Here is a 57,671-nt window from a genome sequence, read left to right on the forward strand (position 1 = left end):
AAATGCATTAATTCGTTCTGTTTGTGTCACGTTTTTACTACTCTCAACTGAGACAAACCACGCTGGAATGTACACATTTTTTCCTCTAACGGTAAAAATACGTGTGTAACCTAGATGTAGCCACTTCACTTTATCACCTGACTGAATACGGTTATTTGTATACAAACTAATAATCGCATCTCTTTCAGAAATCACACTCTGTACTTCTCGTAATGGTTCAATTCGGCTGATATGAGTTTGTTTATAGCTTGTTATTTGATTACTATCTGACTTTTCTTGTGATATAACCACAGATAACTGGGAAGTTTCATCATAAAATGGAATTCCCTCATATGTTTGATTATAGATATAATTTTTAAAAGGAATGGTTTCTTCTTTATTTAATACATAATCTTTTCCATATAATACATTAGATGACCCTCTAATAAATTGATTAACAGACTCCATATCTTTTGATTTTTTCACAATCGTATCAGGTTGCACTAAGACCTGACTCGTTAATTGATGATTATTGACTTGCCAAGATTGGTCTTTTAATTGTTCACGTGCATCATCAACTAACTCATCTTCTTCAGCTGATAAATAGTACCCCTCTTTCTTTACTTTTGACAAATTGTCAGGAACTTCTATGTGATCAGCTTTTAAACGTTCTTCTAAATTTTCGGAAATACTTCCTGTTGAAATATAGTCTTGTGTGTCTCTACCTTCTTGGTAAATATAATATAAAAACATATTTAAAAATAAAAATACAATGAAAAAGATGCCTTCAACTCGTCTAAAATCCATTAAGAATGGCCTCCTTTAACCAATATGCTCTCCAACTTTTCTTGTGTCATCCACATATTGTCATAATTCACATACCAAGAAGGAACCAAATCAATGGCTTGCTGCGTTTCCTTATTTTGTTCCCATTTATATCCAATCTGAATATCGGACACTTTTGACATATCCACACCCTTACTAATTAAGCTATCTACCACTTCTTGTGTCGGTACAAGTGTCACAGAATCATCTGAAGGTAACGGTATCTGTAAAGTATCTTGATTTGCTTTAATAAACACGTTTTTGTTTTGTACCGTCGCAGCCATGCTACCTTTCATATTATCACCAAATACTGGAAATCCCTCAACATAATTTCGATAGATTACTTCATTCCCTGTATCAGAAAAATAGCGCAAATTCCCTAAAGAGGAACCCATATCTTCTACATATTGAAAAGTTTCATAATACAATTCGTTAATACTTTCTGAATGATCTTGTTTTAGTTTACCGAAATAATTCACCTCACCAGTCTTACTATCAATCGTCAAAGACTCGCCCTCACTATTGGATAAACTTAAATTTTCTCCTTCGTTTGAAAATAGATCATTAGGTTGATTAAAGAATCCACGGGAAAACGTTGTAAATGACTGAGTTGCGATAATATAACTATACGTTTTAAGCTTCGCGCTATCTGCTAAATAATAAATACCAGCATAATTTAGTTCATCTGTTGGTAAAATAGCATTAACATAATTATTATTCTCCGCATCTAGTATAGAGGCTATACTTGCTATATTCCCTTTAATATCAAATTCAATACCCGTTTTATTTTTATAATCAACAAAGTACAATTTGTTATCATCTAACGACATCACCAACCAATTAAACAGAAAACTCTTACTATCATGTGGTAAAGTTGCTGAAACGTTATTCATATTAATAAACAACGATATTGGTATTGGACTAGGATATACCAAATTAAATAAATCGCGTTTTGTTGTCAAACTAGTTACCTCTGCTGTTGACAACACTTTTGATGAGCCAAATCCTAATGAGACAATTTTCTCATGTAAACTCTTCATAGTTGATTCTTTATTAGTATATAGAAAGTGATCACCACTTCCATGATGATAGAATAACTTAGTTGGCATATAGACTTCTGTCATCTCTTTTTTCTGAATAACGGCTTTTACTTTATCTGTTCTATCTTGAAACTGACGATTAGCAGGTTTAGTCCATATCTTCCAAGACAAAAACAAACTGAGTAGCACCATTAAAATGACACCACTTTTTAACAGATTCTCTCCTAATTTACTCATTCCCATAGATCCTCCTCGTAAGGTTCATAAGGTAGTGAAATAAAGAATGTCGAACCTTTATTCTCTTCGCTTTCTGCCCAAATATTTCCACCATGTGCTAGTATTGATTCTTTTGATATAGCCAGTCCTAAACCAGAACCACCCATTGCACGGGAGCGTGCTTTATCAACACGGAAAAAGCGGTCAAACACTCTACCAAGATTTTGCTTTGGAATACCTAACCCTTCATCAGAAATGCTTAATACGACATTTTTGTGTGTTTCAAGTAAACGACACGTAATCGTTCCCCCATCTGGCGAATATTTCATGGCATTATTTAAAATATTATCTAGTACTTGAATCATTCTATCTGTGTCAATATCTACCCAAATGGCACGCTGAGTAAATTCTCGTTTAATCACATAATTCTTTTCACTATCTTTAATAACCATATCAAAACGATCCAACACGTAATTAAACATTTCATTTAAGTTAACTAATTCTTTTTGCAACTCCACTTTATTAGCGTCCATTCTGGATAATTGAAGTAAGTCATTAATCATGCGAATCATACGGTTTGTCTCTTCTTGTGTGACTTTTAAAAATTGTGGAGCAACTTCTGGCTCTTGCCACGCACCATCTAATAACGCTTCAATGTAACTCTTCATACTTGTCAATGGTGTTCTTAATTCGTGTGATACATTTGATACAAATTGACGGCGTTCTTCTTCATCTTTTTCTTTTTTAGTTACGTCATGTAGTACGCACACCAACCCACTAATGAAACCAGACTCTCGACGAATCATCGAAAATTCAGCACGTATCAAGGTTGTTTCTTGAAAATCTTCACTAAAGTCTAGTAATACATCTTCTTGGACTTCTAGTAAATCTCTAAAACTATAATCATCACCTAATTTTAAAAGGTCTAAAATGGATTGGTTAATCACATCTTCCGTCCCAATTCGAAGTAAGTTCAGTGCGGTATCATTGATCAAAATGATATTCCCTCGTCTATCAGTTCCAATAACACCATCTGACATATGAGTCAGTACGCTATCCAACCTTCGACGTTCCGCATCCATCGTTTCTTGCGTTTCTTTAACACGATAAGACAATTCATTAAAAGTTTCACCTAATTGTCCTAACTCATCTTTCCCATAGACTTCTACCTGACCGGAATAGTCACCATTAGCAATGCGATCTGCTTGCTGTTTCATCTCACCAATTGGCTTTGTAATAGTTCGGGACACAAGTAGTGCAATAATCAAAGTAAAAACTAATGCAATCATGGAAGCATAGAAGAAAATCATCGTGATGTCACTGACTTGTTGATACTTACTTTCAATGTTACTTTTGACATAAAGCGAACCAATAACAGTATCTCCAGTCGGCGAGTAAATTTGTTCAATATTAATAAACACTCGTTGCCCTGTTTGAGGATCTGTCCGCTCTTCTTTTTTCTGATTAAATGAATTAAACAATTCGTAATCATTTTTCTTTCCGACATCTCCCTGAAGATTCGGGTCACTTGTTGCAATTACAATCCCTTTGTCATCTACTAAACGAACTTCCAAGATATCATTTTTGGAAAACTCATCCAATATTCTCTTTAAATTTGATTCTTGTTGTGAATCATCTTTTTTGCTGATTTCAGAACTTAGATTCGTCGCTAGAGTCTCCACTTGATTGGTGACATTTTCTTCAAATGTTTGAATAGTTGATGTTTCTAGCACACGAATAAAAATTGCTCCGATAATCTCAATTGAAATCATCAACAAAAGCACAAAAACTAAAGCAATTTTAAAGTGAACAGATGAAAAAAAGGGCGTTCTCTTTTTTTTCATTATACGATTCACCTAATCTTGTTCTGGATTTCTAAGATAGTAACCAACACCACGACGTGTAATCAACCAATTTGGGTGACTTGCGTTGTCTTCGATTTTTTCTCTTAAACGTCTCACTGTCACGTCTACTGTACGCACATCACCAAAATAATCATAACCCCAAACGGTTTGAAGTAAATGTTCACGCGTCATAACTTGGCCAATGTGTTTAGCTAAGTAATGTAATAATTCAAATTCACGATGAGTCAACTCAATTGTTTCGCCACGTTTTGAAACAACATACGCATCTGGATGAATGGTTAACGCACCAATCGTCAACTCATTATTTGGCGTATCTTCTAATTTAGCTGTCGTATTGTCATGACGACGTAAATTTGCTTTTACACGTGCCACTAGTTCACGATTAGAAAATGGTTTGGTTACATAATCGTCAGCTCCAAGCTCTAAGCCTAACACTTTATCAATTTCAGAGTCCTTGGCTGTTACCATAATTATCGGCGTATCATATTTTTTACGGACATCACGACATACCTCTAGACCATCTTTTTTAGGTAACATCAAATCTAAAATAATTAAATCAGGTGTCACTTCATCCACCATCTCTACGGCTTCTTCACCATCAAATGCGGTAAATACTTCATATCCTTCTTTTGTTAAATTAAATTTTACTATATCTGAAATCGGCTTTTCATCATCTACAACTAATATTTTTTTCACTATCCGTCACCATCCTTTATTTTTCTTCATTTCTATAAAGTCGTCTTTTCTATTATACAACATTTTGAATACTTAAAAAACATTTGAGGTTTTCTGAATTATTTCATAATTTTACGTTTGTTTTCAGTAAATATTACTTATTTTATTTTTGGATTTTGCGTATGTATAAGAAAAAAATGATAAGTCTAAATTGATTGATTTATCAATGTTTATAAACATTATAATCTGTGTTATTTAGCTATCTTCTCCTTTTTCATTGTTACTTTCCTACATATGACTTAAAATTAATATATAAATTAATTCATTTAATTTATTCGGCTAATAATTGATGTAAGACTAGGTTTCCCCTTCCCTTACAAAGTCTAGTCTTACAGAAGCAAAAAAAGTTGAGAGTATTCTCAACTTTTTTTGTGTTCTCTGTTATTTTAATTGTCTTATTATTATTTATTGTGAGATTTTATTGCGTCTATTTTTGATTTTAAGTAAGACTCAATATGACGATCTGTTGGTTCTACTTCTAAACGTTCAAAGACGTTTACCATCGTTTTTAACTCATCATCATCTAAATCATCTACAATAGCTAAAAGATTTTGATTATCCTGTAATTTATCTTTTACTAGCAATCTATACTTCAAACGATTCACAGACTCTGATGTTTTTTCAATTCCTTTTTTTGTTAATTTAGTTATCACGATAATACTAGCAACACCAGTTGCTGCCATGACACATTTTGTTGATTTCTTCATACTCATCATCCTCCATCTCTTTACAACCTATTATACCATTAAAGACTTTTTTCACGTACTAAAAGCCTTTTTCTATTATTTATATCACATTTTCTTACTTTTGTATAAAATAAAAAACGCTGATATACAAGCACCTTATCAAATGCTTACATATCAACGTTCTTCTTCTCATAAATGGGCTGTAGGGGGTTCGAACCCATGACCCACGGATTAAGAGTCCGTTGCTCTACCAACTGAGCTAACAGCCCTAAGAAATGAACAAATTTATTATATCACTAGTTATTTTTTCTCGCAAGAATTTATACTATATTTTACGTGTCTTTATAGGCACAATACGTTGAGAACGAGCATCTTTTTCTTGAATAGCCTCAGCTAATTTATATAAGCAATCAATATCATCTAAGCTACTTGTATCAAGTCCTAACTCTTCACCTAGTGATAATAAATTTTCTTCTGGTGAATGACGCAATAATGAATCTACTTCTACTAATAACATATCGGATAACCCTTTTGTTTTTTCAGCAAGAGCCAATCCTTGAGGGTATTGTTCGTGATAGTATAAAAATTCAAAAAACTTGACCAATACAATGACAGCTTTCTCAAAAAATTTTGGCCCAGCCACAATTTCATGAGGAAAAATATCTAGTAAAATATCTTGTAAAGCTACTTCATCCCACTCACTAAGTGTCTGAAAATGGTAATCAAACATGTATTCACTAACATACAGTATCGTTTGTCGTGATATCATTTGTTCAGAATAGCTTAATTGTCTATACCAAAACGTCTTTTCAAATGTATTTATTTTATTAGTTGATTCCTTCATCGCTTCTTCAAATAAACGATTTGCTTCTTCTAAATGTTCATTTATCATTGCCCCACCATCTCTTCTCATTTCATTCACTCCTCTTTATAAAAAATGAGGGATAAACATCTTGTTCATTAAATATAACGCATGTATTTTAAAATGTCCACTATTTATAGAAAGCGTTTATCCTATCTAATATTATATAGATAACCTAATGTGCCCTGATTATGAGTTTCGTCCGACCACACGACAAAATTGTCATTTTTTCGACATTTTTCCTATTTACTTTTGTTATGTCTATGTCTATACTAGAGACTGTTGTCGTAGATAGATTGTAGATGAATGAAAAAATATATTCGTCCTAAAACACAATAGCTAGTAGCTTTCAATAATTCGAACACAATATCTAGTGTTTAATTATTGACTTTTTTTTATTTCAAGCTATACTTGTATTTATATTACCGGAACAATTTAGGAGGAAATACTCATGGATACAATCACACTGTACACAAAAAATAACTGCCCTCAATGTTTAATGACTAAAAAATTCTTAGCACAAAAAAATGTAGAATTTAACGAAATCAACATTGACAATGAACCTCAATATATTGATTCACTAAAAAAACAAGGCTTCCAAAGCGTGCCTGTTTTAAAAACAATGGATGACAACGTGACAATCGTTGGGTTTAGACCTGACCAACTTAGAACGTTGGCGGTTTAATCATGAATCTAGTCTTTTTTTCTTTAACCGGACAGACAAGACGTTTTATTAATAAACTAGATTTTCCATTTTATGAAATAGATACAACAAATCCTTTTCATGAGATGAATGAAGATTACCTATTGATCGTTCCTACTTATGACAAAGAAGTCACAGAAGTAGTGAACGATTTTATTGAGTATAAAACTAACCAAGAGCACTTACTAGGTGTCGCTGGTGGTGGCAATCTAAACTTTGGAGACTTATTTGTGTTTACTGCAAAAGACATCGCCAAAGATTACAACATCCCTCTCGTCTTTTCTTTTGAATTTAGTGGAACTGATGAAGATGTAAAAAATTTTAAGAAAGTAGTGAATGAATTTGAGTCTAAAAGACCTGACTGATGTAACGTATTTCGAACTTAACAACGAAATCAACCGCCCTGTAAATGATCAAATTCCCTTATATAAAGATAAAGAAGCCTTAGATGCATTCTTTAAAGAAAATGTGGAACCAAATACCAAGCAGTTTTCTTCTATAGAAGATAAGTTATCTTTTTTAACTGAACACGATTATTTAGAAGAAGACTTTTTAAGCAATTATTCGATTGAATTTATTGAGTCTTTATACACTTACTTAGAATCACAACACTTTACATTTAAGTCATTTATGGCTGCCTATAAATTTTATTCTCAATATGCCTTAAAAACAAATGACGGCACACAATATTTAGAGCGTTATGAAGATCGTGTCGCATTTAACGCATTATACTTTGCTGATGGCAATGAAGAATTAGCCTTAAGCTTAGCAGATGAGATGATTCATCAACGTTACCAACCAGCAACCCCATCCTTTTTAAATGCTGGACGTAAGCGTCGTGGTGAGTTAGTTTCTTGTTTCTTAGTCCAAGTGACTGACGATATGAACAGTATCGGTCGCTCAATCAATAGTGCGTTACAACTATCACGTATTGGTGGTGGTGTTGGTATCACACTATCAAACTTACGTGAAGCAGGAGCTCCAATCAAAGGATTTGAAGGTGCTGCAAGTGGTGTCGTTCCTGTTATGAAATTATTCGAAGATAGCTTTAGTTATAGTAACCAACTTGGCCAACGTCAAGGAGCTGGTGTGGTTTATTTAAACGTTTTCCATCCAGACATTGAAATGTTTTTATCAACCAAAAAAGAAAATGCTGATGAAAAAATCCGTGTTAAAACATTATCACTTGGTTTGTTAGTACCAGATAAATTTTACGAATTAGCTCGTAACAATGAAGACATGTACTTATTCAGTCCATATAGTGTAGAAAAAGAATATGGCATACCGTTTTCTTACATCGATATAACTGAAGAATACGATAACTTAGTAGCGAATCCACGTATTAGAAAACAAAAAATTGATGCGCGTTACTTAGAAAATGAAATTAGTAAATTACAACAAGAATCTGGTTATCCTTATATCATCAACATTGACACTGCCAACCGTGCAAATCCTATTGATGGTAAAATCATTATGAGTAACTTATGTTCTGAAATCTTACAAGTCCAAAAACCATCTGTCATTAACGATCGCCAAGAATATGACGTCCTTGGAACAGATATTTCTTGTAACTTAGGCTCAACTAATATTGTTAACTTAATGGATAGCCCTGACTTTGGAAAATCTGTTAAAACAATGACACGAGCTTTAACTTATATCACAGATGCTTCTGATATCGAAGTGGTTCCATCAATCCAAAACGGTAACCGACTAAATCATACAATTGGTTTAGGGGCCATGGGATTACATACTTACTTTGCTAAAAATCAAATGGAGTATGGTTCAGAAGAATCATTAGAATTTACAGATGTGTATTTCATGTTATTAAACTATTGGACTTTAGTTGAAAGTAACAATATTGCAAAAGAACGCAATGAATCATTCGATAACTTTGAAAACTCAACATACGCAACTGGCGAGTACTTTGACATGTATATTAATGAAGAAATTAAACCATCTTCTGATAAAGTCAAAGAATTGTTCGATGGTATTTTTATTCCAACAGCAAAAGACTGGGAAGAATTAGAACAATCGATTAAAGAATTTGGTTTATACCATCAAAACCGTTTAGCTGTAGCACCAAATGGCTCAATTTCTTATATTAATGATACAAGTGCCAGCATCCACCCAATCACTCGCTTGATTGAAGAACGTCAAGAAAAGAAAATTGGGAAAATCTATTACCCAGCACCTTTCTTATCAAATGACACCATGCCTTATTACACGTCTGCTTATGATATGGACATGCGTAAAGTCATTGACGTTTATGCGACAGCTCAAAAACATATCGACCAAGGAATGAGCTTGACTCTATTTATGCGCTCAGATATACCTGAAGGCTTGTATGAATGGAAAACTAATACAACAAAACAAACAACGCGTGACTTAAACATTTTACGTCACTATGCTTTCCATAAAGGTGTTAAATCAATTTACTACGTTCGTACGTATACTGATGACGAGGAAGAAATTGGAAGTAATCAATGTGAAAGCTGTGTTATTTAAGGAGGAGCAATAAATGACTGCGTTAGACAATAGTTATTACCAAGCAATTAACTGGAACGCTGTTGAAGACATTATTGATAAGTCAACTTGGGAAAAATTGACTGAACAATTTTGGTTAGATACACGTATTCCATTATCAAATGATTTAGATGATTGGCGTAATTTTAATGACGCTCAAAAAGAAAATATTGGCTTAGTTTTCGGTGGTTTAACACTACTTGATACGATTCAGTCAGAAAGTGCCATTGAAGCCTTAAGACAAGATATCAGTACGCCTCATGAGGAAGCAGTCTTGAATAACATTCAGTTCATGGAATCGGTTCACGCAAAAAGCTACTCATCCATCTTCAGTACACTAAATACTAAAGCTGAGATTGAAGAAATTTTTGAGTGGACAAATACCAATGCTCAACTACAAAAAAAGGCTGAGATTATTAATGAAATTTATTTAAATGGCTCTCCTTTACAAAAAAAAGTAGCAAACGTTTATGCTGAAACATTCCTATTCTACTCTGGTTTTTATGCACCTTTGTATTATCTAGGAAACAACAAATTAGCAAACGTCGCTGAAATCATTAAATTGATCATCCGTGACGAGTCAGTTCATGGGACTTACATTGGGTATAAATTCCAATTAGGTTTTAATGAACTAAGTCAAGAGGAACAAGAAAAAATGAAAGAATGGATGTATGACCTACTCTTCACTCTTTATGAAAATGAAGAAGTGTACACTGAATTGTTGTATGACAAATTAGGTTGGACAGAAGAAGTAAAAACATTCTTGCGTTACAACGCAAACAAAGCGTTGATGAATTTAGGTATGGACCCACTATTCCCAGATACAGCAAGTGACGTGAATCCAATCGTCATGAATGGTCTATCAACTGGAACAAGCAACCATGACTTCTTCTCACAAGTTGGTAATGGTTACTTACTTGGTACCGTTGAAGCAATGGATGACAATGATTATTTAATTGGTATGTAAAAACAAAAAACTCCCTAACAGGTGATTAGCCTGTTGGGGAGTTTTATTAATTTAAACATACGACAAATCTAAAAATTTGTGACAAAACGCTGACGCAAATTTTTAGATTTGTCGTATATTAATTAAGATAAAAAAGAAATGATTCATACTTATATCTGAACCACTTCTTTATTTAGATTATTGTACTAATTCTTGCGCTTTTCTTTCATTGTCGTAGTCAGCTGAAGTTGCTTTAGTGTATCCTTCGTGACTATAAATCGCAATCACTTCTTTACCTTTGTCAGTATCTGCGATGTTGATAAATGCTTCTTGTAATGCTTCTTTCAAGTCGTCTGTCATATTTTTAGAGTTTGTACTCACAGAGATAGTATCATTATAAATCGCTGGGGTCACACCAATCACATTTGTTTCTTTCCAAATATCATCCTTACGACCATACTCTGCTGTCCAGTTTTCTGCAAAATCTCGACGAGCATCAGCATAAGTTAACACAACGTCTACTTGACCAGCTGCTAACCGAGCAAAAGCACTACCATATGAATCAGATTGAACAATATTTTTTAGATCAGATAATTTTTTATCATAATTTTCAGATAACCATAAACTTGGGTAAATATATCCTGCTGGAGAAGATGAACTCATTACACTCCAAGATAACTCATTTAATTCATCCCAACTAACCTCTTCTCCTTTGTTTACCTTATCTGCTACCGCTTTTCCTTTAGAAGAAGGTCCAGCAATCATCAAGGCACGGTAAGAGTTAGCTTGTTTATCTGTTGGTTCTGTTGGTTTTTCATCATTCCAAGTTTTTGCATCATCTGCATCTATTGACAATCCTGCACGTGTCGCAGTCAAAATTGGTTCTGCTCCTTCATCATATAGCACGTACGTTCCACCTGGGATAAAGCCAATATCTAATGTACCAGAGTCAAGAGATTCCCCCACTGCTTCAAAACTTGTCCCAACAGTGATATCAACATCTCCCACTTCATATCCTTGATTTTTTAATTCTTCTTTTAATAAATTTTTTAATGGTTCTGTCGCTGTAACAATTTCTTCTGGTTCTTTTGAAGGTACAAAGCCTATCGATAATTTATCAATTTTTTTAGTAGATTCTTCTCCACTTGATTTTGATGTATCACTTGATGTATCTCCATTATTTGAACATCCAGCCAACCCCACTGTTAAAGCAACTACACTGAAAAACTTAATCGTTTTCTTCATCAAAATAAACTTCCTCCTAAAAATTTTATATTATTAAATATGTAACTAAATTGTAACATTAATTCAATCGAAAACAAGAACACATATAGATAATATGTCGTATAAATCGCTTTTTACTTACTTTTTACATTCATTTTACTTTATTTTTATTATTTTCTTTTTTGTTTTTGACAAATCGATAAATAATATAAAAAATTATAATTAATAACAGAAGAATGGTTAATGCAATAAATAGATAAAGTAATTGTGTAGGTTGATCATTGTTTGAGTCATTTGTTGACAATTTACTTAGTTTTTTAGCTTCTTCTTTATTAATTTCAAATTCTTCAGTGAATGTCCATTCTAATGTTTGATTTTTTTCAGCATTTAGATGGTTCGTTTCTCCTTTTATATTGGCTGTATAGCGATACTTTCCAGGTTCTATTTGTTGATTCTCGATAAACGTTGGATATTCTAGTACAGAATTAGGGGCAAATTGCATTCGCTCCTTTTTCTTTTTATAAATTTCTTTTCCATCGCTTTGACGTTTAATTGATACAGCTATTTGCATTTTATTGAGATATGCAGGCTCAACGTTTCTAATCACAGCTGTTACACTTGCTTTTTGATTAATTACTTTTGTTTCTATTTTTTCAAGAGATAACTCTGGTAACACATGAATGTTATCTTCTTGTTGCATCATTAATGCAATAACATAAGAAAATTTTGTTTTTACTTTTGTGTGTGAATCAACTGACTCTTCTCCTACTTCATTAACTTGCTCAAATGTTATCCCACCTGCAACTATCCCATCAACAGCTTCATTAGGCATGCTAACCTCTATAGGTATTCGCTTGGTGCTTTTAGGCTCCATCTCAATATCAGAATCGACTTTGACTTGTTTGGCCAAATCAACTGCTAAAGAACTATCTTTTCGATTATTAGCTTTACTATAATCCACCACACCATTAATATTAGTGGTAGCACTCTCTACTGACGTCCTGAGTGTCTTTTTTTCATCAGTATTGTTTTTTATATCGACATAGATTACTTGTGTATCACCTTGGCCGAGTTTTAAATGAAAATAACCATTTCCTTTGTCTATTTGGTTTTGAGGTAGTATTGGTTGAATAGAAAATGTATTATCATTCGCATAAACATTTACTCCTACCATAAAAAAATTACCTATTAATACTATCAATCCTATCATTCGTTTAAAATTCATTCCTACCTCCATAATAACCAATACACCCGTACTCGATTGACAAAAACTCAACCCAATACGGATGTTTGTATTATTTTTAAATATTATTTTTATGGTGCTGGCACCATTGATAGCTTATAAGTCAATACTGTATCATAAGTTGTCTCTTTAGGATTAGCAGAACTTGGTACTGATAGAATCACGGATGATTTTTCTGGGTCATTACTAGTTAATTGACCAATATTACTATCCTTACTATGTCCATATGCTAAAGTCCATGTTCCTGTTCCTTGGTTTTTATCAGCACTCATTAATACTGAGCTGTATCCAGGAATAAGTTCCAATCCTCCAACAACTTGACTATTATCTGCTACTAAGTCTGAGACAAAATGTGTCGGTTTTAATGATTCATCAAACCCTGCTTGTAGCATATTTGGTGAATTTAATTGGCCATTACCTAAAAATAATTTTGCGCCTGTTAATTCTCCTGCTGTGGATGAACTAAATTGTTTATTTTGTAAAACACTTAATACCCAACCAGCGCCACTTCCTCGTTTGTCAGTTACTTGAACGTAGTTGCTACCAAATTTGTCTGAATTATTATACTTTTGAGCAAAAGCACCATAATTTTTTAATTGATTTTCCACTACTTGCTTACCAAAAGACAAACTTGATGCATAATCAATAGATAGTAAGCCACCTGTTCCTGAACCAGGTTTTGATCCATCAGGATTAACCGGATCTAACTCATTGCCAGGATTTTCCGGGTCAAGAGGATTCACTGGTTTATCTGATGTAATAAATGAAATTTGGCCTGTCACATCATATGTAGCATCTTCTTCATTTGGTGCCGGAGTCACAACATCTGCCTCTTCTTTTACAGTAATGGATTGCGTTAACATGTTGGTTTTATTTTGTCTAATCCTAAAGTTGTAATCACCACTATATTGAACTTTAAATCTTACATCCATTTTGGCTTTTCCAGAGCTATCTGCTGTCACGGAAAATGTGTTAGAATAACCTAGCGTTTCTTGCCAAGCATCATCACCCACTTTAGTTGCCGCTACCTGATTCCCTTGAGCAAAACCATTTTGTGCCACTGGAGTATATACTCCAAATTGGTATCCTTCTGATACAGCATTTGGTTTTAACCCAGAAAATTCTATTGTCACTTTGTTTTCTTCTTTAATATTTGGTGTATTTTGATGTACAACAGAAATACTAGGTTGTTCTACAGGATCTTCAGATGAACCAAAACTTCCTGCAACAAATGTTGAGGGGGCATACCATTTATAACCCGCTTGAGGCATTGCCCAAGGTTCAGCTTGCGGTTCTGTTGTGTTTTCTGGTACTTCAAAATCTAAAACAGGTGTTTTAGTTGATAAAGCCACACTTGTTTGAGAAAAATCAGTGTAATTTTCTGTATCATCTAACCAGTCTACTAATTGTAGTAACAACTGAGCATCATCACCTTCTTTAAAGCCGTCATATGTACGCTTCGTTGCACCATTCTCTTCTCGTGTATATTTTGGAGTAATATCCTCTACCAGTGATGAGTCACCAACGAATGCCGCTTTTCCTTGATCTTTTTTACTAATAGCGACATATGGTCCTTCCTCTATTCCTCCACCATTGTATACACCTTCATCTACTGCGTTTCGCCATTTATTTTTTTCTTTTGTTAAGCCATTTGGTGTATAAACAATTCCTTTTGCTTTTGTTGGATCTGTAATAGCTAAAGTCGCTCCGGCGTGCAAACCAACTTTAGAAACACCTTCAGTAATGCCAAATGCATCCTCTACAATCCATTCTTGGCTATCTTCAATATTATCAATAGAATTAAATCTGAATCTAATTCCGAAGGTTTCACTTAACCAATCACTACTTGTTACACCTTGCATCGCGTCAGAATTTTTTTCTTCAGTCGACATATCTTTTGTGATGTCTTCATAAGCACCGCGTCTATAGCCATTAAAAGCTTCTACTGAATCGATTCGATTTTTGTTTCTATCAGCATTATAATGATCTCCTATATAAAATACTGCCCCACCTTGAGAAACATAATCTTCGATAGCTTGCTGTTCACTTGCTTTATAAGGTATATTTGCTTCTGGAATGATAAATACATCATAATCCTTTAAATCTGCTAAAGTAATTGGCGTCAATTGACGTAACTCTTTAACATAATATCCTTTTTCTCCCAAAGCATCGGCAAAATCAGAAAATGCGCCATCAATTACCCAGTCTGCTGCTCCTGCTGTCTGTCCATGGGTATTATCAAATAATACTTTTTTCCCATTATTAACGGTTTGTGACGGTTGAACTTCCGGTGCAGGATCTAATGCTGTTTCTGCTAGTATAGTTGGTGACACTAACAACATACCCGTAATTGTCCCTAAAATACCTAGTGATGAAATAAACTTTTTCATTTTCATGTATAATCTCCTTTTTATTTGATACTTTTATTATAAACATTGACCATTTAGTTAATGTAAAAGAGCAGTAAATAGTAAGTTGTTTTTTATTTTATTAGTTTGATTCTGTAAAAAGTTAGTAAACAAAAATGGAACTAACCCCAAAAGATGAGACAAATATAAAAACACCCCTGTTGAATTCATGTAAAATGAATTTAACGGAGGTGTATTTTTTATGGTTAAAAGGATTGCTTATCCAGTAGAAGTAAAAGAAGAAGCTATAAAAATGAAACTTAAAGGTAAAACAACATCAGAAATTATGAATAAACTCAATATTCGGAATAAAACTCAGGTGAAAATAAAGAAAGAAAAACGTCCTGGTTCTATTTATTTTAAAACTACTAATGTAATTGATAGAGACTTTAGTTCAAGTAAGCCACTAGAAAAAGTAACAACAGACATCACTTATCTTGATTATGTTCCTAAAAGACTCTATCTTTCTAGCATTATGGATTTGTTTAATGGAGAAATACTTTCTTATACAATAAGTGAAAAATAGGATATATCTTGTGTTTTAGACACACTAAATAAATTACCTAAACTTCCAGATAAATGTTTCGGATCAAGGTTCTGTATATACTTCATATGCTTATGATCACGCAACAAAAGAAAAGAGCATTACCAGAAGTATGTCCCGAAAAGGGACTCCTGCAGATAATGCTCCAATAGAATCGGTTTATTCCATCCTAAAGTCTGAAACGTTCTCATTACACCCAGAGCTTGGAAGATCTACAATTAGTGTCATTGAAACTGTACAAAATTTCATCAACTATTATAATAAAGAAAGAATTCAACAAAAATACGACTACTTATCTCCAGTTGACTATCGGAAAAAAGTAATCCCATAGGTGTTTTTATTACTGTCTCATTTTAGGGGTTCAATCCCTTATCTAAAATAATGCGCATATTTTTTAGTGATAGCTGTTACTATAAATAGACAGAAACTCGACACAATAAACACACTGTTTACACCAACTTTGTCAGCCAGCATACTTAATATAGTGAGACTCAAAGAAAACACACCTGAACAAATCACATTACTCGCCGAGTAAACAGAGGCAATTTTTTCCGGAGTGATACTTTGTTGTATAACAGTCACTTGTGGAATATTTTTCATTTGAGAAAAAAGACCAACACTTATTGATAATAATAACGACATAGCAGGTAAAGATACTACTGAAAATAAAAATGTCACAATCGCACCAAATAAAGAACCATAAAAAATTACGACTGATTTGTCTTTATTAATTCTTGTCTCATATGCCATAACGAGTAAACTACCAACCATACACCCTAAGAAAAATGTCGCATTGATATATCCCCACCACTGATCACCTTTATGTAAGAATGTGTTGACGTAGACTAAAATAATCGAGGACACCCACGCTGTATTAGCAATAGATTCCAAGACATCCATCACTAAAACAAGCTTTACAACAGGCTCCTCTCTAATAACGTCCCATCCTTTTTTAAATTCAGTCCACGACCCCTCTGATATATTATTGAGAGGACGTTTAGAGTGTAATCCAACTAAACATACAAAAGAAAGAAAAAATAAAGCCGTATCCATCAATAATAAGGTGCGTTGACTAAATAAAACGACTAAAGATGCACCAATTAGCCAACTGACAATATTAACTACTTGAGCTACTGTTTGAAATAAACTATTTGCTTTTACTAAATCTAACGTCGATACAAATTCTGGGATAAGTGCTAGAATAAGTGGATACATAAAACTTGTTAAAAGCGAAAATAAGCACACTAACCCACTCAATCCCAAAATAGAAAATGTATCTAGTTGAATCGCTAAACCTAAACATATGAATACTAGGACAGCTAAAAACTGAGATTGTTTTAAAACGCGAATCATTTGATATTTTGCTACTAGCATTGGGGTGATTAAGCCACATAAAACAGTCCCACATGTCATGGCTATTGGAATAATTGACGTAGATAAAATAGAGTTCGTCCCCGTTAATACGGTGCTAATAATCGATACAGTATAAATCGTACTTCCAAAACTTGAGAATAGTTGACTCGCTAAAAGTTTATTAAATTGTTTTGTCATTATATTTCCTACCTTCACTTAGGTGAATAATTTTCATCACCTGTTTTAAATTATTGACACTAAGTGAAGTGGTCTAAATTCGTCTCATAAGATGCTCCTTCTTTAATATATTTCGTTTAAGTATACTACTTTTCAAAATAAAAAAAAACATCCTTTAAAAAGAATGTTTTTATCATAGTTAGTTATCTTTTGGTATAAATAATCCTTTATTTTTGTTTAAAATAAGTAACAACACAATAACGGTTGCCAGACCAGTTAAAAAGCCACTAATTCCGTTTGCTACTAATGAATAAGTCACTGGCGATAATCCCCAAATGGCATATTTACCCCAGAAAATAAATCCGGCAATAAAGTGGAAAATATAGCGTATCAAGGTACCAAAAAATGCACCTGAAACAACGTACTTCCATGCACTTGATGGATTAGTTTTTAAAGCTGTTTGTAGCTTTTTACTAAACACACCTGAAAAACCTGCTGCGGCAAAAGCGAATATGTATTCAATAATAACTTGTGATACCGTCAAGAAGTACACTTGACCCATTAAAAAGTGCAATAATCCCCAAATAAGACCAGCGTAAACTCCTGGTAAAGTTCCACGGCGTAATGCATACAATGTTAAGGGAATCATACCTAAAGAAACGGAAAATCCTGTTCCTATATTTAACGGGATAAACGATAATGCCATAGATAGCGCAGCTACAATCGTCCCCTCTAAAATAATTCGTGACCTTTTTGACATAAAAAAACTCCTCCTATTATTGATTAATACGTGACCAATCAACAAAAGAGCAGTGCTTACTTGCTACCACTTTACACAATTCCTACGCTTGAATTAACAATATCAGGTTCGAGGGTTTAGAGTTTTCACTCATTCTCAGCCTAGAAGCTCCCCTTTGTGACGGTTATGTATTTAATTTATTTCATCTATAAGTATGGCATGTATCCGCTTAAGAGTCAATGTTGTTAATTTATTTAATTGAATAAGCAAGATATTCATAAAAAAATAACACATACCTGTTTGTCTTCCTATATATTTTAATCTTTATTCTATCTCTCTCATTATACTAAGTGTTATTAAAAAAGAATAATATATAAATGAAGATATCCCTAATATCAAGTGCTATACTTTATAATAGATTACATACTAAGTAGGAGGAATCAAGATGCAACTCTTTATTAATATACTAGGAATTTTAGGAGTATGGGGATTATTTTCTTTTCCCTTGTATCAAGCATTTTTAGAACTTTCTGAACAAGCCATTACGTTTACACAACATATTAATATAGAAAAAAACTTCAAAAAAATATCTCCTTGGCTATGGTTATTTCCACCGCTTAAAATATCCAGAGAAAAGAAACGTGCTTTATCTATTATCCATGAAATAACACTATCAGACGATGAAGCCAAAAATATGATGACTTACTTTGATAAAGCAACGGCATGGTTCTATGTCGCAACAGCTGGTTTATTTAATGCTATTTATTTTAGTTATGATCTTTATAAAGAGAGCTCATTTAATCAATCTCCTATTCTATTTATTTTGTTTCTTATCTTTATGACTATTTTTAGTATTTTAAATGTCGTATACCGTATGAATCCTAAAAGACTGGATAAGAAGAGCCAAAAATTAAGAAAATAACTTTATGTTATGACTTAAAATATATTGCTAATTAAAATATTCCTCACAAAATTCAATGGTATCACTCATCGCTTGTGCTAAACGATGATAGTCACTGCCGAGTAAGTAACACATCTCTTCTATCTTTTTAGCATTTGTTAAAAATGTCTGATCCTTTGTCATAACATAATCATATAGATTAAAGTCAAATACGCATAATATGCGTTGAAATCCCTCTTCAGTGTTTTTGGTCACCTCATAAAAATCTTGTCTATAATTATTGATACTATCCCAATCTTTATTTTCTAAAGCTGTGCTTACAAAATTAACAAATAGGTAGCTTTTTATCTTAACAACATCTGGATAACTGTTATACTGTCTTAATTGTTTTAATGCAAACTCGGTCAAAATCTGATAAGTCTCATAATCAAAGTGATACCCATTATTTAGAAAAAAAGCGAATTCCTTTAATGTCCATGATTCGACAGACATCAGATGATTTTTTAGAATCTCAACATCTTCTTTTTTATAAACAGCTGGTTCAATATGTTTTTTACCTGACTCCTCATAAGCATAAATTAACAGATTTAATCTCGCCTTTAGTACCTCATCCTCTTTAGTTTTCGGTGTATCATAATAAACTCGTAATTTTCTTAGTGTCTCAATGTCCCCTCTATTGGTTGCGACTGCTACTAACACGTTGCTAGTTATTTCTTCTGATGATTGATAACCATTGGCAATAAATTCAAATTCCTCAAATTTCATCTCTAACCTAGCTAAGACATCCATGAATTTTGTCACGGACATATCATGTAGTCCTTTTTCAAAATCTATGGCATAAGTTTTAGAAACAATTCCAGAATATAAGTATTTTTGTGAGTATCCTTTGTTTAGTCGTATGTTGCGAACTACTTTTCCATAATCTGACTCCATCAAACTCCTCCTTTTTGGTCAACTATACTTTACCATTTATTCGTTCATAAAACGAATCATTCTATACTATAAAAAAAGGAGGAATCACTTATGTCTATTATCAAAAAATACCCACTCTATCAAAAGATTATTTTGAACAACTTTATATCAACTCTTGGAGATTCAATGTACTATATTGCTCTTATGACATACGCAGCACAATTTACCAATTCATCTCTTGCCATAACCATTGTGTCATTATCTGAAAGCATTCCCTTTATTTTTGCTTCCCCGTTAGGTAGTGTGGCTGATATGAGCGAAAACAAAGCCACAAAAATATTTTATTCTGGATTAATACGTGGTGTGCTGTACCTATCAGTTGGAGTTTTAATCGGTTTTCAACAAAGTATGATGTTATTAGTTGGCATTAGTTTGATTAATTTTATCTCTGACAATGTTGGAAAATTTTCAAACAGTTTGTTTTATCCCTTTGTCCCATTAATTGTGGAACAAGATGATTTAGAAGAAGCTCAAGGTTTAAATGGAGCAATTAGTAACATTGTGGCGATTATTGCCCAATTTGTTGGCGCCTATTTATTAGGACTGTTTTCTTATCAATTGCTAGCTGTCATTAATAGTATGACCTTTTTTGCGACAGCTTTGATTGTTTTATCAATGAAAAAAAGCCTAGATACCTTAGAAAAAGAACATCTAGACAAACGTGAGTCGATCTCACTATCTGCTATTTGGAAACAGATGGTATTCGCTATTAAAGAAACAACAAAGAATAAACAATTTTTTAAATTAATTTTAGTTTTTGCTGGATTAAATGGCTTATCTTCTGCTATTTCACCTCTTTTATCAATTATTTTAGCAAAAGATTCAGCTCTCATTGTTGATAGTTTTTCATTTACCTTTGCTCTTATTCAAGGTTTAACATCTATTGGGGTGATACTTGGTAGTTTATTTGGAACAAAATTATTTAAAAAATTAGAGCTAGAACAATTCACTCAACTTATTTTATTTTTCATGGCCTTACTTGTCTGTAGTATTTTACTTAAAACTATCTATTTATTATTAGGTTTTCAATTTATTTTGGGACTACTTATTGGTATTTTAAATCCGAAATTTAATGCTAAATTGATGAAAGAAATTCCTCTTGATAAGTTAGCAACCATTGCTGGAGGAGTCAGCACACTGCTCATGTTTTTCCCTCCAATCACTATTTTTATCTTTACTACCGTGGCCACAGTTTTTAGTAGTAATATCTCATTGATAGCACTAAGTATAAGTTGTCTACTATTGTGTTTCTATTCCTTTATAAGTGGACCAAATACTAAAAAAATCTAACTTAGACTCACAGCTATGTATTGCCCCCAAAACGCTAAACTAAAAAATCTAGCTTTTGGGGTGCACTATATTACACTAGGCTAGCTTTTTTATTTTAATTTTCCAATACGTCTAAACAAAACTTTCCTACTCTATCGCTCACTAATTTTTCGTAATTATCATAACTTTCTGTTGCTTCATCATTCGCTAAATCAGATATACCTCTAATAGATAAAAATGGTATCTCATTTATAAAACAAACATGAGCAATAGCACTTGTTTCCATATCTACCGCAACAGCATCAAAAGTTTCAATAATACGTGCCTTTTCATTATCATCTGCAATAAATGATTCTCCAGACACTATACACCCTATCATGCCCTCTTGGTGATGTGCTTTAAATCTAGCTAGCAACTGTGTGTCTGCTTGAAAATTTGACGTATATGGAAATAATCGTTCCATTTGATTTTTATCCACATCATGATGACTATATCGATCTCCTAAAACAATATCTAATGGTTTTAAACAAGGATGCAACCCTCCTGCTATTCCAATATTTAATATAACATTGGTCTCGAAATAATCAATCAATAATTGCGTATAAACGGTGGCATTTACTTTACCTACGCCACTTGCAACTAGCACCAAGTCATTTTCCCCATAATCAGCTAAGTAAAACGTCTGTTTTTTAATACAACAGGTGTACAATTCAAATGATGACGTAAATAATCTAATTCTATTGGCATAGCACAAATAATTCCTATTTTCATAAAAGTACCTCATCCACCTTTGTTTTAGTTATTATCCTCTTATATCTCCCCACCATTTTGGTAATAATTCTTCTAACATGACAATCTCTCTTGTTTCATAATCAACCATAATTTGAGTCTCTTTGTTTTTAGGAGAAAACTGCATCAAGGCTTCACGGCAAATACCACAAGGCATACCTCCATGATTCGTTGGAGGGGTGTCTCTAAAAGCAATGATTCTTTTCACGTGTGTTTCTCCACTTGCTTGATACATATTAATTAAAGCCATTCTTTCAGCGCATAAGTTTATCGTACCACCTGTCCCCTCGATACAGTACCCAGTAAAAATCTGTCCACTATTACTTTCTAACGCACAGACCACATGATTCGTATAGATAAAACTATTTACTTCTGTAGGGTGATAATACTCTTTCGCTCGTAAATACAATTCTTCCCAAATATCTGTCATATTATCTTCCTCTTTCTACCCATAAAACAAAATATTAATAAGATTCCATGTCATATGTAATAACATTGGCACAAAAATATTTTTACTTTTCATAAACGACCAACTAAATAAAATGCCAAGAATAAACACCTGAATAAATCCACCAGACGAGATGATACCACTAAACATTCCTGTATATATCCATGTTGGAAAATGAATAAAAACAAACAAAATAGATGACAGGATCACCGCATTCCACTTTGAAATTTTTGTCAGTAACGAATTGAGTATCCAACCTCTAAAAACCAACTCTTCGGTTATACCGACAAATAAAACGGTATTGATTAAAGAAATAGGTCGGAAACTCGCTCTTATGGCTGTATTGCCATATTGTATATAAGAAATAATGAGTAGGTAGACAACTATTGCTAAAGCAACAAGGAACCATCTACTCCATTTAGTTTTTTGCTGAAATAAAGTAGGGTAGTGTATTGCAATCCCTTCGTTCTTTTTAATTAATAGGAAACTTGGAACCGTCCATACTCCTATTTTAATAACTGATTGAATCAATGTACCTATAATTGATGAAAAATTCATCATAATTGTTGGTTTTACCACAAACTCATACACATTCCATACGAAAAAGAAAATAATAATATAAATGATTAATTGATTAAATGATTTTTTCTGTGACATCGTCGTATCCTTTCATTTATAGACCTTTATTTAGCTAAATTAATCTATTATGTAGTATAATAACAGAAAACGATAAGGAGTGATACATTATGGAATGGATAACTGTCATCACAGATTTTATAGCCGATGTATTCGCTGGTACTAGTTTTAAACATATGAGAAAAAAAGATTAACTGTCATTTTGATAAATATGAAAAAGAAAGCACTGTTTTTAGGTGCTTTCTTTTTATTTTGTAGATTTTTAGTTGAAGTCCATATATAATAAAGCAGGGTTGAATTGTTCATGTTAACAACATTAATAAACACGAAAGATTATACGATTATGACAAGAAGAAAACATTCAAAAAAAAAGCACAGCCGTTTAAACAGCAAAAAGGAAAACACATACATAAAATGGCTCGTTTTAATCATCACTTTTATCACAATTTTTACATTAAATCAATTAACATACTATACATCTGATGATTATACTTACCATTATGTCTATAAAGGACATATGCCAACAACTGATATTGAGAAAATAGATGGGATAGGCTCCATCGTTACTTCACAAATCAATCATTACCAATTGTGGAATGGACGATATTTAGCTCATAGTATCGTTCAATTTTTTCTTCAATATGACAAAATTATTTTTAATATATTTAACACATTCGCATTTATCCTGTTGATGTATTTAATCTATGCCATTATAGAAACTAGCTCAAGTATTAAGAAACCAGGTATGCTTTTAGCCCAAATAGCGATGTTACTTTGGTTAATGATTCCAAGCTTTGGCCAAACGGTGCTGTGGGTATCTGGGGCAGGAAACTACCTTTGGACCGCACTCTTTTACACTGGTTTTTTATTGCTATGTTTAAAAAATCTAGACGATCATCTTTTTGTGATTTTGGGGTCTATCTTCTTAGGATTTTTGACAGGTGTAACAAATGAAAATTCTGGTCCAGCTACGATATTGGTAGCCGTATGCATCTTTTTATTAAATATTATCATCAATAAAAAAATAAAAATTTATCAGATTACAGGTATTTTATTCTCCGTTTTAGGCTTTATCTCCATGATGTCCTCAGCTGGATCACAAAAACGTGGCCATATTGATTTATCAATAGAAGTCTTATCACGAAATCTAACTAACATTTTCACCAATAGCATGATTCATTTTTATTTTTTTTATCTATTAATTCTTGTTCTGATACTTATTTTATCATTACAGAAAGCTATAAAAGCAAAAGATATCTACTTCATCATTCTTTTACTTATAGGGCATTTTGCTTGTATTTATAGTCTGATTCTTGTTTCTGAACAACCCTTACGTGTATTATTTGGGGCATCTGTTTATCTCGTAATAGTTACCACATATTTACTCAATCGCTTGCGTAAATTAAAAAAATCCCAATTTATTTTAACTGTTGGGCTGTTACTTTTGTCAGCCTATCATTACTATTATGCCATACAAGACAATCGTACAACATATTCTCAAGTAATGGAACAAGTGGCTTTGTTAAAAAATTCAAGTCCAGATGAGGATGTCACTTTGCCTATGATTACTTATCCTAAAACTAATTATAATGCCTATAAAGGGACTGCCAATGTGACACAGGATAGGGAAGCTTGGTTCAATAAATGGATGGCTCAGTACTATAATGTGAAATCAATTACCGGCATACCACAACCAAATAAGTAAGCAACGAATAAATCGTTAAAAATTAAAAAACTAGTTACGCCAAATCTTTCTATGATTTGACATAACTAGTTTTTATTTCGTGTATAAGTTTCTATCTAATTCGCTCTAATATCCGCTCAATATTCATCGTCACAAACTCATCATCTTGAATGCCACTCACATACGACTCATGTGATTTTTCTTCAAGTAAACTTCTTAATTCTTTTTCATAACGTTTAATTTGTGGTGCTAGTAAAATCACATCATAATGTTGTTGTGACAATTTTGTTTCCACACGTTGAACTGGTGCATAATCAACATCATAGTTTAAATCATGCTCTCTTAAACTTTCTAACATTTTTGAAACAAATAATGAGGCACTAATACCTGACTCACAGATAAATAAAATACTTTTTTCCATGTCATTCACCTTTTATATTTTTTTAACTTTAACAGGCTGACCAGTTTTCAATGATTCATTTGCAGCAAATGCTAAACGTTGTGCCATAATACCATCTTCATATGTCACAACAGTGTCTGTATCATCTTTAATAGCTGTTAAGAATTCTTCCACTTCTTTAATGTATGCATCATTATAACGCTCCAAGAAGAAGTGAAGTGGTTTTTGACTATGTACTCCAGCTTCATCTGATAATACAACATTATTAACTAGCTCATTTTCTGCTTGAGATGCACCTTTAGATCCAAATGCTTCTAAGCGTTGATCATAGCCATATACTGCTTGACGACTGTTACTAATCACACCTAAACAACCGTTCTCAAATGTCAACGTCACAATCGCTGTATCAACATCCACACCATCTAATTCCGGATTAACCAACGCATCTCCCACTGCATAAACTTCCTTCACTTCACTACCAGTAATAAAACGAGCCATATCAAAGTCATGTATCATCATATCAAAAAATAGACCGCCTGACGACTCAACATATGATAAAGGTGGCGCTTCTGGATCACGTGAGTCAATACGTAATAACTGAATATCTCCAATAGATCCATCTTGAACGTGTTTTTTCACTTGTGCAAAATTACGATCAAAACGACGGTTAACACCAAGTTGGAATTTTACACCTGCTTCTTTCACAATATGATAGGTTTCAACTGTTTCTTCATCAGAAAAACTAATTGGTTTTTCACAGAAGATATGTTTTTTCGCTGCCGCAGCTTTTTTAATCAGTTCAACGTGTGTGTCAGTTGGTGTACAAATAAATACCACGTCAATCTCTTCATCATTAAAGATGACATCAAAATCTGATACTAATGGTACACCATATTCTGCTTCAAATGTTGGCATTTTATCTGCAAAAATATCTGCGACCGCTTTTACTGTCACACCTTTCATTTGTACCAAGTTTTTCGTATGAAGTTTTCCAATACGTCCGCCACCAATTACTCCCACAACTAATTCTTTTGTCATATTATTCATCCCCTAATTTTTTATTTATCTAGCAATCCCCAGTGGAGAAAACATTAAATATGTTAAAACAACTACTAAAATGGTAATCACACTCACTAATTTTGTATGCTTCCAAGGTGTGATATCTACTTTTGTATTAAAGACTTTCAATTCAAAATCACCATCTGGTTTCAGTTTTGAAACCACAAACATAACAAGCATGTCTAAGAAAAATAGTACACTTAACACATATAGAAAATGCACATCTTTTAACACAACTTTTGATAACGCATACAAGATAATATGTAAGTAAATCGTTACTTTTGCTGCAAAGGCTGTTGCTTTTTTAGAGTAAAATGCTAATAAAATAATTACCAATAATGGCATATTATACAATCCATTGAATTCTTGCACGAATTGATACAACCCTGCTGGTGCAAATGAAATCAACGGTGAGATAAAGATAGATAATAACCCAATCGCAATGGTAATCCGTTTACCAAAACGCGTGATATCATGATCTGTCGCTTGTTTATTGAAAACAGGCTTATAAAAATCAAGCGATAATAATGTTGATGTCGCGTTTAACGCTCCTGAGAATGAAGATAAAATCGCTCCAAAAATAACCGCTGCAAACACGCCATAAATCATCTCTGGTAAAACATGTGTCACAAGTGTTGGATACGCATCATCAGGCATCCCCATTAATGCATCACCAAAAATATTTCTCGCTACAATTCCTGGAAATACTAAGAATAATGCACCAAATACTTTAAAGAACCCAACAATGAATACGCCTTTTTGTGCTTCAGCTAAGTTTTTTCCAGCTAACGCTTTTTGGACAATCATCTGATTGGTACACCAGAAATATAAATTATTAAACATCATACCTGTTAATAGCGTTGGCCAAGGAACAATAGCTGAATCAATTGAACCAACAGAATTTAGTAACCAAGGTGTGTTATCTATAATGTGGTCAATTCCTGCGATAAAACTACCCTCACCAAGCATTGTAACGCCAATTGCTGGGATAAGAAGTCCACAAGCCAGTAAACCAAATCCATAAACAGTATCACTATAAGCACTTAATCGTAACCCACCAATTAATAAATATAAAATGCCAATAACACCAATCGCAAGTGAGACAATAATGATTGACGTAATAGGTCGAATACCCAACAGTTCATCAATCCGAAAAATTTTATTAAATACTAATGATCCCGAATACAACACTACTGGTAAAAACGATGTGATATAAGTAATAATAAATAATGCCGAAATAATTCGCTTAATTTGTGTATCATAACGTATTTCAATAAAATCAGATACGGTGTTAATACCATATTTCAAATACTTTGGTAGAAAAACGGATGCTAACATAACAATCGCAATGGCTGATGTGACTTCCCACGCCATAACTTCCATACCAGCGACATAACTTTGTCCATTTTGACCGACAATTTGCTCTGTTGATAAATTCGTCATAATAATCGAACCTGCAATAGGTAGGGCAGTCAAACTTCGACCACCCATAAAGAATCCTTCTGCTCCATCAACATTGACACCACGTGATCGCTTAAACGCAAACAACCACACACAACTAATAATAACAACAAAACTTAAAATAGAAAATAGATTCATGACCGTCTCCCTTTATTACAGTTTCGTAACTGAATTGATGTATTCACGAGCATTTTTTGCATAAATAAATGGATTAGCTTTTGCTGGATCTTGTTCTGCTTCAACAACTATCCAACCTTCGTATCCATCTTTTTCAATTTCTTGCCAAATTGGTGTAAAATCAATCATGCCATCTCCTGGTACAGTGAATACGCCTTCTTTAACACCTTTTAAGAAACTAAATGAGTTTGTTTTGACTTCTTCCATTTTTTCTTTACGGATATCTTTAAAGTGAATATGTTTAATACGGTCTTTGTGTGTTTGATACACTTCAATTGGATCTTCGCCTGAGAAAACTAAGTGACCCGTATCATATAATAGTGATACTTTTTTAGGATCTGTTTCAGCCATCAAACGATTAATTTCATCAGTTGTTTGAACACCTGTCCCCATATGGTGGTGGTAAACAATAGACATGTCTCTTTCATTTGCCAACTCACCTAATTTTTCTAATCCATCTGTTAATTTTTTCCACTCTTCTTCACTGAATTTAGGTTTTTTATCAAAAACAGGTGTCTCCATTTGACCTTGTACACTATGTCCTTGTTCTGATACAACGATGACTTTTGCTCCCATTGCATGTAAAAAGTCACGATGTAATATAAAGTCTTCTTTTGTCTCTTCAAATGGTTTCGTTGTTAAAAAGGCACTAAACCATGCACTAGCTACTGATAATCCACGTGGTTCTAAGTAGCTTTTTAATTCTTCTGGATTTTTCGGATATCTGTTTCCAATTTCTGTTCCTGTGTACCCTGCTAATGCCATTTCACTGACACATTGTTCAAACGTATTTTCTTTACCTAATTCTGGCATATCATCATTTGTCCAAGCTATTGGTGCAATCCCTAACTTAATTGTCATAGTATCCTCCTGGCTCAAAAAGAGCGCTTTCTTTATTTTTAAAAGAAATATAGCTAACACCTTTTTTAGCTAGCTATATTCCCCAACCTTAATACTTCCACGCTTTTTCTAACTTTTGTTCTCGTTGTTTCCATGCTTGTGTCACATTAGGATTATCTGATACTTCTGATACCCCAACATTCCACCAACCACCATATCCATCAGTCATTGTTTTTGGTAATACTTTAATGTCAATCAATGTTGATACTGTTTGTTTTTTCGCATCTTCTAGTGCGGCAACAAGTTCTTCACGTGTGGCAACACGATACACTTTTGCCCCGTATCCTTTTGCAACCATCGCATAATCAATTGCCATAATCTGATTATCAACATCACGTAATTCACAGTTGAAACTTCCACCGCCATTAGACATTTGCAAATTATTGATACAGCCATATCCAGCGTTATCAAACAAACACACATTAATTTTTTGTTTGTACTGAAGTGCTGTCACAAGTTCTGTATGTAACATCAAGAAACTACCATCACCTAATACGGCATAGACTTCTTGATTTGGGTTAGCTAATTTTGCTCCTAACGCTCCTGCTACTTCATACCCCATACATGAATACCCATACTCTAAATGATATGTATTGACTGTGTCCGTTTCCCATAAACGTTGGACATCACCTGGTAAAGATCCTGCTGAAGCAACGACAATACTGTCATCTGATACTGTATCATTTAACGTGATGAGTGCATTAGTTTGAGTAAATTCAGTTTGCAGCACATCAGCATAGTCATTCATGATTTCTTGTGAAAAATGATCGGCAATTTCTGCTTTAAATGTTTCTCTATTAAAGACAATATTATGTAAACGTTGGCGTTCTTCTTGCCATTCTTTTTGCCATTCTTCTAACTCATGACCATAACTGGCTTTATAATTACCAAGATGTTGACTAAACCATTCTAAACTAGCCTTCGCATCACCCACTACTTGTAAGGCATCAAATTTATAAGCTTGTACTCTGCTCACATTGATATTAATAAATCGTGTTTTATCATAATCAAATGCTGTCTTTGATGACGTGGTAAAATCGGTATAACGAGTGCCAATTCCTATCACTAAATCAGCAGACTCAATCGCTTTATTAGCAGCTGATGTCCCTAAGATACCTGTACCACCTAAGTTATAAGCAAAACTATTTGGAATAGTTGACTTACCTGCATGTGTTTCAACTAATGGGATATTATGTTGCGTTGCAATCTGTTGGATTACCTCGCCAGCACCAGAATATCTCGCACCACCACCCACAATCATCACTGGACGTTTGCTTTCTTTGATTCTATCTAGTGCGTCATTCAAGGCTCTTTCAACAGGACTTGTACGATCTAAATAGTGAACACGTTTTTTAAAGAATGATGTATCAAAATCAAATGCTTCCCCTTCAGTATCTTGCGGTAAACAAATCGTTGCTGGTCCAGCTGTTGCCGGATTTGTCATCACTTCAAATGCTCGAATTAACGCTGACATCAACTGTTCAGGACGCGTCACACGATCCCAATATCGTGATACCGCTTTAAACGCATCATTTGTTGTTAGTGAAATACTTGATTCATGCTCTAGTTGTTGCAACACAGGATCTGGTTGACGTGTCGCAAAGGTATCTGCTGGTAAAAATAAAACAGGAATATTATTTGCATGTGCTGTCGCTGCTGCTGTAATCATGTTTGCTGACCCGGGCCCAGCTGAGGCTGTTACAGCATAAATTTTTTGTCGTTTCATTTGTTTGGCATAGGCAATCGCAGCATGCGCCATTCCTTGTTCATTTTTACCTTGCATTACGTTTAAATGCCCTGGATTTTCCTCTAAAGCATGACCTAGACCTAAGACATTCCCGTGACCAAAAATATTAAATACTCCCTCAACAAAAGGTGTTTCTACACCATCAACATAGATATATTGTTGATTTAAAAACTTAACTAATGCTTGTGCTGTTGTTAATCGAATTGTTTCTCTCATTAGCTTACTTCCTTTTAGTTTGATTGTTCTTCCATTAACGCTTCAATTTGTTCCACTGTTGGCATGGCTTCAGATGAGCTATGCTTGCTAACTACAATCGCTGCTGAGGCACTGCCATATTGCAATGCTTCTTGAATTGTTTTTCCTTTAGTTAAAGCATATAAAAAGGCTGCGGCATAAGAGTCCCCTGCGCCAAATGTTTTTAATACATTTGATTTATACGCTTTACCACGGAATGTTTCGCCCTCTTTTGTATAAGCATATGACCCTTCCACACCATGTTTAATCACAATTAATTCAGGTGCATGTTGGAATAAATACGCTACAGTGTTGTCGTTATTTCCTTCTGTTACGTTTTCCAACATATTAAATTCATCACGTGTTCCGATCACCACATCAGATTGCTCTGCAACGACTGAGTAGTAAACAGATACTTCTTCCGCGTTTTTCCATGTGTAAGGACGATAGTCTAATTCAAACACCACTTGAACATTATTTTTTCTCGCTAACGCAACCGACTTCAACACGGCTTCACGGCTAGGACTTTGTGCCAAGCCTGTTCCCGATACAACCAACATTTTAGCTTGTTTAATATACTCTTCATTGACTTCACTTGGCTCTAAATATAAGTCAGCCACATCATCCCGATACATTAAAATACTGCATTCTGATGGACTTAGAATTTCGGTAAACGCTAACCCTGCTTTGTGTCCATCTTTATCGATTGCCATTTGACTTGTATCAATTCCAACTTCTGACATGTAATTTGAGATAAATCGACCATGTTGATCATCAGGAATTTTCCCAATAAATCCACAAGATAATCCTAATTTTGAAGCACCAATTGCAATATTCGCTGGAGACCCTCCAACATATTTACTAAATGTTTCTGTCTCTTCCATTGGACGATTATACTCGACTGCATTTAAATCAATACACGCACGACCAACGGCAATTAAATCATAAGTTGTCATAGTTAAACTCCTTTTTATTAATCTCTACTTAAAATCCATTCATGATCTTTGTCATTATGAAATTGCCATTTTTTGATTGGCCCTGCCATAATATTTAAATAATAACCATCGTATCCATCAGGGACTGATACTGGATGATAACCTTTTGGTACTAACACCACATTTTCATGTTCTACAGTCATTGTTTCATCTAACGAACGATCATCGGTATACACTCGTTGGAACACAAATCCATGTTTAGGGTTCATTTCATGATAATAGGTTTCTTCCAAGAATGATTCATGTGGTAAATTATTTTGATCGTGTTTATGAGGGGGATAGCTAGACCAGTTACCACTATCTGTATACACTTCCACCACAATCAATTTATCTGAAATGGGACTTTGATCGTCCATAATATTGTGAACAGTACGTTTATTTTGATATTTACCACGATGTTCTACTGTATTATCTGAAGCTTTAATTAAAGTCGTTGGTAACTCTTTTTTACTTGGGGCATAAGCTATCAACACTCTCGCATTACTAGTTGTCGTAATGTTGAATACTTTCCCACTTGAGACATAGACACTATCCGTTGGTACTCGGTCAAACACGTCCTGACGGTTTCCAATTTGTTTAAATGACTCATCGCCAACTGTTACATCAATTTTCCCAGTCATCACGACAATACACGCTTCTAAATCCGTTAATTTTTCTGTATAAATGCCTCCATCAGATAAATTTAGGACACGCATTTCAATATAGCGTAATCCGTCCGCTTCACGCGTCACGTGATGGCATTCCACCACGTGTTCAGATAATTCTTTTTTATAGGGACGTCGCTTTAAATCAACCATGTTATTTCCTCCTTTTACACATCACTACGTGCGTAACGAGCAGTTACCACCTTGTTACGTGTGTAGAAATCAACTCCGGCTTTTCCATTGGCTGGTAACGTTCCGTAGAATGAAGACTTCCAACCTGAGAATGGGAACATCGCCATTGGAGCAGGAACCCCTAAGTTAATTCCTAACATACCAGCGTCAATGTTTTCTCTAAAGTAGCGAATCGCTGAAGCATTATTTGTAAAGAGGCAAGCACCGTTAGCAAACTCTGAGGCATTAGCGATGTTAATCCCTTCTTGTAAATCTTTAATTTTCATAATAGATAATACTGGAGCAAATAATTCGTCTTTCCAGATAGTCATGTCTGTTGTCACACCTTCAAAAATAGTTGGTCCAACAAAGAATCCCGCCTCATCTAGTTGCTCACGACCATCACAGATTAAATTAGCACCTGCTTCAACGCCTTGCTCGATATAGTTTAGTGTACGATCTAAGTTTTCTTGACGAATAACTGGGCCCAAGAACACGCCATCATCTAATCCATTACCCATCTTGATATCTTTTGTGGCTTTTGTTAACTCAACCATGAATTCATCATAAATACCCTCTTCTACAGTTACCACTGCAGCAGCCATACAACGCTCACCCGCTGAACCAAACGCGGCACTTACAATAGCAGGAATACTGTCTTTAAGATTGGCATCATTTAACACAATCGTGTGATTTTTAGCTCCTGTTAGAGATTGAACACGTTTTAAGTTTTTAGATCCTTCAGTATAAACATATTGTCCAACTGGTTGTGACCCAACAAAAGAAATCGCTTTAATATCTGGGTGTTGTAGTAAACCGTTTACAACATCATGTGCACCAAAAACAACATTGAATACTCCTTTAGGTAGACCAGCTTCTTCTAATAAGCTCACCACTTTTTCCATTAACATAGGTGCTTTTTCAGAAGGTTTCAATACTACTGTATTTCCTGTAGCAATCGCCATAGGGAACATCCAAAATGGAACCATCATCGGAAAGTTAAATGGCGTTATTCCACCAACCACTCCGATTGGGTATTTATAAACACTTGCTTCAACATCTGTTGCGATAGAAGATAAATTATCCCCCATCATTAAAGTTGGTGCTCCAGCAGCAAATTCTACGTTTTCAATACCACGTTGAACTTCACCATATGCTTCAGATAAAGCCTTTCCATTTTCTAACGTAACTAATTTTGCTAACTCATCTTTATTTTCAATTAATAATTGATGAAATTTATATAAAATTCTTGCTCGTCTTGGTACAGCGACTTCTTTCCATGTTTGAAATGCTTCATGTGCTACTGTTGCTGCATGGTCTAAATCCTCACGAGTTGATAACGGAACGTCACACATTGCTTCTTTTGTTGCAGGGTTAACTACTGTTTCGTATGTGGTTGTTTGACTATCTACCCACTCACCGTTTATATAATTTTTTAATTTTCTAATTGACATTAATACCCCTCCATAGATTTACTTAAAACATACCATTTAAACTGTCACATCTTGGTTGTTTTGGTTAACTTCGATTTAATATTACCTTTAATCTAATCAACAGTCAATGTTTTTTGATATTTTTTTCAAAAAAATTGTTAACTTATATAAAAAATGATTAAGTCTTGATTAAGTTAGATATAAATGCTATCATGAAATAAAAGATAGTGAACGGAGAAAAGATTATGAAAGAAAAACGTTTTGAATCGATTAAACAGTATATTTTAGACCATCATCACGTTAGCCTAAAAGAACTGGAAGAAGAATTCAATGTCTCGATGAATACCATTAGACGAGATGTAAACAAAATTTTAACTGACTCACGTTTTGAAAAAGTTTATGGTGGCGTCAGCGTTAAAGAAGGAACACTCGTTGATTTTGAATATCGAAACATTGAAAATAAGGAAGAAAAAAAAGCCATTGCAAAAAGGGCAGCTTCTTTTATTGAGCCTGATGATTTAATTTATATAGACTCTGGAACAACAACAAAATATATTTTGGACTATATAGATGAAGATATGCCTCTTATTATCATCACAAATAGCTTAGACGTAGTACTAAAAGCAGAAAAACTCAGAAAGGTCACTATATTTCTAATTGGACATATCTTTAAAAAACCCACTCGTTCATTTGTTGGAGTAGAAAACGATGAGTTATCAGTGAAGTACAATATTACCAAAGCATTTATGGCAGCTACTGCAGTGTCCATTGGGAGCGGGTTAATGAACTCTGATATTATGGAATATGAGATAAAACGACAAGTGATGGACAAAGCTAATATGAAATTTTTATTAGCTGATAAAACAAAATTTGATCACTCCACTCTTTTAACTTATGCCAATTTAAGTGATGTTGATACATTAATCTCAAACAAATCCTTTTCAGATCCTTATACGTCATATTTTTCGGATCATAATATTAACTTTATCGAGATATAAAAAAGTGATAGGAAACCATTAATGGTCCTATCACTTTTTCATTTACCCATCATAATCTTCCATTAAATCCTTAAATAACCCATAAACAAATTGATTTGGATTAAACTCTTCTAAATCAGTGATTTTTTCACCTAAACCAACTAGTTTCACTGGTAAATGTAACTCATTTCTAATAGCTAATACAATCCCACCTTTAGCAGTTCCATCTAGCTTAGTTAAAACTATCCCTGTAACATCTGTGGTATTTTTAAATTCTTTTGCTTGAATCAAAGCGTTTTGACCAGTTGTTGCGTCTACTACTAACAAGACTTCATGAGGAGCAGAAGGATATTCTCGTTCAATAATACGCTTCATTTTTTCTAATTCTTTCATTAAATTGACTTTATTTTGCAAACGTCCTGCTGTATCAACTAATAGAATATCATAATGCTCGTTTTTCATTTTTTCTACTGCATCAAATACAACAGCAGCAGGATCTCCACCAGCATTATGTCTAACCACATCAACACCAGCACGTTCTCCCCAAACAACCAATTGATCAATAGCACCTGCTCTAAAGGTATCAGCAGCAGCTAACAAGACTTTCTTACCCTCATCCTTGTAACGTTTGGCTAATTTACCAATACTTGTTGTTTTACCAACACCATTCACACCAACAAATAGCATAATAGTCGGACTATCAGTTTGGATGTTTAACTCATTATTTTCTTCAATGCCTTCTGCTTCATAAATCTCAACTAATTTTTCGATAATCGTTGCTTGAACATCTTTTTTCTTCTTCACATTTTTTAGTTTGACTTCTTCTTGTAACTCATCAGAGATTCTCATTGCCGTTTCAAATCCAACATCGGCAGAAATCAACGCTTCTTCTAAGTCTTCAAAGAACTCATCATCAACCATTCTGAAATTAGCAAATAGTTCATTCATATACTGACCAAATGAACGTCTTGATTTCTCTAATCCTTTATCATATTTTTTAATGGTTTCTTCTTTTTTCTCTTCGACTACCGGTGGTTCTGGTACCTTAACTGGCTTTTTAACCTCTGACACTTCTTCAACGATTGTTTCTTTTGTTTCCTCTTTAGGTTGTTCTGGCTCACTCACTTCAACTAATTCTTCAACAATCGTTTCTTCTTTTTCTTCTGGTTCTTCCGTTACGACAACGGTGTCATGATTTTCTTCTTGAGAGAGTTCTTCGACCGTTTCCTCTAATTCTTCAACTAGTTCTTCTTTTGGTGCTTCTTCAACTTTTTTCTCACCTAAAACGGCTTTTTTTATCTTATCAAAAAATCCCATTTAACTTCCTCCTACTATTTTGTCAGCACAAATGTTTCAACCGCATGTGCGACGCCATCTTCTTCATTACTTTTCGTGATGAATTGGGCGATGTCTTTTACTCCTTGACTTCCATTATCCATCACGACTCCCATTCCTGCATACTCAATCATCGAAAAATCGTTGGCTTCATCACCAATTGCCATCACTTCAGATTGTTTAATGCCTAAATAGTTAGCTAATTCGTCAATTCCAGCTGCTTTACTTGCTTCTTTGTGGATGATTTCTAATAGATTCACACGAGACTTCATGATATTAAATTCTTCCAATAACTCTTTTGGTAATTGTGCCATTTTTTCATCAAGATAGCTTGTTTCAACTGCTACTACCATTTTATTAAATAAACGATCCTTGCCTAATGTTTCGAGTGTGGCATGTTCTACCTTAAGCAATGGATTCATTGATTCATAGATTGATGTATGAGGTTCTTTGGCCGTATCTAGATGAATGACTGTATCCACCGAAATAATATCTAGTGGTAAATTTAATTTTCTCATCTCTTTTGCGACACGACTCACTTCATCAAACGATAATGAATGAGCCAATAATGTCTCTCCTGTATCGTTTTTTTGCACGGAGCTACCATTAAACGTGATGCTATAATCTCCCTCATCTCTTAACTCTAATCTATCTAGATAAGGCTCAATCGCAAATAAAGGTCTTCCTGTGCAAAGAACGACTTTGACACCTTGTTCTTTAGCTTTAGTTAATACTTCTTTGTTTCTATCTGAAATCTGTTTATCATCTGTTAACAATGTACCATCTAAATCAATTGCGATTAATTTAATCATACCATTCTCTCCTGTCTATTTGAGTGTCTCTTCTAGTTTTTCCATCTCTTCTAAGTGAACTGACACGATTTTTGAGATACCTGACTCTTGCATCGTCACACCATACAACACTTTAGCTGACTCCATTGTTCCTTTACGGTGAGTGATCACTATAAATTGCGTGGCATCTCCAAAGTGACGCAAGTAATTTCCAAATCGGGCAACGTTCGCTTCATCTAATGCCGCTTCAACCTCATCTAAAATACAAAACGGAATTGGGCGTGCTTGAATGATAGAAAATAACAAAGCAATCGCAGTTAACGCCCTTTCTCCACCAGACAATAAACTTAATTGTTGTAATTTTTTACCAGGTGGTTGTGCGACAATATCAATTCCTGTATGAAGTAAGTCTGTTTCATCACTTAATATCAAATCAGCATGTCCCCCACCAAACATTTTAGGGAACACTTCACGAAACTCTTCGCGAATATCACAAAAGACTTCATGGAACTGTTTCATCACCAACATGTCCATCTCATCCATGGTCTCTTGCAACTCATCTTTCGCTTGATTCAAATCATCTCGTTGACTCGTTAAAAAGTCATATCGTTCTAATATTTCATCGTGTTGTGCGATGGCTGATATATTGACTGGCCCTAGCTCTGAAATTTTAACTTTCAAATCGCGAATGACTTCGCTTACTTGTGATGCATCATGAATATCAAATGATTTTTCTTTTGCCGCTTCAAAGGTTAAACTATATTCTTCTTGTAAATAAGTCAATAAGCTATCTAATTGATTATCACAAGTTCCTTGCATAATTTCAATCTCGGTCTTTTGATTCATAAGCTCACGAATGACTGCATAACTTTTATCGACTATTATGTCATGTTCTTTGATTGTCTTAGCATAGTGCTCTCTTTGCGTCTTCGCTTTACTAATCTGAGTCAAGACTTCTTCTCTTTTACGAGATGCTTCGCTCATTTGTTTTGTAATGTTTTCTTCATCTTCTTTATAATGAGAACTGTCTTCCTCATGGGATTGACTTTCCTGTAACAGTTCACTCATTTTTTGATCTGCTTCTTGTAACCGAGTATTTCGTTCTAATTGTTTTTCAGCTAACTGATTTAGTTTTTCTTTTATAACAGCCAAATCGGCCTCTTTTTGAGCGAGTTCTTTTGTTAAAGTTTCTTTTTTCTCAGAATTCGTCGCCTCTAACTGATCCACATCAGCCATTCTTTTATCTAACTCTGCAATCTTTTGAGCAAGTTCTTTTTGTTGTGCTTCATAGTTTTCTTTTTCTTGTTGATACTCTGTAAGAAATTGATTTAATTCACTTTGCTCATATTCTAGTATTTTCTTTTCTTTTTCTAACTGCGTCACATCTTGTGTTAAAAGAGACACTTGTGATTGTAGTTTTTGCTCTGTTAGTCTGGCTTCTTCACCTAATTTACGTAGATTTTCAAGTGACTCATCTATTAAAGAAACTTCTTTTTGCAATTCAGTCACTTCGATTTCTTTTTGTTTATACAGAGTGGTCATTTGAGATAATTGTTTTTCAATATCTTGTAACTCTTTTGATTGAGAAAACCAGTGCATCGACTGACCTTTTTTACTCATCCCACCAGTCATAGAACCACCAGGATTCATCACGTCTCCATCCAATGATACCACACGATACTGAAAGTTAATTTGTTTTGCGATATGAGTGGCTGCATCTAATGAATCCGCGACGATAGTTAAGCCTAATAAGTTCCTAACAATGGCCGAAACCTCTTCATCATAACGAACTAACTCACTAGCTACTCCCACAAACCCTGACATATTTTGTACTTTATCTAAAACGTCTTGCCTAATATATCGTGCTTTAACAGTAGTCAATGGCAGAAACGTCGCACGGCCTAGTCTTTGTTTCTTCAAATAAGAAATAGCGTCTCTAGCACTTTGGTCGTCCTTCGTTACAACATGCTGGACACTTGCTCCAAGCGCTGTTTCAAGGGCTTGTTGATACGATGATGGAATATCAATTAATTCCGCCACAGCACCGACTATACCTGGAAACTGTTGTTTTTCTTTTAGCACTGCTCGCACACCTTGATAGAAACCTGAATAATTATCTTGCAATTCTTTCAAGCTTTTTTGCTTAGCTTGGGCTTGTTGTAAGATTCTTAAGGCATCCATTAACTGCGTGTTTAACTTTTGTAGTTGCTGACTAAGTTGCTCTTTAAGTTGTCTTTTTTGCTGATAGTCTTCTAAATAGGTGACAACATTTTCTTTTTTAACGTCATACTCTTTTGTTAATTCAACTAGTTCTTTTTGTTTTTCAGTTATCATTGCAACAAGCTCTTCATACTGATTCATTTCACGCGAGTTTTTATTTGTTTCTTGACTATATTGTTTTTCTAAATGCTTCAACTCGTTGTTCACGTGACTTTGTTGTTGCATGTATTCTAGATAATCACTACGCATATCATCTAATTGCTCTTTAGCTGATTTGCTATATTGAACTAGTTCTTCTCGAATACGTGAAATCAATTTCGTAAGAGATTTCTTTTCTTCAATTAAACTATTTTCTTCCTCTTCTAAAAAATGAATTTCTTTTTTAAGTGCTTCTTTTTCCGTATCTAAGTTACGTAATGTCTTTTGTTGCACCTCTTTTGTTTGAACAGAAAACTTTTGTTTTTCCTCTAACACTCGTTTTTGTGTTTCAAGTTGTTCATATTGTGTGCTACAGTCAAGCAATCGTTGCTGATGGCTATCTAGCATTTGCTCAAGTGTCGCTTGCTCAGATTTTAATTGTTCAAGCTTTTCTTCTAATTCATTTTTTTCAGTTTCTTTCTGATTTATCAATTGATTTTTTTCTTCAAGTTGTTTTTTATTATCATTCCATTTGTTTTTTGTTTCTTCAATCAAATGAGTTGTCATACTCACATCTTGCTCAGATAATTGCTCTTTTAATGTTAAATAAGTCTTCGCATTATCACTTTGTTGTTTCAATGGTGCTAGTTGAATTTCCAACTCATAAATAATATCTTGCACACGGCTGAGGTTATCGTCTGTCTCTCCTAGATGTTTTTCTGCCTGTTTCTTGCGATTTTTATATTTCAATACTCCAGCAGCTTCTTCAAAAATCGCACGACGTTCTTCAGGTTTACTATTAAAAATTTCTTCTACTTTCCCTTGAGAAATAATCGAAAAAGAATCTCTACCTAAACCTGAATCCATGAATAAACTAATCACGTCTTTTAGGCGACAACGTTGTTTATTGATGAAAAAATCACTCTCGCCATCACGTGTTAATCGTCTTGTGACACTGACTTCAGTGTACTCAATCGGTAAAAAATGGTCCTCATTATCTAGTACTAACGTCACTTCTGCTATATTTAACGGTGAACGTGAAGAAGAGCCAGCAAAAATAACGTCTGGCATTTTCCCCCCACGTAAACTTTTTGCTGACTGCTCCCCTAAAACCCATCGAATGGCTTCTGTAATATTACTTTTTCCACTTCCATTAGGACCAACTATTGCCGTCAAGCCTTCATTAAATTCAATTACTGTTCGATCTGCAAAGGATTTAAATCCTGCAATTTCAATTCGTTTCAAATACACAAACAATAAGTCCCCTTCCTAGGATTCTTCTGCTAAAATGTTGGCTAATGCTGCTTCTGCCGCTTTTTGTTCTGCCACTTTTTTAGACTTTCCAGACCCCTTACCTAGAGGCGTTCCTCCACCACATACTTCAACATGGAAGATTCTTGCATGGGCAGGTCCTTCTTCTGCTATTAAATGATACTCAATCAAGATATCACCATTTTTTTGTAATACTTCTTGTAGAGCAGTTTTATGATCCATCTCATGTGAAAAAGCACCAGTTTCTATTTTTGCTACGACTACTTGGTAGATAAATTCTTTCGCTTTTTTAGCTCCTTGATCTAAATATAGAGCTCCTAAAAAAGCTTCGAATAAATCACACAACAATGATGAACGACTTCTACCATTTGAATTTTCCTCACCCTTACCAAGTTTAACAAATTGATCAAAACCACATTCTTTTGCAAACATTGCTAAACTATCTTCTCTAACAATTGTCGAACGTAGTTTTGTTAATTTCCCTTCTGGTAAATCTTGAAAATGACGGTATAAATAATCAGATACTTCTAATTCTAAGACAGCATCTCCTAGAAATTCTAATCGTTCATTATCTTGTAGTTCAAAATGTCGATGCTCATTCACATAGGATGAATGGGTAAACGCTTGTTCCAATAACGAGATGTCTTTAAAAATGATGTTATAGTCTGTCTTTAATAACTGTGTTAACGTTTGTTCCATTGAATGTGCCTCTCCCTTTTAACGATAGATACTCTTATTATACGTTTTTTTTGTTTGAAAGAAAACAAAAACTATCAATTTGACCAAATAGCCAAATTGATAGTCATTAAACTTTATTTTTTATCCGTTACACCAACGTGAGACCATGGGTTACTTGTTACATCATAAGCCCAGTCAAAGTTAGTTACTTTATCACTTACTGGTAATACAGCATCTCTGAATAATGTTGGGATAACAAATGCTTCATCTGCAACATATTCTTGCCATTCTTTAAATTTCTCAGTACGGTATTTACCGTCAAATGATTTCTCAGAATCAATTTCATTCAATAGTTTAGTATTTTCATCACTGACAAAACGAGTGTAGTTAAACGCCGCTTTAGGTCCGTATAATCCTGATTGAGATGGATCTGAACTTAATCCCCATGCTGCTTGGTACACATCAACGTCTGGTGAATCGTTTTTCAATTTATCGTAGAATGATTGGAATTCAATTAAACGACCTGTTGATAATTTAACATCTAAACCAATTTCTTTCCAGCAGTCCATGTAGTATTCAGCTAATGGTTGGGCAGTTTCGCCACCTGACATAGAAGCAAAGTTAATTTCTAGTTTTTCACCATTTGGATCGCGACGGAATTCTTCGCCATCTTTTTTCTTGTATCCAGCTTCATCTAATAATTTGTTTGCTTTATCAATATCTTGTTTAGAATATCCTACTAAGCTCTTGTCACTAAATTCATCAAAGATTGGTGGAATAATCGCATTAGCTGATTGACGTAATCCGTTGTAGAATTTGTTTGCTACAGCGTCGTTATCAATGGCATAGCCCATTGCTTGACGTAATGATTTGTTTGCCATTTTTGAATCTGGATTGTAAACAGCTTCACCTTTAGCATCATCCCATTTACCTAATTTGAATCCAATATAAGTATAAGCTAAATCTTGACGACCTAAGATTTCATATCCTTCTACATCTTTGTAGTTTGGATAGTTATCAGTTGGCATACTGAATACCATGTCATATTTTTTAGCTTTTAAAGACTCAACGATTGAGCTAGATGGTGCAACGCGCATTGTTATTTTGCTTAATTTTGGTTTTTCGCCGTAGTAGTACTCGTTTGGTGTATACTCTACAGATTCACCTGTATTAATTTTTTCCATTTTGTATGGTCCAAAAGTAACGATGTTTTTACGTACCGCATCACTAGATTCCATACCTTTTACTGGAATATCTTTAAAGATATGAGAAGGCATTGCTGAAGTCCAAACAGTTTCACTTGTTTGTTTCATACCTGGGTTCATTTCTTTGTAAGAAATTTCTACCGTTTTGTCATCTACTTTTTTGATTCCTGAGATAGAATCAGCTTTTCCTTCATGGTATTCATCCATACCTACGATATTTTGGAAATCTTCACCATAACGGATACCTGAATAATCTTTGTTACCAATGATTAAGTATGGTTGGATAATATCATCTGCTACTAATGGTTTACCATCTGACCATTTGGCATCTTTAATAATTGTGATTGTAATTTTCTTACCATCAACATCGATATCTTTTTTCGCTACCCCATCCTCTGTTGTCTCAAAGTTACCATTACTTGTAAATAATGATTCATGAGATGGTTGCATAAATTGGTTGTCATAAGCATCCTCATAGAATGTTTCAGAGAACATTCCTTTAAATTGAGTATCCATAACAACGGCTGCTTCTAACGTTCCGCCTTCTTTGGCTTTTTCTTGATTAGAAGTTTTTACTGGGAATTTTGATACATCTTCTGTTTTATCGGCTTTCCCACTAGATTTTTTGTCAGATTTTCCTCCACCACAAGCTGATAACCCGACTGTTACTGCAGCACCAAGTGCTACGACGCTAAATAATTTTTTGTACTTCATTCCTTCATCCCCCTTAGATTTTTTTATCCTAAACGTTGACGTGCATCAGCTGAACGCTTCAATGCTTGACCAACGTAGTTGATACATAACATCATGACAAGAATTAAAATAGACGCTGGCGCCCACACCCATGTCATATCTGATAAAACGACACCATTTGACGCATACCCAATCAATGTACCTAAACTTGGTGTTGATTGTGGTAATCCGAATCCTAAGTATGACAATGTTGTTTCAATCCCGATATTGCCTGCAAAGTTCATCGTCAAATTTGTAATAATTAATGAGCTTAAGTTTGGCATTAACTCACCAAACATAATCTTGAAGTCACTTGTTCCCAATGTTTTTGAGGCACTGATGTAATCACGACGAACTTCAGATAATGTTTTCCCTCTAAAAAGACGTGCTTTAGCTACCCAATAGAAGGCACTCATAATCATAATAAATGAAAACACATTATAGCTTGGAACAATCGTAACAAATACGATAATAATCATTGTAATAGGTAAAATCATAATAAAGTCCACGATTCGCATGATGATACTATCTACCATACCACCATAATATCCTGCTACAATCCCTAAACCTACCCCAATAATAGACGTAATAATCGTGATTGAAAACCCAATAACGACCGAGTTACGAGCGCCAATAATTAATTGTCCAAAGACATCACGACCACCTTCATCAGCACCTAATAGGTAACCATCTCCTGGAGCCGCGTATTTATCTAAAATACTTACTTTCATGACAGCATCTTTATCTAAAACAAGTGCACCGATAAAAATAACTGCAAAGATAATAATTAATAACGCCAATGAAAATAATGCTAATTTATCTTTTTTGAATTCTCGAGCAATCATTTTAAAGCCTGTTGGTGGTGCACTAACAGTCTCTACGTTTGCTACTTTTTTTTCTTTACTCATAATGAGTCTCCTTTCTTAACTAGTTGGTATGTTACTGAATACGAATACGTGGATCGACAATACTCATGACAATATCTGAAATTAAGTTTCCGATAATTGTTACAATACCTAGTATTAATACTATGGCTGTAATCACTGAGTAGTCACGTCCGTTGATCGCATCAATAAACAGTTTACCAATACCTGGATAAGCAAAGGTTTGTTCAATAACAACTGAACCACTGATTAAAGCGGTAATCTCATAACTTAATTGAGCTGCTATTGGTAAAGAAGCATTTCTAAAGATATGGTGTGTAAAGACTTTATTAGTCGGTACACCTTTTGCTCTTGCTGTACGAACGAAATCTAGCTGTTTAGCATCGATAACTTCATTACGTAAGTATTGAATCGTTACAGCTGTTGCAAGTAAAGCTTGCGTAATTGCTGGTAATATCATGTGGTACAAACGACTCATGACATATTGGAATGAGCCAGGCTCTAATCCGCTAGCTACTGAACCAGTTGTTGGGAACCACTCTAAACGGTAACCAAAGATAAACAACATTAGTAACGCGAAGATAAAGATTGGAACAGCAAAGCTGACAAAGTTATAAACGACAACTGCTTTATCAAACCAAGAATTTTGGTAACGACCAGAGAATAAACCTAATGGTAAGGCAATTGCATATGTAATAATCACTGTTAATAATGACAAGTAAATGGTATTTCCAACACGAGAACCAATAATATCACTTACTGGTAATTTGTATAGGAAACTCTGACCAAAGTCACCTTTAAATGCATTCGTTATCCAATCAAAATACTGAACGTACCATGGATTATTTAATCCCGCTGCTTCACGCATTTTGTCAATCGTTGCAGGGTCCATATTTGGATTAATCAATCCAGTAAACGGATCCCCTGGCATAGCTTTTGCTAATAAAAAGATAAACAGACTCAACACAAAAATTTGTGGAATCATCAGTAATACACGTCTTAATATCGTTTTCCACATACTATTGTCCTCCCCCTTCAGTTGTTTTAACTGCTGCCTGATGAGTTGGGCTAATAGTTTTCAAATCATATACACGACCATTTTCATCATAATATTGGCTGTATAAGTCTTGGAAATCTTGTTCAACTTTACGACGCTCTTCTTTATGCTGTTCACGATTTTCAACATCAATCTTAGGAATAGCAGACAGCAAGCGTTTAGTATAAATATGTTGTGGGTTATTATAAATGTCTTCTCTTGTTCCTATTTCAACAAAACGGCCATGATTCATAATCGCAATGTTATCGCACATGTGTTTTACCACACCTAGGTCATGAGAGATAAATAAATAACTTAAATTATACTCTTCCTGAATACGTTTCATGAAGTTCAGTACCTGAGCTTGAACAGATAAGTCAAGAGCTGATACCGGCTCATCGGCAATGATTAATTTAGGATTTGTTGCAACAGCACGCGCAACACCTAAACGTTGTCTTTGACCACCAGAAAATTCATGAGGATATTTATAAAGTGCATCTGTTGGCATCCCAACAATATCTAACAAACTTTGAACACGTTTCTTTTCTTCTTGAACAGATAGGTTTTCAAAATTTCGAATAGGTTCAGCAATAATATCCAATACACGTTTTTTAGGATTTAAACTTGACATAGAATCTTGGAAAATCATTTGAACATCTTTATTATAGCCAATTGATTTTCTAGCTCTTTTCGAGATAACATTGGTATTTTCAAATAAAATTTCTCCAGCTGTGGCTTTTTCTAGCCCTACAATTGTTTTACCAATTGTTGACTTTCCAGAACCAGATTCTCCAACTAAACCGTACGTTTTTCCAGCTTCAATTTGAAAATCAACGCCATCAACAGCATAAACATAATCAACTACTTTGTTTAAAAAGCCTCCACGAATTGGGTAATGCACTTTTAAATCTTTTATTTCTATTAATCCCATTATGCGTCACCTTCTTCTCTAAAGTGGAAATGTTTGTAGCATGTGCATCGAACAAAGTGTCCTGGTTCAACTTCATGCAACGTTGGTTGTTCCTCGTGCTCATCTTCTGGTATCCAAGGAATACGAGCTGCAAATCGACAACCTGTACGTGGCATATTTTTTAATGAAGGAACCACTCCCTCGATAACATGTAATTCAGAGTCATGTGCGTCTTCTTGTGGAATTGAGTTCAGTAACGAGCGTGTATAAGGATGTTGTGGATTAGAGAATAAAACATCAACAGGTGCTTCTTCTACAATTTGACCACCATACATAACAGCAACTCTATCTGCTGTCTCAGCTACTACACCTAAATCGTGAGTAATTAAAATAATACCGGCTTCTGTTTCCTCTTGTAAATCGCCTAATAAGTCTAAAATTTGAGCTTGAATTGTTACATCAAGTGCTGTTGTTGGCTCATCAGCGATAATAATTGGTGGTTTACAAGAAATAGCAATCGCGATAATAACACGTTGTCTCATCCCACCTGACAATTCATGAGGGTATTGCTTTGCCACACGTTCAGGATTAACAATCCCTACTTGGTTTAGCAATTCAATAGCACGAGCAGTTCGTTGTTTTTCATCTAAATCTGTATGATAGAACAACGCTTCGGCAATTTGGTCTCCAATACGCATCAATGGATTCAACGCTGATAACGGATCTTGGAAAATCATCCCGATATCATTTCCTCTAATCTTGTTATAAAGCGTTTCAGATAGACCTACAAGATTTAAATCGTTGTAGATGATATCTCCTGTAATTCTAGTATTTTTTGGATCTTGTAATCCCATTATGGTCATTGCTAATGTACTTTTCCCACAACCTGATTCTCCAACAATTGCTAAAATTTCATTTTTGTCTAATGTAATTGACACGTCATCTACTGCATCATAAAAATTGTCTTTGATTCGAAATCCAGTATGTAAATTTCTCACGTCTAATAATTTGTTGTCAACAAACAATAGAATTCTCCTTTCTTATCTTATTCCCGTACTGATTTTATTTATTCATAAAACTCTTCATTTTTAATAATATCTATATGCTTAACAGATAAAAACTATCAAGATATCTTATAATTATATTAGAAAAGAATCTATTAAGCAATAGTTTTAATAGTAACTAAATTACTTTGAGATTAAAAACAAATGACATGCATCTCATTATAAACCATAACTTCTATAAATTAAAGAAATTTTAGAATTCTTCACAAACATTAATTCAATAAAACACTTTTAATATTAGGTTTTCTTAATATTATTGCAAAATTTCGTCCAATTTTTTATAAAAAACGCACTTTTTTACTAAACGTGCAATCATGGGGGACTTATTCATAGTTAATCAATCGTTTCATAAAAATTCCCCATAATTGTCACGTTCTCAGAAATACTTACAAACGCGTTTGGATCAGCCTGTTGCATTGAATGCTGCAACATGGGAATCTGATCACGTGTTAATACCGTTAGTAATACTTTTTGTTCGTTATGAGAAAACGCCCCTTCAGCATCGTTTAAAATTGTAATACCTCGACGCATTCTAGACTGTAACTCATCCACTACGGCTTGCGGTTTTGACGTGATGATCATCACTTGCATTTTCTTTTGTTTAGTGTAGACCATATCAACTACTTTACCATTAACAAAAATTGAAAAAGCACTGTAAAATGAGTAAGGCCAGCCAAATAAATAACCTGATGTTAAAATAATACACGCATTAAAAATAATATTTAATGAGCCTACGTTTCGACCAGTTAATTTTCGAATCGTCATGCTAACGATATCCAATCCTCCTGAAGACAATCCACTACGTAATGCTAAACCAACACCAAGCCCACAAACTCCCCCGCCAAAAATAGCACAGATAATTGGGTCTGTAGATAGAACAGTAATTGGAATAATTTGCACGAAAAAGGCTGTCATAAAGACGGATACCATAGTAAAGACTGTAAATTTTCGGCTTAGCATCTTCCACGCTAAAATAAATAATGGAATATTTAAGCAGTACAATACAACCCCCATAGGCAACTCAACGCCAGATGCTTTTTCAGCTAACGTTACGATAATTTGCCCTAGCCCTGTGATACCACTGGCATAAATATGTCCCGGTCTCCAAAATAAATTCAGTGCAATAGCTTGTAAAATGCCATTAACAACGGCCATCGAAACCTTTTCCATGTAACCGTTATCCACCATATATTCTTTACATGTTTTTAGTTTTTCCACTGGTTGCATCTCCTCGATTTTCTTGACTACTTAACAGAAAACGATTAATCTTCTAACTCAACACTTAGTGATAATTCTTCTAATTGCTCTTTTGAAGCTATACTTGGAGCTGAAGTCATCAAATCAGCAGCTTTACTATTTTTAGGGAAGGCAATCACTTCACGGATATTATCTTTTTTCGCAAGCAACATGACTAAACGATCTAACCCTAAGGCAATTCCTCCATGTGGTGGGAAGCCATAATCTAATGCGTCTAAAAGAAAACCAAATTGAGATTCAGCCGATTCTTTCGTAAATCCTAATGCTTTAAACATCTTCTCTTGTAAATCTCGTTGGTAAATTCTTAAAGAACCCCCTCCAAGCTCATAACCATTTAATACCACATCATAGGCTTTGGCATAAACTTTTTCAGGTGATGTTTCTAATAATTCAATGTCACTTTCTTTTGGCATTGTAAATGGATGATGTGCTGCGACAAAACGGTCTTCTTCTTCAGAGTATTCAAATAATGGCCAATCAACAACCCACAAGAAATTAAATTTATCTGGATCTATTAAGTCTAACTCTTTTCCTAAACGATTTCTTAATGCTCCGAGTGATGCTGCGACAACTGAATCAGTATCTGCACAGAACAATAATAAATCTCCTACTTCAGCATTTGTTGTCTCAATTATTTTGTCACTTGCATCAACTAAAAACTTCGCGATTGGTCCTTTAAGACCATCTTCTTCTACTTTGACCCAAGCTAATCCTTTTGCACCAAATTGCGCTAACCACTCACCTAGCTTATCTAAATCTTTACGTGAATACTTATCTGCAGCTTGTTTAGCATTTAATGCTTTGACAGCTCCACCTGAACTTAAAGCCTGTTGAAACACTTTAAAGTCAACGTCTTTTACTGCTTCTTTCATATCAATTAATTCCATATCAAAACGTGTATCTGGTTTATCACTACCAAATCGATCCATGGCATCATCATACGTCATACGTGGAAATGGTATTGGAATATCCATTCCCATTACTTCTTTCATCACTTTCGATAACATGTTTTCAGTATACGCTTGGATGTCTTCTTCTGTTAAGAAACTTGTTTCAATATCCACTTGAGTGAATTCCGGTTGGCGATCCCCTCGTAGATCTTCATCTCTAAAACAACGAACTACCTGATAATAACGATCAATTCCAGCTCCCATTAACAATTGCTTAGTTGTTTGAGGTGATTGGGGTAACGCGTAAAAATGTCCTGGATGAACTCGTGAAGGAACCAGATAATCTCTTGCCCCTTCTGGTGTCGATTTATTTAAATAAGGTGTCTCCACATCTAAAAAGCCATTATCATTTAAAAATTCGCGAATGACACGTGTTACATGATGTCTTAATTTTAGATTATTTAACATTGATGGACGTCTAATATCCATGTAACGATATGTCATACGCACATCATCACTAATCGTTTGATCGTCTTCAATGACAAATGGTGGTGTCTTTGCTTCATTGTATACGATGATGTCTTCAGCGATAATTTCAACTTTACCTGTCTTCATTCGAGGGTTAATAGCTGAACCTGTTCTCTCTACTACTTTACCTCTCACACCAATCACATATTCACTACGACAAGCGTCTGCAATTTTTAAAGCTTCTTGTGACACTTCAGGATTGAACACTACTTGAACAATTCCCTCTCTATCTCTTAAATCGATAAAGATTAATCCTCCTAAGTCACGGCGCTTTTGCACCCACCCTTTTACTACAACCTCTTGACCTAAATCTTTTTCTGATACTAGGCCACAATATGTTGTTCTTTCCTGCATGATATCTATCTCCTTTTAATCATTTATTCATAAAAAAAAGCCCTTGTTAAATTATAACAAGGACGAATAATTGCTTACACGTGGTACCACCTATTTTTAAAAAGTTTCAAAAAACTTTTTCTCTAAACGATATAACGCTCGTTAGCGGGATATATTACTACCCATCTCCAGAGTGTCTGTCCTCTTTAAATGAATGATTTCACCAAATTCATTCTCTCTTTTTTGTAAAAAAGGCACGTCTCCTTCATCGATACTCATCTTTAAAATACTAAAAATTGTACAAAAAGTCAAGATATAATAGGGTAACTCACTACTCAACTTCTAAAATTTTTGCTATAATATCTCTTATCAACTAATCAATGAGGTAAACCATGTGAAAAACACAAACTCAATAAATCGCACGATAAAAATGTTTATCATTAATATTTTAGTTGTTGCTTTGGTTTTTATCGGCTTTAATTATATGCGAGGGAATAGCCAAATTGCCACTGTGGGAACAACTGCTTTAAATGTCCGTGAAAAACCTGATGCTTATTCTTCTGTTATTACCCAGGTCCATAAAGAAGATAAAGTCACTATTACAGATGAAAAAAATGATTGGTATAAAATACAAACAGCTGATAAAACAGTTGGGTGGGTACCTAATTGGCTATTATTTGATGGTACTAGTGGTCCATATACTAACTTAACTGCTTCCGTTGCTAAACGAAATACAGAACTAAAAAAAGATAACTCAGAAAGCAGTGAGGTAATCAAAACGTTAAAAAAGAATGAACACGTGAACGCGACTCTTGAGCTAAATGGTTGGGTACGTGTTTATAGTGACGGAAAATATGGTTGGGTGCCAAGTGATAGCTTAATCATCCAAAAAAATCGGGACAATAAATACAAAGAAAATCAAGTGCTTCATGTCGCCACTACTTCTGCTTACTTAATGAGCAATAACTCAACATCAAGTAATAAAGGTGATTTTTTAAAATATGGTGCTACTTTAACGTATTTATCTGAGACAGAGGATGGGTGGATGAAAGTTAAAACCAAAGATGGTAAAACTGGATTCTTAAATTCTTGGCAAGTCACTTCTCGTAAGATATCCAGTAAGGAAGAAAAACCAGGTATTCCAATGCCTGAATTTACGGTTATGTTAGATCCTGGACACGGTGGAGACGATCCAGGTGCACAAACAAATGATGGAGAAACTTTAGAAAAAGAAGTAACGCTAAAAACGGCCTTAGCAGTTCGAAAAGAACTCCAATCTCATGGGTTTAATGTTTTAATGACACGTGATACAGATAAATTTGTTTCCTTGACTGATATAGGAAAAATAAGTTCCTCTAGTCAAGCAAATGCTTTTATCAGTTTTCATTATGATTCAAGTGCACAAGCTAATACAGCTTCTGGAACAACCACATTCTACCGAAAAGACAGTGGTAAACCACTTGCTCAAGCTATTAACGATAGCATTGCGAACATTTTGCCTCTAGAAAACAGAGGCTTTGGTAACCAAGATTATCAAGTACTGCGTGAAAATTCAAAGCCTGCTGTCTTGTTAGAGTTAGGTTACATCAATAATGATTATGATGCTGCTTACATAAAAAATAAAAATTATCATCAAAAAGTGGCAGATTCTGTCTACGATGGACTAATGGTTTATATAGAAGAAAAAAGTAGTAAGGGTGCTGAAAATTAAACAAGTATCAAACAACTTTAACACTTAGTTGTTTGATACTTTTTGTTTTTTTATTGAATCGTTACTGTTACAGTACGTCTTCCCCAGTTTCTACACTCATCAATTGTATTAAAATGAACATCAATAATATTGCCTCTGATAGCTCCACCAGTATCTCCAGCTACCGCAAATCCATAACCAGATACTTCAACTAATGAATTTAAAGGAATGACACTTGGATCAACCGCAATCACGCGAGAATTTTTTCTTAAATCAATTCCTGTTGCTGTGTATGGTGTTAATCCTGCTTCTGTATAAGAATAAGCTGTCGATTGCATCGTTAAGGTACGTCCATTACCACTTGATGCTGGTTTCTCTGTTGAGACAGGGGTACTAACAGTTGCTCCACTCGATGCTGATTGAGTGTTATTTGAAGTGTTGCTATTTCCGTTAGATTCTGTTGAAACAGGGGTTGTTCCCTCTTTTTTCAATTCTTCTGCTTTTTTTGCCATCTCTTTTTCTTTCGCAGCTTGTGCTTCTTTTATCACTCGCTCTTCAGATAATTTTTTTAATGTGGCTTCATTATTAGCTAATTCTTTCTTCAAATCACTAACTTGAGATTCTAGAGCGGCTTTATCGTTTTCAATTTTAGTTTGTTTTTCAACTAAAATTTGTTGATCCATAACTAATTCTTCTCGTAATCTCTCTAATTTATCTTTATCTGTTTCTAGGGTTTCGATTTTTGATTTTTCCGCTGTTTGTAAAACTGTCATAGCAACCGCACGATTAACAAAATCAGAGACACTATTAGCATTTAACAACGTATCAACCATTGTTGAGCTTTGCTCGTTGGTTTGGATTGTTTTCATACGAGAGGCAACCATCTCTTTGCGTTTTTCCATACTGCGTTTTGTTTTTTCGATTTGTTGTTGTGTTGTTAAAATTTTTGATTCAGTATCCAACACATCTGATTTTAAATTTTCTAAATCTCTATAATTTTTATTTACATTATCAAGTGCACTATCGATTTTTTCACTAATCTCAACACTTTGTTTTTTCACGTCTTCTTCTTTCGTTGCTGCAAACAACGAAACTGGCATGCTTGTTAGCATGACAAAGCACAATAGACCAGTTATAGTTTTCCTATAATTCAACAATCGCCAACACCTTTCAATTCATAACGTTCACTTTTTATCTTTCCTAATTATACAAGAATGACTCTTGCTTAATATGACATTCTCTTTACAAATTATTACAAATTAGGGTATTGTATTATATAAATGTAATAGTAAGGAGTGGTTTGATGACAAATATATACTTTGCTAGTCCCTTATTCTCAACAATGGAAAAACATTACAACGAGTGGCTTGTAAAACAAATCAGAGAATCTTACAAAGAGGTCTCTTTGTATTTACCTCAAGAACAAATGGAGATAAATGATAAAAATAGTTATGCAGATTCAAAAATGATTGCAACTTATGATACAAATGCTCTATTAAATAGCGATTTAATGATTGCTGTTCTTGATGGTCAAAGCATAGATGTTGGTGTAGCAACAGAAATCGGCGTGGCTTATCAAGCTGGCATCCCAATAATCGGTTTGTTCACAGACAGTAGACAACAAGGTGCTGATAATCAGCAAAAAATAACAGCATTGCAAGATGTAGCAGAGTCTCAATTCCCTTATGTTAACCTTTACACGATTGGGTTAATTAAATTAAATGGCGTCGTGGTTAATTCTGAAGAAGTGTTATTAAAAACTATCGCCACATACATCTAATTTAGCGAGCATCTTTTACCATATTTGGGTATAGGATGTTCGCTAAAATCATGTTAACCTAATTAAAGAAAGGAAGTGCTCAACTTGTCTGTATTTTCTTATGCTAAAAAATATAAAAAACAATTAATACTTGGTCCTGCTTTTAAATTAATGGAAGCAATCTTCGAATTAACACTCCCTCTATTTATGGCTTATTTAATTGATTCAGGGATTCGAGAACAAAATATATCAGTGGTCTACGCTGCTACTTTATACATGTTAGCTTTGTCTATACTTGGACTTTTATGTGTTCTAGTTTGCCAATATTATGCAGCTGTTGCGTCTCAAGGTTTTGGAACAGAATTACGTTTAGCTATTGTAAAAAAAATCACGCAGTTTTCTCATACTGAAATTGATGAATTTGGACCTGACACATTTTTAACTAGAACCATTAACGACGTCAATCAATTACAACTAGCCTTAGCCATGCTCATCCGTCTAGTTATTCGTGCACCATTCCTTAGTATTGGCTCTATCGTAATGGCTTTTACCATCAATACATCAATGGGATTTATTTTTTTATTAACTGTTCCTATTTTTTCATTTATTCTATACATTTTAATGAGCAAAACCGTACCAAAATACCAACAAGTGTTATCATCCATTGATGAATTAAATACTGTTACTAGCGAACAACTTACCGGTGTCAAAGTTATTCGTGCCTTTGCCAATGAAAAAAAAATGGAGGATAAGTCAGCGAAGGTCAGCGAAAAGTTAGCCAATCGCTACATTGATATGACAAAACTATCTGCTCTTATGTCTCCCCTAACCTTGTTTATGACAAATATGATTATTGCTTTAATCTTATGGGTTGGTGATATTAATGTATCTGTCGGACAACTTCAAACAGGAGATATTGTAGCTTTAATCAACTACATGCTACAACTGCTAGCTGCCTTAATTGTTGTAGCAAATTTAGTGACCATTTTCGTACGAGCTTTTTCAGCTAAAAAACGGGTCGAGGAAATACTTAATACAACACCGAAAGTTCAAACACAACCTCTAGATAAAGTATTACCATTGGAATCAGAAAACACGTTATCTTTTCAAGATGTATCCTTTCATTACCCTAGTTCATCTCAAGACGTGTTAAGAAAGATTCAATTTGATTTAAAAAAAGGGACACAACTTGGGATTGTTGGACCTACTGGAAGTGGTAAGACAACGTTAATTGAATTAATTCAAAAATTTTATCTTCCAACTGACGGGACTATTCTCTTAGATAATATGAATCTACTTGATTTAACCACAGGAGAAGTCAGAGAATCTATCGGTTATGTATCACAAAAAAGTGTCATTTTTTCAGGAACGATTGAGAGTAACTTAAAAATGGGATTCCCAAATGCAACGGAAAAAGATTGTTGGAGAGCACTAGAGTGGGCTGACTGTTTAGAGTTCGTTGATGACTTAAGTATGCCAACTGCTGAAAACGGGACAAATTTTTCAGGAGGCCAAAGACAACGTTTGGCAATTGCCAGAGCGTTGATTTCTCAACCGAGTATTATGATTTTAGATGATGCTCTAAGTGCTTTAGATTATAAAACGGATTTAGCTATTCGACAAACGTTAGCAAGACTTGATTTTATCAAAAATAGCATTATCGTGTCGCAACGCATCTCTTCTGTTAAAGAAGCAGACCATTTACTAGTCTTAAATCAAGGTGAAATCGTCGCTCAAGGAACGCATCAAAACTTGATGAAGCAATCAAAATTTTACCAACAAATTGTGACATCTCAAGAAAAGGAGGATAACTAAATGTTTAAACAAACACTTTCAACTTTCTCTCCTTATCTAAAGCCTTTCAAAAAAGCGATTATCTTAAATGCTGGTTTGAGTTTTCTGTACGGCCTAAGTAGTGTGTTGGTCACCATGTATATTGGTAAAGCGATTGATAGTATGACGCTATCATCTAAGAGGGGGTTAGTAACACAGATTTTTCTCATTATCGTTTTGACTTGTCTAGCGGCGAGTAGTTTTTATTTCTTACAGCGAATCAGCCAGCATATCGCCTATACTTCTATGGAGGAAGTAAGAAAAAAAGGATACCATAAGCTAAATAAATTACCGATAAATTATTTTGATACACATTCACATGGTGACACGATGAACCGATTTAGTACAGATTTAGATTATATTTCAGAAGCTCTACTGGCTTTATTTAATCAACTATTTCCAAGCATAACGATTATCATCGTGGCCCTAGGTATCATGCTATCTTTAAACGTTATATTAACTGGTGTGATTCTCTTGATAACAGCAGGTATGTTTCTAGTTAATGTGATGATAGCAAAAAAAGGACAGCGATATTTCAACGCACAACAACAATTACTAGGAAAAATGTCTGGCTATATCAATGAACAATTTAGCCATTTAAAAACAATTAAGTCATATGAATATGAAGAAACCGTTATTCAACAATTCCAAGACATGAATCTTGAATTGCAACAAACTGGGCAACAAGCACAATTCATTTCTTCTCTGACAAATCCTTTATCTCGTTTTATCGATCACATGGGCTATTTATTAATTGGTTTAGTGAGTGGGCTACTTATTGTTAATATTTCATTACCATTATCTTTAGGAATGTTATCTAGTTTTATTATTTATTCAGGACAGTTTTCAAAACCATTAATTGAACTATCAAGTATCACAACGCAACTCCAAACAGCTTTTTCGAGTATTAAACGTATCAACGACTTACTAGATGAACCAGAAGAAGAAACATACGTCAAAAAACTAACTCATCCTTTCACACCTATTGGAAATGTAGCCTTTTCGCATGTGTACTTCTCATATGATCCAGCATCACCATTAATTGAAGATTTCAATTTAACTGTTAAAAAAGGACAAACAGTGGCGATTGTAGGGAAAACAGGAGCAGGTAAATCGACCTTAGTTAATCTTTTAATGAATTTTTATCCGTTAGATAAAGGCGTTATTACGATTGATTCCGTCCCAATCACTGATATACCAAAAGATGAATTGCGACGCTCATTTGGAATGGTGTTACAAGAAACTTGGTTATTCCAAGGTACTATTTGGGACAATCTAACGTTTGGTAACACACAAGCAACAAAACAAGATGTGGTAAAAGCCTGTGAAGAAGCAAATATCTATCACTTTATTCAACAATTGCCTCATGGATTTGATACGATGATTGGGCAATCAGGTGTTTTATTATCTGAAGGACAAAAACAATTATTTACGATAGCAAGAACGATGATTAGTAAACCTCCTATGCTTATACTAGATGAGGCCACAAGTTCTATTGATACCTTGACAGAACAACATATCCAAACAGCTTTTGATAACATGATGTCAGGAAAAACTAGTTTTATCATCGCTCATCGTCTATCAACAATAAAAAAAGCAGATATTATTCTTGTGATGGATAAAGGAAAAATCATCGAAACAGGAACTCACGACTCCTTATTAAAAAATAAAGATGGTGCTTATTCTAGTCTCTACCATTCCCAATTTAGTCATTAGTATTATGAATTTTGAGTATGCTTGAACATTCATTTTAAAAAAATAAAAAACGGGCTATGATTCTCTGATAAATTATCAGAAAACCATAGCCCGAAAATCATAATATTAATAAAATTTAATATTACTGCATAACTAAACTAACTAGTTTTTAAAAGTATAATTTAAATAACTAGTTAATCCAGTAAGACTTATGGATTAACTTTTATTCTCCCATAACCATTATATGACATTTTCTATCTCTTACTCTGTTTTGATCAAAATCTATGAAATAGATATAACCAACTGTCCCTATTTGTAACTTTTTGTTTTTTAAAACGAAACTTTCACTTGCCCCAAAGAATGATGCACGAATATGTGCATCACCATTCAAGATGGTACCAGGATCACTAGGGTAGTTCGGATCATTTAATGACATTAAAAACTCTAAATGTTCAG

50 protein-coding genes, 1 tRNA gene and 1 riboswitch (2 of these 52 running past the window's edge) are annotated in these 57,671 nt (G+C 34.3%); of the genes, 14 read left to right on the plus strand and 37 right to left on the minus strand.

Annotation, left to right across the window (positions count from 1 at the left end; all coding sequences use genetic code 11):
* The 7 genes from BW731_RS04405 to BW731_RS04435 form a co-directional block, all read right to left on the minus strand.
* A protein-coding gene (locus BW731_RS04405) for a two-component system regulatory protein YycI (protein ID WP_079346065.1) crosses the window boundary here: on the minus strand, positions 1-786 show its 5' portion. The gene continues 48 nt to the left of window position 1, outside the view; 786 of the gene's 834 nt are visible here — the first part of the coding sequence; it begins with the start codon at positions 784-786; its stop codon lies off the left edge, out of view.
* A complete protein-coding gene (locus BW731_RS04410; protein ID WP_158080162.1) occupies positions 786-2,081 on the minus strand; it encodes a YycH family regulatory protein in 1,296 nt (431 codons plus the stop codon). Before BW731_RS04410 ends, BW731_RS04405 begins: the two co-directional genes overlap by 1 nt.
* Entirely contained in the window at positions 2,078-3,904 is a 1,827-nt protein-coding gene (gene walK, locus BW731_RS04415) for a cell wall metabolism sensor histidine kinase WalK (protein ID WP_079346069.1), read from the minus strand. Before walK ends, BW731_RS04410 begins: the two co-directional genes overlap by 4 nt.
* A 12-nt stretch (positions 3,905-3,916) precedes the next feature.
* A complete protein-coding gene (gene yycF / locus BW731_RS04420; RefSeq protein ID WP_198931927.1) occupies positions 3,917-4,621 on the minus strand; it encodes a response regulator YycF in 705 nt (234 codons plus the stop codon).
* Between the two features lie 440 nt (positions 4,622-5,061).
* The gene (locus BW731_RS04425) at positions 5,062-5,367 is read right to left on the minus strand and encodes a hypothetical protein (protein WP_079346073.1); all 306 of its coding nucleotides are present in this window, start codon (positions 5,365-5,367) and stop codon (positions 5,062-5,064) included.
* Positions 5,368-5,542: 175 nt separating this feature from the next.
* Positions 5,543-5,615: transfer RNA gene (locus tag BW731_RS04430), tRNA-Lys, on the minus strand.
* A gap of 56 nt (positions 5,616-5,671) precedes the next feature.
* Positions 5,672-6,259 (minus strand): hypothetical protein, encoded by a 588-nt coding sequence (locus tag BW731_RS04435; RefSeq protein WP_079346075.1) that lies wholly within the window; start codon positions 6,257-6,259, stop codon positions 5,672-5,674.
* 400 nt (positions 6,260-6,659) lie between these two features.
* On the opposite strand from BW731_RS04435, the gene nrdH reads away from it, so the two are divergent.
* From nrdH to nrdF, 4 genes are read left to right on the plus strand one after another with little or no spacing between them, the layout of a single operon-like run.
* Positions 6,660-6,893 (plus strand): glutaredoxin-like protein NrdH, encoded by a 234-nt coding sequence (nrdH, locus tag BW731_RS04440; protein WP_079346077.1) that lies wholly within the window; start codon positions 6,660-6,662, stop codon positions 6,891-6,893.
* Between the two features lie 2 nt (positions 6,894-6,895).
* A complete protein-coding gene (nrdI, locus tag BW731_RS04445; RefSeq protein ID WP_079346079.1) occupies positions 6,896-7,276 on the plus strand; it encodes a class Ib ribonucleoside-diphosphate reductase assembly flavoprotein NrdI in 381 nt (126 codons plus the stop codon).
* Positions 7,254-9,416 carry a class 1b ribonucleoside-diphosphate reductase subunit alpha gene (nrdE, locus tag BW731_RS04450; RefSeq protein WP_079348554.1) on the plus strand — a complete coding sequence of 721 codons (2,163 nt, stop codon included), beginning with the start codon at positions 7,254-7,256 and terminating at the stop codon, positions 9,414-9,416. Before nrdI ends, nrdE begins: the two co-directional genes overlap by 23 nt.
* 13 nt (positions 9,417-9,429) lie before the next feature.
* Positions 9,430-10,401 carry a class 1b ribonucleoside-diphosphate reductase subunit beta gene (nrdF, locus tag BW731_RS04455; RefSeq protein ID WP_079346081.1) on the plus strand — a complete coding sequence of 324 codons (972 nt, stop codon included), beginning with the start codon at positions 9,430-9,432 and terminating at the stop codon, positions 10,399-10,401.
* A gap of 177 nt (positions 10,402-10,578) precedes the next feature.
* Here nrdF and BW731_RS04460 read toward each other — a convergent pair whose 3' ends face one another.
* The 3 genes from BW731_RS04460 to BW731_RS04470 form a co-directional block, all read right to left on the minus strand.
* Positions 10,579-11,625, minus strand: a complete 1,047-nt coding sequence (locus BW731_RS04460; RefSeq protein ID WP_079346083.1) for a phosphate/phosphite/phosphonate ABC transporter substrate-binding protein — start codon at positions 11,623-11,625, stop codon at positions 10,579-10,581.
* 130 nt (positions 11,626-11,755) lie between these two features.
* Complete coding sequence (locus BW731_RS04465; RefSeq protein WP_158080163.1) at positions 11,756-12,829, minus strand: DUF916 and DUF3324 domain-containing protein; 1,074 nt, start codon at positions 12,827-12,829, stop codon at positions 11,756-11,758.
* Positions 12,830-12,918: 89 nt separating this feature from the next.
* Positions 12,919-15,243, minus strand: coding sequence for a WxL domain-containing protein (locus tag BW731_RS04470; RefSeq protein ID WP_079346087.1), 2,325 nt, complete (start codon positions 15,241-15,243; stop codon positions 12,919-12,921).
* A 214-nt stretch (positions 15,244-15,457) separates the two neighbouring features.
* Between BW731_RS04470 and BW731_RS04475 the strand changes: the two genes are divergently transcribed.
* Both BW731_RS04475 and BW731_RS04480 read left to right on the plus strand, forming a co-directional pair.
* Positions 15,458-15,781: a hypothetical protein gene (locus BW731_RS04475; protein WP_079346089.1), complete on the plus strand. Its 324-nt coding sequence runs from the start codon at positions 15,458-15,460 to the stop codon at positions 15,779-15,781.
* A 118-nt stretch (positions 15,782-15,899) separates the two neighbouring features.
* Positions 15,900-16,130 carry an IS3 family transposase gene (locus BW731_RS04480; RefSeq protein WP_269844065.1) on the plus strand — a complete coding sequence of 77 codons (231 nt, stop codon included), beginning with the start codon at positions 15,900-15,902 and terminating at the stop codon, positions 16,128-16,130.
* A 38-nt stretch (positions 16,131-16,168) separates the two neighbouring features.
* Here the strand turns inward: BW731_RS04480 and BW731_RS04485 are convergent, their stop codons facing one another.
* Together BW731_RS04485 and thiT are read right to left on the minus strand one after the other, a co-directional pair.
* Complete coding sequence (locus tag BW731_RS04485; protein ID WP_079346093.1) at positions 16,169-17,350, minus strand: MFS transporter; 1,182 nt, start codon at positions 17,348-17,350, stop codon at positions 16,169-16,171.
* 178 nt (positions 17,351-17,528) lie between these two features.
* Positions 17,529-18,089, minus strand: a complete 561-nt coding sequence (gene thiT, locus BW731_RS04490) for an energy-coupled thiamine transporter ThiT (RefSeq protein ID WP_079346095.1) — start codon at positions 18,087-18,089, stop codon at positions 17,529-17,531.
* A gap of 62 nt (positions 18,090-18,151) precedes the next feature.
* A riboswitch (TPP riboswitch) is annotated at positions 18,152-18,253 on the minus strand.
* Positions 18,254-18,513: 260 nt separating this feature from the next.
* On the opposite strand from thiT, the gene BW731_RS04495 reads away from it, so the two are divergent.
* Positions 18,514-18,990 (plus strand): hypothetical protein, encoded by a 477-nt coding sequence (locus tag BW731_RS04495; protein WP_079346097.1) that lies wholly within the window; start codon positions 18,514-18,516, stop codon positions 18,988-18,990.
* A 27-nt stretch (positions 18,991-19,017) separates the two neighbouring features.
* Here BW731_RS04495 and BW731_RS04500 read toward each other — a convergent pair whose 3' ends face one another.
* The gene (locus tag BW731_RS04500) at positions 19,018-19,902 is read right to left on the minus strand and encodes an Rgg family transcriptional regulator (RefSeq protein ID WP_079346099.1); all 885 of its coding nucleotides are present in this window, start codon (positions 19,900-19,902) and stop codon (positions 19,018-19,020) included.
* Between the two features lie 90 nt (positions 19,903-19,992).
* Between BW731_RS04500 and BW731_RS04505 the strand changes: the two genes are divergently transcribed.
* Positions 19,993-21,231 (plus strand): MFS transporter, encoded by a 1,239-nt coding sequence (locus tag BW731_RS04505; protein WP_079346101.1) that lies wholly within the window; start codon positions 19,993-19,995, stop codon positions 21,229-21,231.
* A 94-nt stretch (positions 21,232-21,325) separates the two neighbouring features.
* On the opposite strand, the gene mtnN is transcribed toward BW731_RS04505, so the two are convergent.
* The 3 genes from mtnN to BW731_RS04520 all read right to left on the minus strand — a co-directional run bounded on the left by mtnN (position 21,326) and on the right by BW731_RS04520 (position 23,104).
* Positions 21,326-21,856, minus strand: coding sequence for a 5'-methylthioadenosine/S-adenosylhomocysteine nucleosidase (mtnN, locus tag BW731_RS04510; protein WP_233120543.1), 531 nt, complete (start codon positions 21,854-21,856; stop codon positions 21,326-21,328).
* 156 nt (positions 21,857-22,012) lie between these two features.
* Positions 22,013-22,429, minus strand: a complete 417-nt coding sequence (locus BW731_RS04515; protein ID WP_079346105.1) for a cytidine deaminase family protein — start codon at positions 22,427-22,429, stop codon at positions 22,013-22,015.
* A gap of 15 nt (positions 22,430-22,444) precedes the next feature.
* The gene (locus BW731_RS04520) at positions 22,445-23,104 is read right to left on the minus strand and encodes a CPBP family intramembrane glutamic endopeptidase (protein WP_079346107.1); all 660 of its coding nucleotides are present in this window, start codon (positions 23,102-23,104) and stop codon (positions 22,445-22,447) included.
* 283 nt (positions 23,105-23,387) lie between these two features.
* Here BW731_RS04520 and BW731_RS12720 point away from each other — a divergent pair, with 283 nt between their 5' ends.
* The gene (locus tag BW731_RS12720; protein WP_079346109.1) at positions 23,388-24,788 is read left to right on the plus strand and encodes a DUF3329 domain-containing protein; all 1,401 of its coding nucleotides are present in this window, start codon (positions 23,388-23,390) and stop codon (positions 24,786-24,788) included.
* 91 nt (positions 24,789-24,879) lie between these two features.
* Here BW731_RS12720 and BW731_RS04530 read toward each other — a convergent pair whose 3' ends face one another.
* The 8 genes from BW731_RS04530 to BW731_RS04565 all read right to left on the minus strand — a co-directional run bounded on the left by BW731_RS04530 (position 24,880) and on the right by BW731_RS04565 (position 34,009).
* The gene (locus tag BW731_RS04530; RefSeq protein ID WP_143592740.1) at positions 24,880-25,188 is read right to left on the minus strand and encodes a PTS sugar transporter subunit IIB; all 309 of its coding nucleotides are present in this window, start codon (positions 25,186-25,188) and stop codon (positions 24,880-24,882) included.
* A gap of 12 nt (positions 25,189-25,200) precedes the next feature.
* A complete protein-coding gene (gene iolG / locus BW731_RS04535; protein ID WP_233120436.1) occupies positions 25,201-26,205 on the minus strand; it encodes an inositol 2-dehydrogenase in 1,005 nt (334 codons plus the stop codon).
* 24 nt (positions 26,206-26,229) lie between these two features.
* Positions 26,230-27,825 carry a solute:sodium symporter family transporter gene (locus BW731_RS04540; RefSeq protein ID WP_079346115.1) on the minus strand — a complete coding sequence of 532 codons (1,596 nt, stop codon included), beginning with the start codon at positions 27,823-27,825 and terminating at the stop codon, positions 26,230-26,232.
* Between the two features lie 15 nt (positions 27,826-27,840).
* On the minus strand, positions 27,841-28,725 hold the full coding sequence (gene iolE, locus BW731_RS04545) for a myo-inosose-2 dehydratase (RefSeq protein ID WP_079346117.1): 885 nt from the start codon (positions 28,723-28,725) through the stop codon (positions 27,841-27,843).
* A gap of 88 nt (positions 28,726-28,813) precedes the next feature.
* The gene (iolD, locus tag BW731_RS04550; RefSeq protein ID WP_079346119.1) at positions 28,814-30,727 is read right to left on the minus strand and encodes a 3D-(3,5/4)-trihydroxycyclohexane-1,2-dione acylhydrolase (decyclizing); all 1,914 of its coding nucleotides are present in this window, start codon (positions 30,725-30,727) and stop codon (positions 28,814-28,816) included.
* Positions 30,728-30,741: 14 nt separating this feature from the next.
* Entirely contained in the window at positions 30,742-31,701 is a 960-nt protein-coding gene (iolC, locus tag BW731_RS04555) for a 5-dehydro-2-deoxygluconokinase (RefSeq protein ID WP_079346121.1), read from the minus strand.
* Positions 31,702-31,718: 17 nt separating this feature from the next.
* A complete protein-coding gene (gene iolB, locus BW731_RS04560; protein ID WP_079346123.1) occupies positions 31,719-32,537 on the minus strand; it encodes a 5-deoxy-glucuronate isomerase in 819 nt (272 codons plus the stop codon).
* A gap of 14 nt (positions 32,538-32,551) precedes the next feature.
* On the minus strand, positions 32,552-34,009 hold the full coding sequence (locus BW731_RS04565; protein ID WP_079346125.1) for a CoA-acylating methylmalonate-semialdehyde dehydrogenase: 1,458 nt from the start codon (positions 34,007-34,009) through the stop codon (positions 32,552-32,554).
* 224 nt (positions 34,010-34,233) lie between these two features.
* Here BW731_RS04565 and BW731_RS04570 point away from each other — a divergent pair, with 224 nt between their 5' ends.
* On the plus strand, positions 34,234-34,986 hold the full coding sequence (locus BW731_RS04570) for a DeoR/GlpR family DNA-binding transcription regulator (protein WP_079346127.1): 753 nt from the start codon (positions 34,234-34,236) through the stop codon (positions 34,984-34,986).
* Between the two features lie 42 nt (positions 34,987-35,028).
* On the opposite strand, the gene ftsY is transcribed toward BW731_RS04570, so the two are convergent.
* The 11 genes from ftsY to aspS form a co-directional block, all read right to left on the minus strand.
* Positions 35,029-36,282, minus strand: a complete 1,254-nt coding sequence (gene ftsY, locus BW731_RS04575; protein ID WP_079346129.1) for a signal recognition particle-docking protein FtsY — start codon at positions 36,280-36,282, stop codon at positions 35,029-35,031.
* A 14-nt stretch (positions 36,283-36,296) separates the two neighbouring features.
* A complete protein-coding gene (locus BW731_RS04580; protein ID WP_079346131.1) occupies positions 36,297-37,112 on the minus strand; it encodes a Cof-type HAD-IIB family hydrolase in 816 nt (271 codons plus the stop codon).
* Between the two features lie 15 nt (positions 37,113-37,127).
* Positions 37,128-40,700, minus strand: a complete 3,573-nt coding sequence (gene smc, locus BW731_RS04585) for a chromosome segregation protein SMC (protein WP_079348556.1) — start codon at positions 40,698-40,700, stop codon at positions 37,128-37,130.
* Between the two features lie 18 nt (positions 40,701-40,718).
* A complete protein-coding gene (rnc, locus tag BW731_RS04590; RefSeq protein WP_079346133.1) occupies positions 40,719-41,420 on the minus strand; it encodes a ribonuclease III in 702 nt (233 codons plus the stop codon).
* A gap of 113 nt (positions 41,421-41,533) precedes the next feature.
* Positions 41,534-43,318 (minus strand): oligopeptide ABC transporter substrate-binding protein, encoded by a 1,785-nt coding sequence (locus tag BW731_RS04595; RefSeq protein WP_079346135.1) that lies wholly within the window; start codon positions 43,316-43,318, stop codon positions 41,534-41,536.
* Positions 43,319-43,341: 23 nt separating this feature from the next.
* On the minus strand, positions 43,342-44,244 hold the full coding sequence (locus tag BW731_RS04600; protein ID WP_079346137.1) for an ABC transporter permease: 903 nt from the start codon (positions 44,242-44,244) through the stop codon (positions 43,342-43,344).
* Between the two features lie 31 nt (positions 44,245-44,275).
* Complete coding sequence (opp4B, locus tag BW731_RS04605; protein ID WP_079346139.1) at positions 44,276-45,238, minus strand: oligopeptide ABC transporter permease; 963 nt, start codon at positions 45,236-45,238, stop codon at positions 44,276-44,278.
* Position 45,239: 1 nt separating this feature from the next.
* The gene (locus BW731_RS04610; RefSeq protein ID WP_143592741.1) at positions 45,240-46,190 is read right to left on the minus strand and encodes an ATP-binding cassette domain-containing protein; all 951 of its coding nucleotides are present in this window, start codon (positions 46,188-46,190) and stop codon (positions 45,240-45,242) included.
* Positions 46,187-47,191 carry an ABC transporter ATP-binding protein gene (locus BW731_RS04615; RefSeq protein WP_079346143.1) on the minus strand — a complete coding sequence of 335 codons (1,005 nt, stop codon included), beginning with the start codon at positions 47,189-47,191 and terminating at the stop codon, positions 46,187-46,189. The genes BW731_RS04610 and BW731_RS04615 overlap by 4 nt, the downstream gene beginning before the upstream one ends.
* Before the next feature lie 372 nt (positions 47,192-47,563).
* Positions 47,564-48,418, minus strand: a complete 855-nt coding sequence (locus BW731_RS04620; protein WP_143592799.1) for a YitT family protein — start codon at positions 48,416-48,418, stop codon at positions 47,564-47,566.
* 74 nt (positions 48,419-48,492) lie between these two features.
* Complete coding sequence (aspS, locus tag BW731_RS04625; RefSeq protein ID WP_079346147.1) at positions 48,493-50,259, minus strand: aspartate--tRNA ligase; 1,767 nt, start codon at positions 50,257-50,259, stop codon at positions 48,493-48,495.
* A gap of 373 nt (positions 50,260-50,632) precedes the next feature.
* Here aspS and BW731_RS04630 point away from each other — a divergent pair, with 373 nt between their 5' ends.
* Positions 50,633-51,949, plus strand: coding sequence for an N-acetylmuramoyl-L-alanine amidase (locus BW731_RS04630; RefSeq protein WP_079346149.1), 1,317 nt, complete (start codon positions 50,633-50,635; stop codon positions 51,947-51,949).
* 50 nt (positions 51,950-51,999) lie between these two features.
* On the opposite strand, the gene BW731_RS04635 is transcribed toward BW731_RS04630, so the two are convergent.
* Complete coding sequence (locus BW731_RS04635; protein WP_143592742.1) at positions 52,000-53,082, minus strand: 3D domain-containing protein; 1,083 nt, start codon at positions 53,080-53,082, stop codon at positions 52,000-52,002.
* Positions 53,083-53,231: 149 nt separating this feature from the next.
* On the opposite strand from BW731_RS04635, the gene BW731_RS04640 reads away from it, so the two are divergent.
* The 3 genes from BW731_RS04640 to BW731_RS04650 all read left to right on the plus strand — a co-directional run bounded on the left by BW731_RS04640 (position 53,232) and on the right by BW731_RS04650 (position 57,236).
* Positions 53,232-53,708: a nucleoside 2-deoxyribosyltransferase gene (locus BW731_RS04640; protein ID WP_079346153.1), complete on the plus strand. Its 477-nt coding sequence runs from the start codon at positions 53,232-53,234 to the stop codon at positions 53,706-53,708.
* Between the two features lie 84 nt (positions 53,709-53,792).
* Positions 53,793-55,502: an ABC transporter ATP-binding protein gene (locus tag BW731_RS04645; RefSeq protein ID WP_233120437.1), complete on the plus strand. Its 1,710-nt coding sequence runs from the start codon at positions 53,793-53,795 to the stop codon at positions 55,500-55,502.
* The gene (locus tag BW731_RS04650; protein ID WP_079346155.1) at positions 55,503-57,236 is read left to right on the plus strand and encodes an ABC transporter ATP-binding protein; all 1,734 of its coding nucleotides are present in this window, start codon (positions 55,503-55,505) and stop codon (positions 57,234-57,236) included. It abuts the gene before it with no gap.
* Positions 57,237-57,438: 202 nt separating this feature from the next.
* On the opposite strand, the gene BW731_RS04655 is transcribed toward BW731_RS04650, so the two are convergent.
* Positions 57,439-57,671, minus strand: the 3' end of a protein-coding gene (locus BW731_RS04655; protein WP_079346157.1) for a YjbQ family protein. The gene runs 283 nt beyond the window's last position; only the last 233 of its 516 coding nucleotides appear in the window; the start codon falls outside the window, past its right edge; its stop codon occupies positions 57,439-57,441.

The sequence above is a fragment of the Vagococcus martis genome (assembly GCF_002026305.1).
Taxonomy (GTDB): domain Bacteria; phylum Bacillota; class Bacilli; order Lactobacillales; family Vagococcaceae; genus Vagococcus; species Vagococcus martis.

Bases quoted from the DNA above. Each gene is read 5' to 3' on its own strand.
- opp4B (WP_079346139.1), bottom strand. From the start codon at position 45,238: ATGTGGAAAACGATATTAAGACGTGTATTACTGATGATTCCACAAATT.
- iolD (WP_079346119.1), bottom strand. From the start codon at position 30,727: ATGAGAGAAACAATTCGATTAACAACAGCACAAGCATTAGTTAAGTTT.
- BW731_RS04495 (WP_079346097.1), top strand. From the start codon at position 18,514: ATGCAACTCTTTATTAATATACTAGGAATTTTAGGAGTATGGGGATTA.
- BW731_RS04505 (WP_079346101.1), top strand. From the start codon at position 19,993: ATGTCTATTATCAAAAAATACCCACTCTATCAAAAGATTATTTTGAAC.
- nrdI (WP_079346079.1), top strand. From the start codon at position 6,896: ATGAATCTAGTCTTTTTTTCTTTAACCGGACAGACAAGACGTTTTATT.
- thiT (WP_079346095.1), bottom strand. From the start codon at position 18,089: ATGTCAAAAAGGTCACGAATTATTTTAGAGGGGACGATTGTAGCTGCG.
- BW731_RS04465 (WP_158080163.1), bottom strand. From the start codon at position 12,829: ATGAATTTTAAACGAATGATAGGATTGATAGTATTAATAGGTAATTTT.
- walK (WP_079346069.1), bottom strand. From the start codon at position 3,904: ATGAAAAAAAAGAGAACGCCCTTTTTTTCATCTGTTCACTTTAAAATT.
- ftsY (WP_079346129.1), bottom strand. From the start codon at position 36,282: ATGGGATTTTTTGATAAGATAAAAAAAGCCGTTTTAGGTGAGAAAAAA.
- BW731_RS04600 (WP_079346137.1), bottom strand. From the start codon at position 44,244: ATGAGTAAAGAAAAAAAAGTAGCAAACGTAGAGACTGTTAGTGCACCA.
- BW731_RS04475 (WP_079346089.1), top strand. From the start codon at position 15,458: ATGGTTAAAAGGATTGCTTATCCAGTAGAAGTAAAAGAAGAAGCTATA.
- BW731_RS04565 (WP_079346125.1), bottom strand. From the start codon at position 34,009: ATGTCAATTAGAAAATTAAAAAATTATATAAACGGTGAGTGGGTAGAT.
- BW731_RS04570 (WP_079346127.1), top strand. From the start codon at position 34,234: ATGAAAGAAAAACGTTTTGAATCGATTAAACAGTATATTTTAGACCAT.
- BW731_RS04540 (WP_079346115.1), bottom strand. From the start codon at position 27,825: ATGAATCTATTTTCTATTTTAAGTTTTGTTGTTATTATTAGTTGTGTG.
- aspS (WP_079346147.1), bottom strand. From the start codon at position 50,259: ATGCAGGAAAGAACAACATATTGTGGCCTAGTATCAGAAAAAGATTTA.
- BW731_RS04435 (WP_079346075.1), bottom strand. From the start codon at position 6,259: ATGAGAAGAGATGGTGGGGCAATGATAAATGAACATTTAGAAGAAGCA.
- BW731_RS04620 (WP_143592799.1), bottom strand. From the start codon at position 48,418: ATGGTGGATAACGGTTACATGGAAAAGGTTTCGATGGCCGTTGTTAAT.
- BW731_RS04650 (WP_079346155.1), top strand. From the start codon at position 55,503: ATGTTTAAACAAACACTTTCAACTTTCTCTCCTTATCTAAAGCCTTTC.
- BW731_RS04485 (WP_079346093.1), bottom strand. From the start codon at position 17,350: ATGACAAAACAATTTAATAAACTTTTAGCGAGTCAACTATTCTCAAGT.
- BW731_RS04640 (WP_079346153.1), top strand. From the start codon at position 53,232: ATGACAAATATATACTTTGCTAGTCCCTTATTCTCAACAATGGAAAAA.
- BW731_RS04515 (WP_079346105.1), bottom strand. From the start codon at position 22,429: ATGACAGATATTTGGGAAGAATTGTATTTACGAGCGAAAGAGTATTAT.
- BW731_RS04530 (WP_143592740.1), bottom strand. From the start codon at position 25,188: ATGGAAAAAAGTATTTTATTTATCTGTGAGTCAGGTATTAGTGCCTCA.
- iolE (WP_079346117.1), bottom strand. From the start codon at position 28,725: ATGACAATTAAGTTAGGGATTGCACCAATAGCTTGGACAAATGATGAT.
- nrdF (WP_079346081.1), top strand. From the start codon at position 9,430: ATGACTGCGTTAGACAATAGTTATTACCAAGCAATTAACTGGAACGCT.
- BW731_RS04410 (WP_158080162.1), bottom strand. From the start codon at position 2,081: ATGAGTAAATTAGGAGAGAATCTGTTAAAAAGTGGTGTCATTTTAATG.
- BW731_RS04595 (WP_079346135.1), bottom strand. From the start codon at position 43,318: ATGAAGTACAAAAAATTATTTAGCGTCGTAGCACTTGGTGCTGCAGTA.
- iolG (WP_233120436.1), bottom strand. From the start codon at position 26,205: ATGACAAAAGAATTAGTTGTGGGAGTAATTGGTGGCGGACGTATTGGA.
- nrdH (WP_079346077.1), top strand. From the start codon at position 6,660: ATGGATACAATCACACTGTACACAAAAAATAACTGCCCTCAATGTTTA.
- iolB (WP_079346123.1), bottom strand. From the start codon at position 32,537: ATGGTTGATTTAAAGCGACGTCCCTATAAAAAAGAATTATCTGAACAC.
- BW731_RS04460 (WP_079346083.1), bottom strand. From the start codon at position 11,625: ATGAAGAAAACGATTAAGTTTTTCAGTGTAGTTGCTTTAACAGTGGGG.
- iolC (WP_079346121.1), bottom strand. From the start codon at position 31,701: ATGACAACTTATGATTTAATTGCCGTTGGTCGTGCGTGTATTGATTTA.
- BW731_RS04500 (WP_079346099.1), bottom strand. From the start codon at position 19,902: ATGGAGTCAGATTATGGAAAAGTAGTTCGCAACATACGACTAAACAAA.
- BW731_RS04425 (WP_079346073.1), bottom strand. From the start codon at position 5,367: ATGAAGAAATCAACAAAATGTGTCATGGCAGCAACTGGTGTTGCTAGT.
- BW731_RS04470 (WP_079346087.1), bottom strand. From the start codon at position 15,243: ATGAAAATGAAAAAGTTTATTTCATCACTAGGTATTTTAGGGACAATT.
- rnc (WP_079346133.1), bottom strand. From the start codon at position 41,420: ATGGAACAAACGTTAACACAGTTATTAAAGACAGACTATAACATCATT.
- BW731_RS04580 (WP_079346131.1), bottom strand. From the start codon at position 37,112: ATGATTAAATTAATCGCAATTGATTTAGATGGTACATTGTTAACAGAT.
- BW731_RS04520 (WP_079346107.1), bottom strand. From the start codon at position 23,104: ATGTCACAGAAAAAATCATTTAATCAATTAATCATTTATATTATTATT.
- BW731_RS12720 (WP_079346109.1), top strand. From the start codon at position 23,388: ATGTTAACAACATTAATAAACACGAAAGATTATACGATTATGACAAGA.